The sequence below is a fragment of the Mycobacterium sp. NGS33 genome, assembly GCF_059812885.1.
This window is the reverse complement of sequence record NZ_JCALDN010000015.1, coordinates 56,486-104,544: the sequence shown is the minus strand read 5'-3', so window position 1 is coordinate 104,544 and position 48,059 is coordinate 56,486. Positions and strand designations below refer to the sequence as shown.

Here is a 48,059-nt window from a genome sequence, read left to right as displayed (position 1 = left end):
TCCTGCTGCTGGTCGCCGTTGACCTGCCCGGTGGCGGGGTACGGCGTCCGCAGTCGTGGGGCGCCATCGTCAAGGTCATCCCGCCGATGGGTTACGAGGCATCACTTTGCCTTTGACCTCCTGGCCGAGGGCAACGTCCTCGTACTTCTGCTGTTTACGTTTTCGCCAGCCGGTGCCGGCCGAGGCCGTCGTCGGCGGCACCATCATCGGCATCAGCGGGAACCCGGACTCCGCGGGCAGCGGCGAGGCGGCGGACGCGAGTTGCACCCCGGTCTGGGTGCCCGGCAACAGCCCCACCACGGCGGGGGGCGCGGTCAGCTTGCCCAGCGACACCCCGACGCCCATCGCGCCCGAAGGCGCCATTCCCGCGCCGACGTCCTTGACGGCGCTGGACAGGCTCGCCGTGGCGGCGCCCAGGCCCTCGGACAGGCCGGTGCCGATGTCGCCGCCCACGCTCTGCAGCGCGCTGGCCGACGAGTTCTGCGCGAGGTAGCTCAGCATGTTGATCGGGAAGCCGGACGAGATGAACTGGTTGCCCCAGGTGCTCCAGTAGCCGAACCACCCGCTGTTCGGGTCGCCGTCGCTGCCGAAGATGCCGGCCGAACTAAGGGCGTCGAGTATCGAGCTGGTCGACGACGAGCCCGCGGCGTCGTTGGTGGCGAACGCCACCGCTTGTTCCTGGTTGGCGGTGCCGTCCGCGGTCGTCATGGACAGGGGCGAGGCGAACTGCGAGAGCTGCGTGGTCGCCTGCGAGGACGACGCCTGGTACCGGCTCATCGCCGCCGAGTTGTTCGCCCACATGGTCTGGTATTCGTTCTCGGTCTCGGCGATGGCGGCCGTGTTGGTGCCGAACCGGTTGGTGGCCAGCAGCTGCGCCAATCGCGTCCGGTTGGCGGTGACCACCGCCGGAGGCACTATCGAGGCGCGGGCGGCGGTGAACGCCGACGCGGCGGCCTCTGCCGAGGTGGCCATCTGCGCGGATTGCTGCGCGGTCTCGCGCAGCCAGAGCAGGTAGGGCTGGACGGATTGCAGCATCGCCATCGCCGACGGCCCGTCCCAGGACTCGATCAGCGACGACAGCGTCGAGGCATAGGTGGAGACCGAATTCTCCAGCTCGACGGCGACGCGTTGCCACGCGCCGGCGGCCTCGATCAGCGAGCCCGCGCCCGGCCCGGTGTGGATGAGCGTCGAGGTGACCTCGGGGGGTGCAAAAAGATCCATCACGTCTCACAATGCCCACGCTGAGAACGCCTCAGCAAATTTGCGTTGACCAGGCCGCGAAGAACCGTCAAACTCTGCACGTCGAAGCCTGTCACCTGCGGTCGGTACCTCCCAGTTCGACTGCCCGGTGTTAGGACACCCTATACCCAAAGCTGAGAGCGATTTGACATTTGCTGGCCAGGGGCACTACTCGAAAGCGGCCGCCTTCCTACACGGTCACCGCGGCGCCGCGGTTCACCGCGACGATCCTGTCCCCCAGGCCCCTGTGCTCCATCTCACGGGTGAAGTCGGCCAGCGGCGACGCGAAGACGCTGTAATCGTCGAAGTGCACGGGGATGGCCTTGGGCAGGGCCAGCATCGCGACGAGCTCGGCGCCCTGGCGGCCGTCCATGGTCACGGTCAGCCCGAACGGCAGCCGCCCGCCGGCCGGCAGCCGGGTGCCGCCGAGGTGCAGCATGCCCGCGTCGATCGGGTCGAAGCGGGCGGGAATCTCCTTGAGCTCCTCGATTAGCAAGGTGTCACCGGAGATGTAGAGCCGTCGCCGGGCGGCGCCGGCGCCGTCGTCGAACTCCAGCATGGTGCCCATCACCGGCGGGAGTAGCCGCTGGCTCCATCCCGGCGCGTGCCGCCCGGGCAGCGACGTGAGGGTGAGCGTGGCGCCGCCTTTGGTCATCGTGTGCTGCTGCCACGTCCGCAGGCCGCGCGCCTGGGCGAAGCCGCGCCTGTGCAGTCGCTGGGCGGCGTGCGGGGTGGTGACGACGGGCAGCCCGTGGTCGAGGCCCCGCTGCGACACCCTGTCCCAGTGGTCGCCATGCATGTGGGAGAGCACGATCGCGTCGATCGGTGGCAGTTCGTCGATGCGCAGCGCCGGCTCCTTGAGCCGCTTGGACACCAGGCCGTGGCCCAGGTAGGCGCGTTGCCCCCGGTGCAGGAAGTTGGGGTCGGTCAGCAGCGTCAGCTCGCCCGCGGAGATGAGTGTGGTCGCGTTGCCGACGTACGTGACGGTGATGTCCATAGCCGCGGGCTACCCGGTCCCGCGGCCGTCCACGCGACCTAGGGCTCCAGGCGACGGCTGACGAATTCGCGTCGCTCACCGGTGCGCGGATCGGTGAACTCGATGCGTTGCGCCAGCAGCCGCAGCGGCGTGCTGAAGTCGTCGGCGGCAACGTCGACGACGTCGGGATACAGCGGGTCACCGTCGATCGGTATCCCCAGGGCCGCCATGTGCAGCCGCAGCTGGTGGGTGCGCCCGGTGCGCGGGGTCAGCCGGTAGAGCCCGTCCGGCGATAGCAGCTCCACGTGCGTCTCCGCATTGGGCGCACCGGGCTCGATGACCGACTGTAAGTTGCCGCGGCGCTTGATGATCCGGTTGCGCACCAGGCGGGGCAGCTCCAGCTGCGAGTCGACGGCGGCCCGGGCCAGATAGATCTTGGTCACCAGTCCGCGGGAGAACAGCGTCTGGTAGGCGCCGCGGACCTCGCGCCGCGCGGTGAACAGCAGCACCCCGGCGGTCAGCCGGTCGAGCCGGTGCGCCGGGCTCAGCTCGGGCAACCCCAAATCGCGGCGCAGCCGCACCAGCGCGGTCTGCGCGACGTGGCGCCCGCGCGGCATGGTGGCCAGGAAGTGCGGCTTGTCCACGACCACGACGTCGTCGTCGCGATGCAGCACCGGGATGTCGAACGGGACGGGCACCTCGTCCGGCAGCTCGCGATACAGGTAGACGCTCGCTCCCGCGGGAAGCGCTGTGGCGCAATCGATTACCGTACCGTCGGCGCCGACGACCTCGCCGGCCAGCACCTTGGCGCGGGCCCGCGCGCCGAACCGGTCGGTGAGTTCGGCCAGCACCGGCCCGCCCCGCAGCCGCACCCGCGCCGGGCCGAGTCCGTCCCGCACCGGCAGTGGCGCCGGCCGACCGGCCATTGTCAGGACCTCAACTGAGCGGGACCGGCTCGAGGATCTCGGCGCGCGCCTCGGGCGCGCTGGCCCGCAATTCGTCGGCGGACACGTCGTCGGGCTGCGCCTGGGACAGGATCTCGGCCTCCACCCGAGCGGAGTAGTTCGCGACCTCACGCTCGATGTCCTCGGCCGACCAGCCCAGCACCGGCGCGACCACGTCGGCGACCTCGCGGGCGCAGTCGACGCCGCGGTGTGAGTATTCGATGGAGATGCGCATCCGGCGGGCCAGGATGTCCTCCAAATGCAGTGCGCCCTCGGCGGTCACGGCATACAGCGCCTCCACCCGCAGGTAGCCGGGCGCCTCCTTGATGGGGGTGAGCAGATCGGGCCGTTGCGCCGCCAGGGTCAGCACGTCACCGATCAGCGAGCCGTAGCGGTCCAGCAGATGACGCACCCGGTAGGGGTGCAGGCCCTGCAGCTCGGCGACGTGTTCGGCCTGGTTGATCAGCGCGAAATAGCCGTCGGCGCCCAGCAGGCTGACCTTCTCCGTGATCGACGGCGCCACCCGGGCTGGAATGAATTGGGCCGCAGCGTCAATCGCGTCGGCGGCCATCACCCGATAGGTGGTGTACTTGCCGCCGGCGATGGCGACCAGGCCCGGCGCGGGCACCGCCACGGCGTGCTCCCGGGACAGCTTGGAGGTCTCCTCGCTCTCCCCGGCCAGCAGGGGGCGCAGCCCCGCGTACACGCCGTCGATGTCGGCGTGGGTCAGCGGGATGGCCAGCACCGTGTTGACGGTTTCCAGGATGTAGTCGATGTCGGCCTTGGTGGCCGCCGGATGGGCCAGGTCGAGATTCCAGTCGGTGTCGGTGGTGCCGATGATCCAGTGGCTGCCCCACGGGATGACGAACATCACCGACTTCTCGGTGCGCAGGATGATCGCGACGTCGCTGACGATGCGGTCGCGCGGCACCACCACGTGCACGCCCTTGGACGCCCGGACCTGAAATCGCCCGCGCTGCTTGGACAATGCCTGGATCTCGTCGGTCCACACGCCGGTCGCGTTGACCACCACGTGGCCGCGGACTTCGGTGATCGCGCCGTCCTCGGAGTCGCGCACCCGCACACCCGTTACCCGGTCGCCCTCGCGCAGCATGGCGACCACCTGGGTGGAGGTCCGCACCACCGCGCCGTAGTGCGCGGCGGTGCGCGCGACGGTCATGGTGTGCCGGGCGTCGTCGACCACCGTGTCGTAGTAACGGATTCCACCGATCAGCGAGCTGCGCTTGAGGCCGGGGCTTAGCCGCAACGCGCCGGCGCGCGTCAAATGCTTTTGTGCCGGAACAGATTTCGCGCCGCCCAGCCGGTCGTAGAGGAAGATGCCCGCCGCGGTATAGGGACGCTCCCACCACCGATGCGTCAGCGGGAACAGAAACGGCATGGGCTTGACCAGATGCGGCGCCAGCGTGGTCAGCGACAGCTCACGCTCGTAGAGCGCCTCGCGCACCAAGCCGAACTCCAGCTGTTCGAGGTAGCGCAGGCCGCCGTGGAACATCTTCGACGAGCGGCTCGAGGTGCCCGAGGCGAAGTCGCGCGCTTCCACGAGCGCCACCTTGAGGCCGCGGGTCGCGGCGTCCAGCGCGCAGCCCGAGCCCACCACGCCGCCGCCGATCACCACCACGTCGAACTGCTCAGTGCTCAGCCGCTCCCAGGCCAACGCGCGTTGCCGAGGTCCCAGCGACGAAGCCGTCCAGGTTTGTGCGCTACCGGGTGCCTGAATCGGGTTGCTCACGGCAGAGGACTCCGCACTGGGGAAACTCCTGTCGGTTACTCGTCAGTAGGACGTGCTGCACCAAGGCTAACCGCTAATCCAGATCGTCGTGCGCCATCAGCCGCCGCGCGGCCTCGGTGATCGAGCCGGACAACGACGGGTAAACCGCCAGCGTCTGCGCCAATTCGTTGACGGTGATCCGGTTCGTCACCGCCACCGCGATCGGCAGGATCAGCTCGGAGGCGATCGGTGCCACGACCACGCCGCCGATCACCACGCCGGTGGCCTGGCGGCAGAACAGTTTGACGAAACCCTGCCGCAGGCCCGACATCTTGGCGCGCGCGTTGGTGCGCAACGGGAGCATGACGGTGCGGGCCGGCACCGAACCGTCGTCGATCATCGTCTGCGGGACCCCGACGGCCGCGATCTCGGGCCGGGTGAACACCGTCGCTGCCACCGTGCGCAACCGGATCGGGCTGACACCCTCGCCCAGCGCGTGATACATCGCGATCCGGCCCTGCATGGCCGCGACCGAGGCCAGCGGCAGCAGACCGGTGCAGTCCCCGGCGGCGTAGATGCCGGCCACCGACGTCCGCGACACCCGGTCCACGGTCAGGTAGCCGCCGCGGCCCAGCTCGATGCCGACCCGGTCCAGGCCCAGGCCGCCGGTGTTGGGGACGGAGCCGATGGTCATCAGCGCGTGGCTGCCCTCGACCGTGCGCCCGTCGGCCAGGGTGACCAGCACGCCGTCCTCGGTGCGGGTGACCGACTGCGCGCGGGCGTTCTTGACCAGCTCGACGCCGCGCTCGGAGAACGCCTCCTCCAGGACCAGCGCGGCATCGGCGTCCTCGTAGGGCAGCACCCGGTCGCGGCTGGCGACCACCGTCACCGGCACGCCCAATTCGGTGTAGGCGTGCACGAATTCGGCTCCGGTGACCCCGGACCCGACCACGATGAGGTGCTCGGGCAGCGCCTTGAGGTCATAGAGCTGGCGCCAGGTCAGGATCCGCTCGCCGTCCGGCGGCGCCGACGGCAGCACCCGCGGGCTGGCGCCGGTGGCGATCAGCACGACGTCGGCCTCGAACTCCTGGGTGGAGCCGTCGGCGGCGGTCGCCTTGACGCGGTGGCAGGCCAGGCCGGGGGTGGGGTCGATCAGCTCGCCGCGGCCGGCCACCACGTGCACGCCCATGCCGAGCAGCTGATCGGTGATGTCGGCGGACTGCTCGGTGGCGAGTTGCTTGACCCGGGCATGGATCTGCGGCAGCGAGATCTTGGCGTCGTCGATGTCGATCTCGAACCCCAGCCGCGGCGCCCGGCGCAGCTCGGTGCGCAGCCAGGTCGAGGCGATGAACGTCTTGGACGGCACGCAGTCGTCCAGGACGGCCGCCCCGCCGATGCCCTCGGTTTCGATGACCGTGACGCGGGTCGTGTCGGGGTGCGAGGTCGCGGCCACCAGCGCGGCCTCGTAACCGGCCGGGCCGCCGCCGAGGATCACGATGCGGGTCACCACAGCCCCAACCTAACGAAGCGGCCGGGACCCCGCGAATGCTCGGGGGAAGACCCACCAGCATCGGACGTCTAAGCTTTCCCCGTGCCGCTCTACGCCGCGTACGGATCGAACATGGATCCCGAGCAGATGCAGAAACGCGCGCCGCATTCGCCGATGGCCGGAACCGGTTGGCTGCACGGGTGGAGATTGACCTTCGGTGGCGAGGACATCGGTTGGGAGGGCGCGCTGGCCAGCGTCGTCGAGGACCCGGGGTCCAAGGTGTTCGTCGTCCTCTACGACATGACACCGGCGGACGAGCACAACCTGGACCGCTGGGAGGGCTCGGAGTTCGGCGTGCACAAGAAGATCCGGTGCCGGGTGGAGCGGATATCGTCGGACACCGACACAGACCCGGTCCTGGCGTGGCTGTACGTCCTGGACGCCTGGGAAGGCGGCATGCCGTCCGCCCGCTATCTGGGTGTGATGGCCGACGCCGCCGAAATCGCCGGAGCGCCAGCCGATTACGTGCACTGGCTGCGGACCCGCCCGGCCCGAAACATCGGTCCTGGGACCAGCGCCTGACCCCGCTCGCCGGCGGCGCCCGCCAAAAACCATTCGCCCGACGCCGACCGGCAGGGTAAACAGACAGACCGACGATGCGCGCCCCGATCCGAGGGGGGCGCCGGGAGAAGGAGAATCGTCTGTCCATCCTGTCCGTACCGCTGATCGCCGACGCGGCGGCGCGCGCGTTCGCGGCCGCCATCAACCCGACTCCCAAGGCCGCCGTGCGCTTCCCGGAGATCACCGGCCGAACCTCCGAGGTCGCGATCCCCACCCGCCACGGCCCGGTGTCGGCGACCGTCTACCACCCGCCCGCGGCGACGAACCCGCCCGTCTACGTCAACGTGCACGGCGGCGGCTTCGTGGTCGGACACCCCGAGCAGGACGATCCGTGGTGCCGCTACCTGGCCGCCAACGCGGGCGTGCTGGTGATCAACCCCGACTACGCCCTGGCGCCGCGGCACCGCTTCCCCGCCGCGGTGTACCAGATCTACGACGTCGTGTGCTGGGCCGCCGGCCCCGACCGCGAGTGGGACGGCACCCGGCTGTGCGTCGGTGGCCAGAGCGCGGGCGGCAACCTGTCTGCCGCGGCGGCGCGGCTCGCGCTGGAAAACGGCGGCCCCGAGATCGCGCTGCAGGTGCTGCACTACCCGCCGCTGGACCTGGTCACGCCCAGCCGCGACAAGTCGTCCACGATCGGCAACCGGGCGATCATGAAGCCCTGGATGAGCGAGGTCTTCGACACCGCCTACATCCCCGAGCCGGCGCGGCGGCGCGACCGCCTGGTCTCGCCCGCCTGGGGCGACAACGCCGAGCACCTCGCCGGCATCGCGCCCGCGCTGGTCGTGACCGCCGAGCAGGACCGGTTGCGCGACGAAGCCCGCAGGTACGCAGAGAAACTCGGCGCCGCCGGGGCGTTGGTGGAGTACCACGAGGTGGCCGGGGTCGACCACGGCTACAACATCATGAGCGCGGCCGGCGACGTCACGCGGCGGACGTACGAGCGCATCGCCGAGCACGTCGTCCGCGCCACGGCCGCGCGACCGTCGTAGGCGCCTAGAACAGCTCGAACGCGGCCGACTGCTCGACGATGTTGGTCATCACGCGCACCCCGATCGGCAAGGCCCGCTCATCGAGGTTGAACGTCGGCTGGTGCAGGTCGAGCTGGGGCCCCACCCCCGGCCACACCCCGAGCCGCGCCATCGCACCGGGGATCTCCTCGAGGTACCAGGAGAAGTCCTCGCCACCCCCGGACTGACGGGTGTCGGCCAGCGCGTCGGGGCCGACGGCTTCGATGGCGTGGGTGAGGATGCGCGTCGAGAGGTCCTCGTTGACCACCGGCGGCACGCCGCGCCGGTATTGCAGGGTGTGTTCGATGGCCAGCGGCGCCAGCAGCCCGGAGACCGTCTCCCGGATGATCTCCTCGAGGCCCACCCAGGTCTGCCGGCTGGCGGTGCGCACGGTGCCGGCCAGCACGCCGCTCTGCGGAATGGCGTTGGCGGCCACCCCGGCGTTGACGGCGCCCCACACCAGCACGGTGCCGTTGCGCGGGTCGATGCGCCGCGACAGCACCCCGGGCAGCCCGGTGATCAGCGTGCCCAGCCCGTACACCAGGTCGGCCGTCAGGTGCGGGCGCGACGTGTGCCCGCCGGGCGAGTACAGCGTGATCTCGATCTGGTCGGCCGCCGAGGTGATGGGGCCGTGCCGGACCGCGACCTTGCCGACCTCCAGCCGGGGGTCGCAGTGCAGGGCGAAGATCCGCGACACCCCGGTGATCGCGCCGGCGGCGATGGCGTCGATCGCCCCGCCGGGCATCAGCTCCTCGGCGGCCTGGAAGATCAGCCGCACCCCGACCGGCAGCTCGGGCACCGACGCCAGCACCAGGGCGGCGCCCAGCAGGATCGCGGTGTGCGCGTCGTGGCCGCAGGCGTGTGCCACGTTGGGCATGGTGGAGGCGTAGGGGGCGTCGGTGCGCTCGGCCATCGGCAGCGCGTCCATGTCGGCCCGCAACGCGATCCGGGGCTCGTGCTCGGGCCCGATGTCGCAGACCAGCCCCGTCCCGCCGGGCAGCACCTTGGGGTTGAGCCCGGCCTCGGCCAGCCGCTCGGCGACGAACTGGGTGGTGGCGTACTCCTGGCGGCCCAGCTCGGGATAGCGGTGAATGTGCCGGCGCCATTCGACCAGCTCTTGCTGGTGGGCGGCCAGCCACGAATCGGCGGCGTCGACCAGGCTCATGATCGCGCCCCGGCCCGCCGGCGCTCCCGCGCGTCCATCACCCGGTCGCGCTGGGCGGGCGTCTGGGCGAGCTGGACCACCGTGCGCGCCAACATGATCGCGCCCTCGACGACCGCGCGGTCGGCGCTGGGGCCGGCGGCGGCGTCGGCGAAGGCGCGCTGGTGAACCATCGCCCCGCCGGCGTCGACCCCGACGATCGGGTGAATTCCCGGCAGCACGTGCGTGACGTTGCCCATGTCGGTGCTGCCCATGGGCAACGTCGACTCGTACTCGCGGGCCACCGGCTCGCGGCCGAGCCGGCACATCTCTTCGCGGAACACGTCGGCCAGCCACTCGTCGGGCCGCAGCTCGTCGTACGGGGGTGCGGGATTGTCGATGTCGTATTCGCAGCCGGTGGCCAGCGCGCCCGCGGCGAAGCAGGCGTACACCCTGCCCTCCAGCTCGCGCAGCGACTCCGATTCGACCGCGCGCATCGCGTACTGAACCGCCGCGCGGTCCGGGATGACGTTGACCGCCTGCCCGCCGTTGGTGACGATGCCATGCACCAGCTGCCCGGGCGCCAGCTGCTGCCGCAGCAGACCGATGGCCACCTGCGCGACGGTCACCGCGTCGACGGCGTTGACGCCCAGGTGCGGCGCGACGGCGGCGTGGGATTCCTTGCCGCGGTAGTTCACGGTCACCTCGGACAGGGCCAGCGACCGGGCCGCGGCGATGTCGGCCGGCCCGGGGTGCAGCATGACCGCCGCGGCGATGTCGTCGAACACCCCGGCCTTGAGCAGCAGCGCCTTGCCGCCGCCGGCCTCCTCGGCCGGTGTCCCCAGCAGCGACACCCGCAGGCCCAGCTCGTCGGCCACCTCGGCCAGCGCCAGGGCGGTGCCCACCGCCGACGCCGCGATGATGTTGTGGCCGCAGGCGTGGCCGATCTCGGGCAGCGCGTCGTATTCGGCGCAGACGCCGATGGTCAGCGGCCCGCTGCCGAAGTCGGCGCGAAAGGCGGTGTCCAGCCCGCCGGCGCCCGCGGTGATCTCGAAGCCGCGTTCGGCGACCAGCGCCTGCGCCTTGGCGCAGCTGCGATGCTCCGCGAAGGCCAGCTCAGGCTCGGCGTGGATGGCATGGGACAACTCGACCAGGTCGGCACCACGCCGCCGCACGACATCTTCGACACTGTCTAACGGGGTTGTGGGCACTCTCGCAGTATCTCACTCACCGGTCTCGGCCCCAGAGGGCCTGAAAGCTACACCAGCCCGGCGATGAATCCGGCCGCCTGACCGGGATACGGCGGCTCCTCGTAGACGTGGTGCGCCTCCCGGTCGCGGCCGCCGACGACGCAGACCGGGTCGCCGTCGCTGCACAGGTCGATGGCGCGGCCGGCGAAGGCGCCCGTCGACGACAGCGGCGTATTGAAGCGGTTGCCGGGGTTGCCGAACACCGCGACGGCCCGAATCTTGCCGGCGAGTCCGGGATCCAGCGCGGGCGCCGACCCGAAGTTGCCGATCCGCTGGCCGACCGGCGGCACCCCCGCGAGCATCGACACCGCGGCGGCGCCCTGCGAGAAGCCGCCGAGCACCAGCCGCGTCGACGGGCACGAATCGACCATCTGCGCGATGTGGTCACGCGCGTCGTTGGCGCCGTCGGCGGTGGTCAGGAAGTTGTAGCTGGCCGGGTAGTTCACCGCGTAGGAGTCGACGCTGCGCGATCCCAGCGCGGGTTGCAGCGCGGCGAACAGCGCGTCGCCGACGGCCCCCAGGCCGGGCGGCTCCGCGGTGCCCCGGATGAAGATGAGTTGCACGTCCGGGCAGTCCGCCCGGGCCGCCGGCGCCGGGCCCAGTGTGAGCGAAACCACTGACAGCGCAACGGCGACCGCCACCGCCATGACCGGGCCAACCACCGGCCACCTACGAAGATTCATACGGCAGATCCTGACATATACCGGCGACACCTCCCCACCGCTAGGCCCGATGGCCCGATGGCCCGGCTCCTCACTCGCGCCGTTGCCGGCACTCGCCGTCGCCGGGCTAGGCTCCGGCTGTGACCCAAACCCCGTCCGACCCAGGCGAGCTCGCGCGCCGGGCGGCCGAGGTCATCGCCGAACGCACCGGAATCGCCGAGCATGACGTCGCCATCGTGCTCGGATCCGGCTGGCCCCCGGCCGTCGCGGCGCTGGGGACGCCCACCGCCGTGCTGCCCCAGGCCGAGGTGCCCGGTTTCCGGCCGCCGACGGCGGTCGGGCACACCGGCGAGCTGTTGTCGATGCGCATCGGCGTCCACCGCGTGCTGGTGCTGGTCGGCCGCATCCACGCCTACGAGGGCCACGACCTGTGCCACGTCGTGCACTCGGTGCGCGCGGCCTGCGCGGCCGGCGTGCGCGCCGTCGTGCTCACCAACGCGGCGGGCGGGCTGCGCCAGGACATGGCCGTCGGCGAACCCGTGCTGATCAGCGACCATCTGAACCTGACCGCCCGGTCGCCGCTGGTCGGCCCGCAGTTCGTGGACCTCACCGACGCCTACTCGCCGCGGTTGCGCGAACTCGCCCGCCAGGCCGACCCCACGCTGACCGAAGGCGTCTACGCCGGGCTGCCGGGGCCGCACTACGAGACGCCCGCCGAAATCCGGATGCTGCGGACACTGGGGGCCGACCTGGTCGGCATGTCCACCGTGCACGAGACCATCGCCGCCCGCGCGGCCGGCGCCGAGGTGCTCGGGGTGTCGCTGGTGACCAACCTGGCCGCGGGGCTCAGCGGCGAACCGCTGAGCCACGCCGAGGTGCTGGCCGCCGGGGCCGCGGCGGCAACCCGGATGGGGGCGCTGCTGGCCCTGATCCTCGAGCAGCTCCCCCGGTTCTAGGGGATGACGCCCGAGGAGTGGATCGCCCACGATCCCGACCCGAGGACGGCCGCCGAGCTCGCCGCGTGCGGCCCCGACGAACTCGCCGCGCGATTCGCCCGCCCGCTGAAGTTCGGCACGGCCGGCCTGCGCGGCCCGGTGCGCGGCGGACCCGACGCCATGAACGTCGCCGTGGTGTCGCGAGCGACGTGGGCGGTGGCGCAGGTGCTGGCCGGGCGCGGCCTGCGCGGTTCGACGGCGATCGTGGGACGCGACGCCCGGCACGGCTCGGCGGCGTTCGCCACGGTAGCCGCAGAAGTTCTTGCCGCACAAGGGTTTTCGGTGCTGCTGCTACCAGGACCCGTGCCCACCCCGGTGGTGGCGTTCGCGGTGCGCCACACCGGCGCGGCGGCCGGGATCCAGATCACCGCGTCGCACAACCCGCCCGCCGACAACGGCTACAAGGTCTACCTCGACGACGGCATCCAGATCGTCTCCCCCACCGACCGCGAGATCGAGGCCGCCATGGCCGCCGCCCCACCGGCCGATCGGATCGGCAGGGCCCCGGTCGAACCCGCGCGGACCGATCTGGTGCGGCGCTACCTCGAGCGGGCGGCCGGATTGCGGCGCGGCGGCGGTACGGTGCGGGTGGCACTGACCCCCCTGCACGGGGTCGGGGGCGCGGTGGCCGTCGAGGCGCTGCAGCGCGCGGGGTTCGCCGAAGTGCATTCCGTCGGAGCGCAATTCGCACCCGACCCGGATTTCCCCACCGTCGCGTTCCCCAACCCCGAGGAGCCCGGCGCCACCGACGCGCTGCTGGCCCTGGCCGCCGATGTCGACGCCGACGTGGCGATCGCGCTGGATCCCGACGCCGACCGATGCGCCGTCGGCATCCCCGACACCCAGGGGTGGCGGATGCTGTCCGGCGACGAAACCGGTTGGCTGCTAGGCGATTACATACTATCCACCACCAGCACACCGGCCCCCGTGGTGGCCAGCACGGTGGTGTCCTCGCGGATGCTGTCGGCCATCGCCGCGCGCCACGGCGCGCTCCACGTGGAAACCCTCACCGGCTTCAAGTGGCTGGCCCGCGCCGATGAGCAGGTGCCCGGCGGCACGCTGGTCTACGCCTACGAGGAGGCGATCGGGCACTGCGTCGACCCCGCATCCGTGCGCGACAAGGACGGCATCAGCGCCGCGGTGCTGGTGTGCGACCTGGTGGCCGAGACCAGACGACAGGGCCGCACGGTCCGCGACCTGCTCGACGAGCTGGCGCGGCGGTACGGGGTGCACGACGTGGCGGCGGTGTCGCGCCGGGTCGCCGACGCCGCCGAGGCGGCCGAACTGATGCGGCGGTGGCGGAAGACCCCACCGGAAACGCTGGCGGGTTATGCCGCGACCCTCACCGACATCACCGACGCGCTGATCTTCACCGGCGGCGACGACGACACATCGATCAGGCTGGTGGTTCGACCGTCCGGGACCGAGCCGAAACTCAAGTGCTACTTGGAGATTCGCTGCGCGGTCGACGGCGACCTGAACTCTTCGCGGCGGCGCGCCCGCGCCCTGCGCGAGCGGCTGGTCGCTGCGGTGCAGAACTGGTGAACAGGTTGGGCCCGAATTGACGGTCGCCGGCATCGCCCAGGCCCGGCACGATATAGGCCGACTTGTTCAGCCCCTTGTCGACCGCTGCGGTGAACACCCGCGCGTCCGGCGCCGCTTTCTTCACCGCCGCAAGGCCTTCCGGCGCAGCCACCACGCACAGCACGGTGAGATCCGTTGCGCCGCGGTGCTGCAACAGACCGATGGTGTGGGCCGTCGACCCGCCGGTGGCCAGCATGGGATCGAGGATGATCACCGGCCTGGACGCAAGCCTGTCGGGCAGCGCCTCGAGGTAGGGCACCGGCAGATGGGTTTGCTCGTTGCGGGCGACACCGACGAATCCCACCTCGGCCTCGGGTATCGCCGCGTGCGCGGCGTCGACCATGCCCAGCCCGGCCCGCAACACCGGCACCAGCAGCGGCGGGGAGACCAAGCGCGTCCCGACGGTCGACGCCACCGGGGTGCGAATTCGCACGGACTTTCGCGGCGCGTCCCGGCTGGCTTCGTAGATCAGTATCAGCGTCAGCTCGCGCAGCGCGGCGCGAAAACCGGCCGTATCGGTGCGTTCGTCGCGCAGCACCGTCAGCCGGGCGGCGGCCAACGGGTGGTCGATGACGCACAGTTCCATGGGGTCGAGGGTATATAACGATCGGGCAAAGCCCTCCTGACACGCTTACCGCCGTCCCGGAAAACGCCTGCGCCCGTTCATATACTCCGGGCGTGGTGGGCGAATTTCGAAGTCCGAGAAGGCTGGTCGGCCGGGTATACCGGGTCCTGCGGCCATTGGCCGCGTTGGCGTTGGTGGCACTGGCGGCCAGCCCGTTGACGCCGCGCATAGGCCTTGCGGCAGCGGCCGTTCCGCAACCCGCGCACATCGTGATCGTGGTCGAGGAGAACCGCTCCGAGAGCGGCATCATCGGCAACAAGTCGGCGCCCTTCATCACGTCGCTGGCCGCGGCCGGCGCCAACATGACCCAGTCGTTCGCCGAAACCCACCCCAGCGAACCGAATTACCTGGCGCTGTTCGCCGGCAACACCTTTGGCGTGAACAAGGACCTGTGCCCGGTCAACGGCGGCGCCGCACCCAACCTGGGATCCGAATTGCTCGCCGCGGGCTACACATTCGTCGGCTTCGCCGAAGGCCTGCCCGCGGCCGGCTCACCGGTGTGCAGCGCGGGCAAGTACGCGCGCAAGCACGTGCCCTGGGCCAACTTCACCAATGTGCCGGCGGCGAACTCGCTGCCGTTCACCGCGTTCCCGATGGGCAACTACGCCAGCCTGCCCACGGTGTCGTTCGTCATCCCCAACAACGACGACAACATGCACGACGGCTCGATCGCGCAGGCCGACGCCTGGCTGAACCGCAACCTGTCCGGCTACGCCAACTGGGCGGCCGCCAACAACAGCCTGCTGATCGTCACGTTCGACGAAGACGACAACTCCAATGTCGGAGGCAACCGCAACCAGATCCCGACGGTGTTCTACGGCGCCCACGTCCGGCCCGGCAGCTACAGCGAACAGATCAACCACTACAACGTGCTGTCCACGGTGGAGCAGATGTACGGGTTGCCCAAGACCGGGTACGCCGCCAGCGCCGCGCCCATCACCGATATCTGGGGCTAGCTCGACGGTGGCACCATGAGCACCTTCGGCGGCCGTCGCTATTGTGTGCCGCATGGCTGCTGACCTCGTGCCCATCCGCCTGAGCCTGTCCGATGGTGACCGCTACACCGTGTGGGCGCCCCGCTGGCGTGACTCCGGCGACGAGTGGGAGGCGTTCCTGGGCAAGGACGAGGACCTGTTCGCGTTCTCGTCCGTCGCCGACCTGGTGGCCTTCGTGCGTTCCAACGACGACAACGACCTGGCCGACCACCCGTCGTGGGGCGAGCTGCGCGCGGCGCACGCGCACGCCTTCTCCCCCGCCGAGGACAAGCAGTTCGACCTGATCGCCGTCGAGGAACTGGTGGCGGAGAAGCCCACCGAGGACTCGGTGAACGCGCTGGCCGGCACGCTGGCCATCGTGTCGTCCATCGGATCGGTGTGCGAGCTGGCGGCGGTGTCGAAGTTCTTCAACGGCAACCCCGTCCTGGGCACCGTCTCCGGCGGCATCGAGCACTTCACCGGCAAGGCCGGCACGAAACGCTGGAACACGATCGCCGAGGTCATCGCCCGCAGCTGGGACGACGTGCTCGCCGCGATCGACGGCATCGTCACCATCCCCGAGGTCGACGAAAAGCTGTCGGAGAAGGCGGCCGACGAGCTCGCCGAAGAGCGCGACGAGGTCGAGGAGGACGAGGACACCGGGGACACCGGGGACGCCGGCGAGGCCGTCGAGGAATCCGCGGATCCCGAAGACGAGGCCGACGAGGTGGACGAGGAGGACGAGGACGAAGCCACCGAAGCGCGGGCCAGCGCCGACACCGTGGTGCTGGGCAGCGACAAGGATTTCTGGCTGCAGGTGGGCATCGACCCGATCCGCATCATGACGAGTTCGGGGACCTTTTACACGCTGCGCTGCTACCTGGACGACCAGCCGATCTTCCTGGGCCGCAACGGACGCATCAGCGTCTTCACCTCCGAGCGCGCGCTGGCCCGCTACCTGGCCGACGAGCACGACCACGACCTGGCCGACCTGAGTACCTACGACGACATCCGCACCGCCGCGACCGACGGCTCGCTGGCGGTGGAGGTCACCGACGACAACGTCTACGTGCTCAGCGGGCTGGTCGACGACCTGGCCGACGGCCCGGACGCCGTGGATCGCGAGCAGCTGGAGCTGGCCGTCGAGGTGCTGCGCGACATCGGCGACTACTCCGAGGATTCCGCCGTCGACAAGGCGCTCGACACCAGCCGGCCGCTGGGCAAGTTGGTGGCCGCCGTGCTCGAGCCCGACTCGGTCACCAAGCCGTCACCGCCGTACGCCGCGGCGGTCCGCGAATGGGAGAAACTGGAACAGTTCGTCGACGGACGGCTGCGCCGCGAGTAGTGCCACCGTTTGACGGTTGCGGGCTGGACGGGAAGGTTGGGTGACGTGTCGCTTCCCGGTATCGGCCCGCTACCGCTCTACGGGTTCCAGCGCCCGGGCCTGTTGTTGTTCGGCCTGGTGCCGCTGGCCCTGCTGGCCCTCTACGTGTACGTCGCTGCCCGGCGCCGCCAACGGCTGCACCGGTACACCGAAACCCCGGTGCCGCAGTCGCCGTGGCGGCACCTGCCGATCGCCGTGTCGCTGCTGAGCCTGGCGTTGTTGACCGTCGCGCTGGCCACCCCCACCCACGACATGCGCATCCCGCGCAACCGCGCCGTCATCATGCTGGTGATCGACATGTCGCAGTCCATGCGGGCTACCGACGTCGAACCCAACCGGCTCAAGGCCGCCGAACAGGCCGCCACCCAGTTCGCCGGCCAGCTCACGCCCGGCATCAACCTCGGGCTGGTCGGGTTCGCCGGCACGCCCTATCTGCTGGTGCCGCCGACCCCGCAACACCAGGCCACCATCGACGCGCTGAAGAAGCTGGATTTCGCCGACAGCACGGCCACCGGCGAGGCCATCTTCACCGCGCTGCACGCGGTCAGCGCCACCGCGGTCGCCGGCGGCGACAAGCCGCCGCCCGCCCGCATCGTGCTGCTCTCCGACGGCGGCGAGAACAAGCCCTCCAATCCCAGCGATCCGCACGACGGCGTCTACACCGCGGCGCGGCTGGCCAAGGACGAGGGCGTGCCCATCTCGACGATCTCGTTCGGGACCAAGGGCGGCGAGATCGAGATGGACGGGCAGCGCATCGCCGTCCCGGTCTCGACCGACCAGATGAAGATGGTGGCCAAGCTGTCCGGCGGGCAGTCCTACACCGCGACCACCCTCGGCGAGCTGGAAAAGAGCTACAACGCCATCGAGAACGAGATCGGCTACCGCACGGTGCCGGGGCCGGGCAGCTCCGGATGGTTGCGGCTGGCCGTGCTGACCGCGCTGATCGCGACGGCGCTGGCACTGCTGATCAACCGCCGCCTGCCCAGCTGAGGCCTCAAGCGGGCAGCCTGCGGTTCAGCAGCAGCCCGGCCAGGATGGCGGCGGCCATGACGAACGCGCCGAGCAGCATCCAGGCCAGGCTCGCGTCGCCCTTCACCGTTTCGTAGCCGATCTGGCGCTGCAGCGTCGAATACACGTTCTTCAGCGAGTCCAGGCTGTCGGCGTGGAACGACTCGCCGTCGGTGATCTCGCAGATCTTCTGCAGGGTCTGGTCGTCCACCGGGACCGGGATGGTGGCGCCCTCGTAGTCGACGGTGCCGTACGGGGTGCCGAACGAGATCGTCGAGATCTGCACGCCCTCGGCCTTGGCGGCCCGGGCCGCGGTGAACGCGCCCTGCGGGGCATTGGGGTCCAGCGGCACGTTCTCGGCGCCGTCGGACTCCAGCACGATGCGCGCCGGCGGCGGACCGTCGCCACCGCCCATCACCGAACCGACCGTCGCGATCGCCTGCAGCGCGGTAAAGATGCCTTCTCCGGTAGCGGTTTTCGGGGCCGGCTGCAAACCGTCGATGCCGGCCTTCACCGCGCCGCGGTTGGTGGTCGGCGGCACCAACAGCGTGGCATTGGCCGCGAACTCCACCAGCCCCAGGTTGATCGCCGGCGTCAGCTGGTCGGCGAATTGCTTGCCGGCCTCCTTGGCCGCGGCCAGGCGGTTGGGCGGCACATCGTTGGAGGCCATCGACTCCGAGACGTCGATCACCAGCATCACGACCGCGCGGTTCAGCGGAATCCGGACGTCCGACGTCGGCCCCGCCATCGCGGTGGTCAGCAACACCAGCGAGGCGGCCAGCAGGATGGTCGGCACGTGGCGCCACTTACTGGGCCGCGGCGGCGCGACCCGCTCCAGCACCTCCATGTTGGCGAAGCGCAGCACCCGGCGACGCCGGGCGAACTGCTGCACGACGTAAAGCCCGATCACCAGCAGCACGATCAGCAAGACCAGGAAGAACCAGGCGTTCTGGAAGCCCGTGAGCGACACCGGTCCCAGCAGGGGCACCTTCATGTCCAGCCACACTATTCGCCGAACTCCGGCGGTGCATGGGCCCCGCCGGACGGATCACCCGGCGACGAGATCGCGGCGCTGGGTGAACTTGATGTCCAGGCTGCGCAGGTGGGTGTGCAGCCCGGCGTCCTGAACGGGGATCAGGTGGGCGGGCTCGTCGGTCTCGTTGTAGTGGGCGTGCCACATGCCCGGCGGGGTGGTGAAGGCGCACCCGGTCCGCCAGTCCACCCGGGTGGGATCGACGATGTCGCCGCGCTCGTCGAGACGCGTGCCCAGCAGCGTGTAGCAGCCGGACGCCGGGGCGTCCAGGATGAGATCGAGCGCGACCGACTGGTGCCGGTGCGGGCGCTGGACCTGATTCGGGGGCAGCACCCCGAACATGGCCCACAGCACGTGGGTGATGGTCAGCGTCTGCTCCTGGTTGGCGTTGGCCAACAGCACGCTCACCCGGCTCTTCTCGTTGGCGCCGGGACGCGCGGCGATCTCCTCGAGCTTGGCCACCGCGTCGGCGCGGCGGAACTTGGTCGCCTCGAACCGTGGCCGGGTGGCCTCGGTACCCAGGTAGCGCATCAGCGGCTCGTCGTGCACCCAGTACATGGCCGTGTCCGCGGCGGCGTAGAACACCGACCGGCAGCCGGCGGGCAGGGTCACGAAGTCACCCTTCTCCCAGGCGATCAGCCGGCCGTTGACAGCCGCGAAGCCGCGCCCGTACAGCACGTAGTACAGCTGCGAGGTCGCGTTGGGGCTGGTGTCGATCTGCTCGTTGGCGCGGATGCTGACGAAGTTGGCCAGCAGCGCCGGGCTGGTGGCCGCGCCGGTGCCGATGCCCAGCTCACCCGACAGGTCCAGGGGGATCACACCGGTCGGGGCGTCGAGGTAAAGCTCGGGATCGAACCGGCGCAGCGGAACCGGCGGGACGTGTCCGGACCCGATGGGGTTGGCCGCCTTGGAGTACTCGAAGTACTCGGCCTGCTCAGCCCATTCTTCGAAGCGGCCCTCGAACCCGTATTCGGCCACGTTGATCATCGGCGCCGGGATCGTCGGATCCAGGTTCGGGGTCAGGGTCTGCGTGGTCAAAGTCTGCGGGGTCAAACTCTGCGTCGTCGAAGTCTGCGTGGTGGCCATCTCGGTCTCCCTTGCCGCTTGGGTTTCTGCCGTATCTAAATAGTATTTATCTTGTATCTTAGTGTCAATTCTCCCTGGTGGGACGGCGGGGTGTACGGTCGTGAGCACCCTTGAGATACGACTTAGCTACAAGAGTGGGGCGGTATGGCGGCGCAGGGCCCGCGGCCGGGCACGGCCAAGGATCGCGCGCTGGACCACGTCAAGGCCCAGATCCTGACGGGCGAATTCGCCGGCGGCGAGCTGATCAGCGAAGGCGACGTCGCCACCGCGCTGGGGATGTCGCGCACCCCGGTGCGCGAGGCGTTCCTGCGGCTGGAGGCCGAGGGGCTGTTGCGGTTGTATCCGCAGCGCGGCGCCCTGGTGGTCCCGGTCTCGCCCGACGAGGTCCGCGCGGTCATGGAGGCCCGGCTGGTGCTGGAGCAGTTCGCGGCCGCCAAGGTGGTGGGGCGCGGTCCCGCCGTCTGCGCCGCGGTCTACGAACGGCAATCCGGCGAGCTGCGCCGGCAGGGTGAGGCCGCCGCGGCGGCCGACTGGCGGGAATTCCTGGAGTCCGACCGCGCCTTCCACGCCATCACCCTGGAAGAGTCGGGCAACGCCATCCTGTCGAATTTCTACTCGACGCTGCGCGACCGCCAGATGCGGATGATCGGGGAATCGGCGCTGCGCGAACCCGATCGGGTGGCCACGATCATGGCGGAGCACCGCGGCATCGCCGAAGCCCTGCGCGACGGCGACCTACCGCGGGCGCTACGCGCGGTGCAGACCCACCTGGCCAGCACGGTGCGGGCCATGGGGCTGTCCGTCGAGCCGAACCCGTTATGGGCTACCGGATTTAGCGCGGGCGCCGCAGACTGAGCGCATATGAGGGTGAGCCGCTAGCCGATCAGCACGGCATAGCGTGGCTTGATCACCTCGTCGATGATCGCCAACCGTTCGTCGAACGGGATGAACGCGGACTTCATCGCGTTGATGGTGAACCGCTCGAGGTCGCTCCATCCGTAGCCGAAAGCCTCGACCAGCCGGTGCATTTCGCGGCTCATGAAGGTGTCGCTCATCAACCGGTTGTCGGTGTTCACGGTCACCCGGAAGCGGGTGCGGGCCAGCAGATCGAACGGGTGCTCGGCGATGCTGTTGACGGCGCCGGTCTGCACGTTCGAACTGGGGCACAGCTCCAACGGAATCCGCTTGTCCCGCAAGATAGATGCCTGTTCACCCAGCCGGACCTTGCCGTCGGCCAACACCTCGATGTCGTCGACGATGCGCACCCCGTGGCCCAGCCGGTCCGCACCGCAAAAGGCGATCGCCTCGTGAATGGACGGCAGGCCGAACGCCTCACCGGCGTGAATGGTGAAGCGCGCGTTGTGATCTCGCATGTACTCGAAGGCATCCAGGTGCCGGGTCGGTGGGTTGCCCGCCTCGGCGCCGGCAATGTCGAACCCGACAACCCCCTTGTCCCGGAACCGGATTGCCAGCTCGGCGATCTCCCGGGACACCGCAGCGTGGCGCATCGCCGTGACCAACAGCCGCACCACGATCGGACGCCCGGCCGCGGCGCAGGCCTTCTCGCCGTCGGCGAAACCGGCCAGCACGGCGTCGACGATCGCGTCGAAGGACAGCCCGCGGTCGATGTGCAGCTCGGGTGCGAACCGGACCTCGGCATACACCACCGAGTCCTCGGCCAGATCCTCCACGCATTCAAACGCGACCCGATGCAGCGCCTCGGGCGTCTGCATCACCGCCACCGTGTGCGAGAACGGCTCCAGGTAGCGCTCCAGCGAGCCGCTGTGCGAACGGGTGCGAAACCACGTCGCCAGGTCGTCGACGTCGGTGGCGGGCAGCCCGTCGTAGCCGATCTGCCCGGCGATCTCCAGCACGGTCGACGGGCGCAGGCCGCCGTCGAGGTGATCGTGCAGCACGGCCTTGGGGGCCTTTCTGATCTGCTCGAGCCCCAGGGGTGCGGTCATGTGACGATCCGATCGATGATCAGCGGCCGGGAGGCCGGGGGCGTGTCGCCGATGCCCCACCCGCCGTCCAGCTCGGCGAGCGCGGCGCCGAAGCGCTCCGGGGTGTCGGTGTAGAGGGTGAACACCGGCTCACCGGCGCTGACCGGTTCGCCGGGGCGGCGGTGGATCCGGATACCGGCGCCCGACTGCACCCGTTCGCCCGGGCGGGACCTGCCCGCGCCGAGCCGCCATGCCGCCAGCCCCACTGCCATCGCGTCGATATCGCCCATTGTGCCGCCCCGGGGGGCGGTCACGGCCTCGGCATGCCGACCGAGCGGCAACGGCACCGACAGGTCGCCGCCCTGGGCCGCGACGAGCCGGCGGAACCGGTCCATCGCGGTGCCGTCGCGCAGGGTGTCGGTGGGGTCGCGCGCGTCGACGCCGGCCAGCTCCAGCATCTCGCAGGCCAGCCGCAGCGTCAGCTCGACGACGTCGGGCGGCCCGCCCCCGGCCAGCACCTCGAGCGACTCGGCGACCTCCAGCGCGTTGCCAACGGTCGCGCCCAGCGGGCGGTTCATGTCGGTCAGCAGCGCGCGGGTGGGCACCCCGTGCGCCGCGCCCAGCTCGACCATGGTGCGGGCCAGCTCGCGGCACTCCCGCTCCGACCCCAGCAGCGCGCCCGACCCGACCTTCACGTCGAGCACCAGCGCCCCGGCCCCCTCGGCCAGCTTCTTGCTCATCACCGAGCTGGCGATCAGCGGCAGCGACTCGACGGTGGCGGTGACGTCCCGCAGCGCATACAGCTTGGCGTCGGCGGGGGCCAGGTCACCGGCGGCGAAGATGGCCGCCCCGAGGTCGCGCAGCTGGTCGCGCACGCGCCGGTTGGACAGCTCGGCGGTGAACCCGGCGATGGATTCCAGCTTGTCCAGCGTGCCGCCGGTGTGGCCGAGGCCGCGACCGGACGCCTGCGGGACCGCGGCGCCGCAGGCGGCGACGACGGGCACCAGGGGCAGCGTGATCTTGTCCCCCACCCCGCCGGTGGAGTGCTTGTCGACGGTCCGCAGGCCCAGGTCGCCGAAGTCGAGCGTGTCGCCCGACGCCAGCATCGCCGCCGTCCACCGCGCGGTCTCGCCGCGGTCCATGCCGCGCAGCAGGATCGCCATCAGCAGCGCCGCCATCTGTTCTTCGGCCACCCGGCCGTCGGTGTAGGCACCGATGACCCAGTCGATGGCGGCATCGGACAACCGGCCGCCGTCGCGCTTGGTCCTGATCACCGTGGGCGCGTCGAACGCGGGGTCAGTCAAGGGCGTCGCCGCTCAGGGTGTCGTCCCGCTCTCTTTGACGAACGACGCCAGCGCGCCGACGAGCTGGGTGGAGAACGGCAAGGGCTTCGTGTAATTGGCCGGCAGTCGGCTGGCGTCCTCTTTCAGGACATGGTCCACACCGGTCAGGTGGACGTAGTCGGTCTTGGTGCCCGCGCTGGTCAGGCCGGACACTAGGGAATCGACGTCCTGGCAGGTGATCTGCAGATCGGCGTCACTGCAGGTGACCAGCACCGGCATGTCGCGCGGCAGCTTGGCGGCCAGCGCTGCCGGGTCGATCGCGTCTTCCTGCAACAGGGCATGCGCGTTGGCGGCGTTGATCACCGCCCTCAGCCCCGGCGGTTCGTCGGGCGGAACCTGGCCGGTCGCGCGGAACTCCTGTATCGCGTGATCGATCGCCGCGGTGCTGTCGGCGGCGCGCGCCGCGGTGATTCGCCCGGACCTGACGGCCGCGTCGGCCTGGGCGTGGGCCTGTTCGGACACATGGTCGAGGATGCGGCGGCTCGCCGGCTCCACCAGACCCAAGGACTGCACCGCGGGGACGGTCCCGGGCGCGGCGGTGGCCAGCATCATCGCGTACAGGGCGCCCTCGCTGTGGCCGAGCGCGATCAGATGGGTCCGGTCGACCCCGGATTGGCCGGCGAGGAAGTTCAACGCGGCGGTCGCCTCGTCCTGGAATGTGCCGATGCCGACCTTTGCCGGGTCGGTCGCGTACGAGCCGAGGCCGGTCTGACCGGTGCCGAGCTTGTCGTAGCGCAAGCTAGCGACGCCGTCGTCGGACAGCGCCCGCGCCAGGTTCCGCAGCGTGTCCACCTGGCCCGGCATGGCGGCCGAGTCACCGTTGCGATCCGTCGGCCCGCTGCCGGCGATCAGCAGCGCCGCCGGCACGGCCCGGCCGTGGCCGGCCGGATGCCGGAACGTGCCGTACACCGTCATATCCCCCACGGGGAAGAAGACGGAGTCCTCCACCCACGACGACGCCGGCGCCGACGACGCGGGCGTCGATGGCGGTTTTGCACTCGGCGTTCGGGATGCGCATCCGGCGGCGCCCATCCCCGCCGCGATCAGCACCACACCCAAGAGTCCGCGCAGCACTGCGGGCAGCGATCCCGTCGGCATCATCGGCGCGCTCCCCCGTTGCACGCATTGACGGTAAGCCGACCGGTAACGCTCAGCAAGCCGCCGGGCACCGGTTGGGGACGGCGTTCAGCCGCGCCCGCGTGCCAGGTCGTCGGCGCCGAAGGCGTCCGGCAGCAGGTCGCCGAGCCGGCGCGGCCCGCGCGGATGGTCGATCAGCAGCTCGGGGCCGCCGTGTTCGGCCAGCACCTGACGGCACCGCCCGCACGGCATCAGCACCGATCCCCGCCCGTCCACGCACGCCAGCGCCACCAGCCGCCCGCCGCCGCCCGTATGCAGGGCACACACCACGGCGCATTCGGCGCAGAGACCAAGGCCATATGAGATGTTCTCCACATTGCAGCCGGTCACCACCCGGCCGTCATCGACCAGGGCGGCCGCCCCGACCCGGAATCGCGAGTACGGTGCGTAGGCACCCGCCGCGGCATCGATCGCCTTGTCGCGCAACGCATTCCAGTCGATCTCCGGCATCACGAAACCCCGCTCACCCATGGCCGATTCCGAGAGCCACCCTAGCCGCAAAACGGCAATTCGCCCGAGGAGACATTGGCGCAAGTCACAGCGTGTCCGAGCTAAGCTCAAGTGCCCGGCGTGACCGACGTTGAAGCCGGAAGAAGGCGGTGAGGACTGGGGTGACTACGCAACCGACAACCGCGGATCCGGCGGCACCGGCTCCCTCGCGCAAACGCAGGCCGCCGCGGACGCTGTACCGCGGCGACCCCGGCATGTGGTCGTGGGTGCTGCACCGGATCAGCGGCGCGACGATCTTCTTTTTCCTGTTCGTCCACGTCCTGGACGCCGCGATGCTGCGGGTCAGCCCGCAGACCTACAACGCGGTGATCCACGACTACCAGATGCCGATCGTCGGCCTCATGGAGTACGGCCTGGTCGCCGCGGTGCTCTTCCACGGCCTCAACGGCATCCGGGTGATCCTGATCGACTTCTGGTCCGAAGGCCCGCGCCACCAGCGGCTGATGTTCTGGATCGTCGGCGTCGTGTTCCTGCTGCTGATGGTTCCTGCCGGCGTGGTGACGGTCATCCACATGATGGAGCACTTCCGATGAGCAGCCCGGATCTTCAGCTGGGTCGCGGCGAGGTCGCCCCGGTCAAACAGCGCTTGTACGACCGCCCCGCCAGCTTGGACAACCCGCGCTCCCCGCGGCGGCGGGCCGGCATCCCCAACTTCGAGAAGTTCGCCTGGCTGTTCATGCGGTTCTCCGGGATCGCGCTGTTCGTGCTGGCGATCGGCCACCTGTTCATCATGCTGATGTGGGACAACGGCGTGTACCGCATCGACTTCAATTACGTGGCGCAGCGCTGGGCGTCGCCGTTCTGGCAGTTCTGGGACCTGGCGCTGCTGTGGCTGGCGCAGCTGCACGGCGGCAACGGCCTGCGCACCATCATCGACGACTACAGCCGCAAGGACAGCACCCGGTTCTGGCTCAACAGCCTGCTGTTGTTGTCGATGGGGTTCACGTTGGTGCTGGGCACTTACGTGCTACTGACGTTCGACCCCAACATCTCTTCGTAGGGAGGCTGATCGTTTGATCCAGCAACACCGATACGACGTGGTGATCGTCGGCGCCGGCGGTGCCGGCATGCGGGCCGCGGTGGAGGCGGGCCCACGGGTGCGCACCGCCGTGTTGACCAAGCTCTACCCCACCCGCAGCCACACCGGGGCCGCGCAGGGCGGGATGTGCGCGGCGCTAGCCAACGTCGAAGAGGACAACTGGGAATGGCACACCTTCGACACCGTCAAGGGCGGCGACTACCTCGCCGACCAGGACGCGGTGGAGATCATGTGCAAGGAAGCCATCGACGCGGTGCTCGACCTGGAGAAGATGGGGATGCCGTTCAACCGCACCCCCGAGGGCCGCATCGACCAGCGCCGGTTCGGCGGCCACACCCGCGACCACGGCAAGGCCCCGGTGCGCCGGGCCTGTTACGCCGCCGACCGCACCGGTCACATGATCCTGCAGACGCTGTACCAGACCTGCGTCAAGCACGACGTGCAGTTCTTCAACGAGTTCTATGCGCTGGACCTGGTTTTGACGCAGACGCCCAGCGGGCCGGTGGCCACCGGGGTGGTCGCCTACGAGCTGGCCACCGGCGACATCCACGTCTTTCACGCCAAGGCGGTCGTGCTGGCCACCGGCGGGTCGGGCCGGATGTACAAGACCACCTCCAACGCGCACACGCTCACCGGCGACGGCATCGGCATCGTTTTCCGCAAGGGACTTCCGTTGGAGGACATGGAGTTTCACCAGTTCCACCCGACCGGCCTGGCGGGACTGGGCATCCTGATCTCCGAGGCGGTGCGCGGCGAGGGCGGCCGGCTGCTCAACGGCGAGGGCGAGCGCTTCATGGAGCGCTACGCCCCCACGATCGTCGACCTGGCCCCGCGCGACATCGTCGCCCGCTCCATGGTTTTGGAGGTTCTGGAGGGACGCGGCGCGGGCCCGCACAAGGACTACGTCTACATCGACGTCCGCCACCTCGGTGAGGACGTGCTGGAGGCCAAGCTGCCCGACATCACCGAGTTCGCCCGCACCTACCTGGGCGTGGACCCGGTCAAGGAGCTGGTCCCGGTCTACCCGACGTGTCACTACGTGATGGGCGGCATCCCGACCACCGTCACCGGACAGGTGTTGCGCGACAACACTTCTACGGTGCCGGGCCTGTACGCGGCCGGCGAGTGTGCGTGCGTATCGGTGCACGGGGCCAACCGGCTGGGCACCAATTCGCTGCTGGACATCAACGTGTTCGGCCGCCGCGCCGGCATCGCCGCGGCCGGTTACGCTCGGGGCCACGACTTCGTGGACATGCCGCCCGAACCCGCGGCGATGGTCGTGGGCTGGGTCGGCGACATCTTGAGCGAGCACGGCAACGAGCGCGTCGCCGACATCCGCAACGCGTTGCAGCAGTCGATGGACAACAACGCCGCGGTATTCCGCACCGAGGAGACGCTCAAGCAGGCGCTCACCGACATCCACGCCCTCAAGGAGCGCTACGCACGAATCAGCGTGCACGACAAGGGAAAACGGTTCAACAGCGACCTGCTGGAGGCCATCGAGCTGGGCTTCTTGCTGGAGCTGGCCGAGGTCACCGTGGTCGGTGCGCTGAACCGCAAGGAGTCCCGCGGCGGCCACGCCCGCGAGGACTACCCCAACCGCGACGACGTCAACTTCATGCGCCACACCATGGCCTACAAGCAGGGCAGCGATCTGCTGAGCGACATCGCGCTGGACTTCAAGCCGGTGGTGCAGACGCGCTACGAACCCAAGGAACGGAAGTACTGATGGCCGAGAGCGTCGGAACCGAAGAGGCAGCCGAGGTCGAGACCAGCCTGGAACCGCCGCTGCCGGCGATTCCCGACGGGGCGGTGATGGTGACCGTCAAGATCGCCCGGTTCAACCCGGACCAGCCCGACGCCTACGCGGAAACCGGTGGCTGGCAAAGCTTTCGGGTGCCGTGCCTGCCCAGCGACCGGATGCTCAACCTGTTGATCTACATCAAGAGCTACCTGGACGGGACGCTGACCTTCCGGCGCTCCTGCGCGCACGGGGTGTGCGGCTCGGACGCCATGCGGATCAACGGCGTCAACCGGCTGGCGTGCAAGGTGCTGATGCGCGACCTGTTGCCCACGAAGCCGGGCAAGGCCCTGACCATCACGGTCGAGCCGATCCGCGGGCTGCCGGTGGAAAAGGACCTGATCGTCGACATGGAGCCGTTCTTCGACGCCTACCGCGCGGTCAAGCCGTACCTGGTCACCACCGGCAATCCCCCGACCCGCGAACGCATCCAGAGCCCGACCGACCGCGCGCGCTACGACGACACCACCAAGTGCATCCTGTGCGCGGCGTGCACCACCAGCTGCCCCATCTTCTGGCACGAGGGCAGCTACTACGGGCCGGCGGCGATCGTCAACGCGCACCGGTTCATCTTCGACAGCCGCGACGAGGCCGCCGCCGAGCGCCTGGACATCCTCAACGAGGTCGACGGCGTGTGGCGCTGCCGCACCACGTTCAACTGCACCGAGGCCTGCCCGCGCGGCATCCAGATCACCAAGGCGATCCAGGAGGTCAAGCGCGCGATTATGTTCTCGCGCTAGGGTTTTCGCGGCTACGCGGGGTAGGTCAGGGTTTCGACTCACCCCGGCGGGTACCCGCCACGTGCGCCGGCCCCACGCGGTCGTCGTCGCGATCGGATTCCGGCATTTGCGAAGCGGGTTGTTCGTCTGCCGGCGACTGAGTCGCACCGCCGGGGGTCTCCGACGGGCTGGCTGACTTGAACTCGGCGTCCGCCGCCGGGCCGGTCGCACCGCCGGCGCCTTGGGTGTCGGTCGCGGCACTTTCTCGGCGGCCCTCGTACGGCGGGATCGCACTGCCGGTGTCCTGTGGCGGCAACTCACCGGTGCCGCTGTAGGTATCCGACGCGGTCGGGTCGCTCATCGGTGGATTCGCGTCCTCGTCCACGGTTCCGACGGGGCGATCTCCCCCGCCGGGTTCGGGGGTGTCCGTGCCGGTGTCGCGCGCACCGCTACCCAACTCGGGGTCGTCGAAGCGCTCCAGCCTCGCATCGTCCGGCTGTTGATCGTTTTGAGAGGTCATCATCTGTCTCCTCACCCTCTCGCTGCCCCGCCGCACCGGTTGGCCGGCGAGGTTGCGAGACGGGTACCCCGGCCCCTTGCCGGGAAACCACTGCTCACCACGCCCGTCACACTTCTCGGGCCCGTCTCGTCTGACGGGTATGACACAGACACAGAAAACCCGCATCGAGCCCCTGTCCCCCCAGCGCGCCGGGTTGCTGACCCGGGCCATGTACCGGATCGCCAAGCGACGCTTCGGCCAGGTTCCCGAGCCCTTCACCGTCACCGCGCATCACCGCGGGCTGATGATCGCCGGCGCCCTGCACGAGACGATGCTGGACCGGGCGTCGAAGACGTTGCCGGTCAGCGTGCGTGAGCTGGCGGTGTTCTGGACCGCGCGCACGGTCGGCTGCTCGTGGTGCGTGGACTTCGGGTCCATGCTGCAGCGCCTCGACGGCCTGGACATGGAGAGGCTCAAGGATATCGAGAACTACCGCAGCTCAACGGCGTTCAGCGACGACGAGCGCGCCGCGATCGCCTACGCCGACGCGATGACCACCGATCCGCACACCGTCACCGACGAGCAGGTCGCCGATCTGCGGGCCCGATTCGGCGATGCCGGGGTGATCGAGCTGACCTATCAGATCGGGGTGGAGAACATGCGGGCGCGGATGAACACCGCGTTGGGCATCACCGAGCAGGGCTTCAATTCCGGTGACGCGTGCCGGGTTCCGTGGGCAAGCGACGATCGCAAGCGCGGCGTAGCCGGGCGCAGCGGGTCGTCGCCATCGGCTACCGAGCTCAACGAGCCCGCAACGGGGAACCGGTGAATTTGTCGGGGTTGGCGACATCCCATAGCGCGCAGACCTTTCCGTCGCGCACCGTCGCGGCCATGATCCGCGGCATCAGCTCGCGGTAACCCTCACTGGCGGGGCAGCCGGGTGTGTAACCGCCCAGCTCGCCGTTGACCAGCCCCAGCTGATACGAGGTGAACATCGCCGGCCCGTAGCGCTGGGCCAGGCCGAAGAAGAACCGGGCCACCTTGTCGGCGCCGAGAATGACGTTGACTGCGGTGGGCGCCTTGCCATTCGCGTCGCCGGTCAGGATCACGTCGGGATGCAGCAGCGCCACCACGGCGTCCAGATCCCCCGCGGCCATGGCGGCCAGCAATTTGCCCACCACCTCGTTGTGCGCCGGATCGGGCTTGGGTGCGGGCTCGGCGGCGACGGCCTTGCGGGCCCGCGACGCCAGCTGCCGCGCGGCGGCCTCGTTGGTGCTCAGCACCTCGGCCACCTCCGCGAACGGCACGGCGAACCCGTCGTGCAGCACGAAGGCGACCCGCTGATCGGGCGACAGCCGCTCGAGCACCACCATCGCGGCGAACCGCGCGTCCTCGTCGGCCACCACCGCGGACAACGGGTCGGGTTCCGAAGCGGGGGAGGCGAACCCGGTGACGACCGGCTCGGGCAGCCAGTTGCCGGTGTAGGTCTCGCGGCGATGCGCGGCGGAGCGCAGCCTGTCCAGGCACAGCCTGCTCACCACCGTGGTCAGCCAGGCGCGCAGGTCGGTGATCTGCGTCGCCTTCTCGGGGTCCTGCCGGTGCCAGCGCAGCCAGGCGTCCTGGACGATGTCCTCGGCGTCGGCCACCGTGCCGGTGAGCCGGTAGGCCACCGCCATGAGATGCGGACGCAGCGCTTCGAACTCGCTGACCTGCGTTGAGGTCATGCGCAAAGCCTAGCGCGGCGACGCCGAGCGCCGAACGGCGCGAGGAAGGAGCCGCGCCATCAAACCGAGCGCGGCGACGCCGAGCGCCGAACGGCGCGAGGAAGGAGCCGCGCCATCAAACCGAGCGCGGCGACGCCGAGCGCCGAACGGCGCGAGGAAGGAGCCGCGCCATCCAGCCGAGCGCTACGCTCACCAACAACATGACTGGGAATCTCTGGCTGCACTTCGCCCGGCACGGCCCGGACATCACGCCGCCGATCATCACCCGCGGCGAGGGTGTCACCATCTACGACGACCGCGGCAAGAGTTACCTCGACGGCCTGTCCGGGCTGTTCACCGTGCAGGTCGGCCATGGCCGCACCGAGCTCGCCGAGGTCGCCGCCCGCCAGGCGGGCACGCTGGCGTTCTTCCCGCTGTGGGGCTACGCCACTCCCCCGGCGATCGAGCTCGCCGAACGCCTCGCCGGCCACGCCCCGGGCGACGTGAACCGGGTGTTCTTCACCACCGGCGGAACCGAGGCCGTCGAGACCGCGTGGAAATTGGCCAAGCAGTACTTCAAGCTCACCGGCAAACCCGGTAAGCACAAGGTGATTTCGCGATCGGTCGCCTACCACGGCACCACCCAGGGCGCGCTGGCGATCACCGGGCTGCCGAAATACAAGGCGCCGTTCGAGCCGGTGACACCCGGCGGCTTCCGGGTGCCCAACACCAACTTCTACCGGGCGCCCGAAACGCTGCGCACCGACCCGAAGGCGTTCGGGCAGTGGGCCGCCGACCGGATCGCCGAGGCCATCGAGTTCGAGGGCCCCGACACCGTGGCCGCGGTGTTTCTGGAGCCGGTGCAGAACGCGGGCGGCAGCATCCCGCCTCCCCCAGGCTATTTCGCGCGGGTGCGCGAGATCTGCGACGAATACGACGTGCTGCTGGTCTCCGACGAGGTGATCTGCGCGTTCGGCCGGATCGGGTCGATGTTCGCCTGCTCATCGGACCTCGGCGACTTCGGCTATGTGCCCGACATGATCACCTGCGCCAAGGGGATGACGTCGGGCTACTCACCGATCGGCGCCATGATCGCCAGCGAGCGGCTGTTCGAGCCGTTCAACGACGGCGCCACCATGTTCCCGCACGGCTATACCTTTGGCGGCCACCCGGTTTCGGCGGCCGTCGGGCTGGCCAACCTGGACATCTTCGAGCGCGAGGGCCTCAACGATCACGTCAGAACTCAGGCGCCCGCCTTCCGCGCCACCCTGGAGAAGCTGTACGACCTGCCCATCGTCGGCGACGTGCGCGGGGAGGGATTCTTCTACGGCGTGGAATTGGTCAAGGACCAGGCCACCAAGCAGACCTTCAGCGACGACGAACGCCGCCCGTTGCTGGCCCGGGTCTCCTCGGCGCTGTTCGAGGCGGGGTTGTATTGCCGCACCGACGACCGCGGCGATTCGGTCATCCAACTGGCGCCGCCGCTGATCAGCGGCCAGGCCGAATTCGACCTCATTGAGGCGGCGCTGCGCGCGGTGCTCAGCGACGAGTGCCGTCTGCTGTAGCCAGGATCCGCCTGACCTCGTACGCGGCCAGCAGCACCTCCCGCGAATGCGCCGCGGTGGGGCTGCTCCCGATCCGCGATTGCGCGTTGCACAGCCAGGCCAGCGCCGACCGCAGGTCGCCCTCGGGCGCGGCATCGCGGTGCTGCTTCAGCTCCGCCAGCACCCGGTCATGATCGGAGCTGCGAACCTGGCTGCCCTTCTCCACCTGCTTGAGCAGATGTTCCAACGATCGCGGCCCGTCGCCGCCGCGCCGCCGCGCGGACCACGTTCGAGACCAAAACCCGTCGTTTGAAATGGCACATCCCTCGGCAAGTCGGGGCGGTCGACGGCATCCAGGCTGACCGCGTGCCCAGCGTAACCCGGCCCAGCCGACACGGCTCAGTAACTTCCGTCTCACCAGTCACAGCGCGGCTCCCCGGATTCGGGCCGTCGATCGCTTACTGTGCACAGACGATGACCCTGTTACGTTCCGCATCATGCCTGGCAGCGGCGCTTTTCCTGGCGGCCGCCCCCGTCACGGCGGGTCTGCCGCTCGCCGGCGCAGAACCCGGCGCGGAGCCCAATGCCGCGCCGGCAAACTGCCCGTACAAGGTGAACACGCCGCCGGCGGTGGATTCCTCCGAGGCCCCCACCGCCGGTGACCCGCCGATCCCGCTGGCGGTGCCCGCCAAGCCGGTCGGCGGTGACGCGCTGGGCAGCTGCGGCATCGTCGCGGCGCCGAACACGCCAGCCCTGCCCAACGACGTCTCCGCCGAGGCCTGGCTGGTGGCGGACCTGGACAGCGGCGCGGTGATCGCCGCCAAGGATCCCCACGGGCGGCACCGCCCGGCCAGCATCATCAAGGTGCTGGTCGCGATGGCCTCCATCAACGCGCTCAACCTGAACAAGGCCGTTCCCGGAACCGCCGACGACGCCGCGGCCGAGGGCACCAAGGTGGGCGTCGAGGAGGGCGGCGTGTTCACCGTCAACCAGCTGCTGCACGGGCTGCTGATGCACTCCGGCAACGACGCCGCGCACGCGCTGGCCATGCAGCTGGGCGGCATGCAGCAGGCGCTGGAGAAGATCAACGTGCTCTCCGCTAAGCTGGGCGGTCAGGACACCCGGGTGGCGTCGCCGTCGGGCCTGGACGCGCCGGGCATGAGCACCTCGGCGTACGACATCGGGCTGTTCTACCGCTACGCCTGGCAGAACCCCACGTTCGCCGACATCGTCGCGACGCGGACGTTCGACTTCCCTGGCCACGGCGACCACCCGGGCTACGAGCTGGAGAACGACAACCAGTTGCTCTACAAATATCCCGGCGCCCTGGGCGGCAAGACCGGTTACACCGACGACGCGGGCCAGACGTTCGTGGGCGCGGCCAACCACGACGGACGACGGCTGGTGGCGGTGCTGTTGCATGGCACGCGGGTGCCGATCGCGCCGTGGGAACAGGCCGCGCACCTGCTGGACTACGGCTTCTCCACGCCGCAGGGCACCCAGGTCGCCTCGCTGATCGCCCCGGACCCGTCGCTGGCGCCGGCCAAGCGCGACGCCGCCGCGGACCCGCTCGCCAACAACGCCGCGGCCGGCGGCATCATCCCGTCCGCGGACGCCATGCCGATCCGGGTGGGTGTGGCGGTGATCGGCACCGTCGTGGTGTTCGCGCTGATCATGATGGCCCGTTCGATGAACCGCCGACCGCAGCACCGCTGAGCGCCGTGGCACGCGGATCGCGGCGCGGACTGCTGGTCGGGCTGACCGCCGCCAGCGTCGGCGTCATCTACGGCTACGACCTGTCCATCATCGCCGGGGCGCAGTTGTTCGTCACCGAGGACTTCGGACTGTCCACGCGCCAGCAGGAACTGCTGACAACGATGGTGGTGATCGGGCAGATCTTCGGTGCGCTGGGCGCCGGCGTGCTGGCCAACGTCATCGGGCGCAAACGATCCGTGGTGCTGATCCTGTGCGCCTACGCGGTTTTCGCGCTGCTGGCCGCGTTCTCGATCTCGCTGCCGATGTTGTTGACGGCGCGGCTGCTGCTGGGCCTGACCATCGGGGTGACGGTGGTGGTGGTGCCGGTGTACGTGGCCGAATCGGCGCCGACGGCGGTGCGCGGCTCGCTGCTGACGGCTTATCAGCTGGCGATCGTCAGCGGCCTGATCGTCGGCTATCTGACCGGCTACGCGCTGGCCGGCACCCACAGCTGGCGATGGATGCTGGGGCTCGCCTGTGTGCCCGCAATCCTGTTGCTGCCGTTGGTGATTCGGATGCCCGACACGGCACGCTGGTATGTGCTCAAGGGCCGGACGGACGAGGCCCGGCGGGCGCTGCTGCGGGTCGAGCCGGCGGCGCGCGTGGACGACGAGCTGGCCGAGATCGGGCGCGCGCTGAGCGAGGATGCCCCCGGCGCGGGCGGCGGGTTCGCCGAGATGCTGCGGCCGCCGTACCTGCGGGCCACCGCCTTCGTCGTGGTGCTCGGCTTTCTGATCCAGATCACCGGCATCAACGCGATCATCTACTACAGCCCCCGCATCTTCCAGGCCATGGGCTTCACCGGCAATTTCGCGCTGCTCGGGCTCCCGGCCCTGCTGCAGGTCGCCGGGCTGGCGGCGGTCGGCGCGGCGCTGCTGCTGGTCGACCGGGTGGGCCGACGGCCAATCCTGTTGTGGGGCACCGCCATGATGATCGCCGCCGACGTCGCACTGATGGCGGTGTTCGGCCAGGGTTTCGGCGGCGCGATCGCCGGGTTCGCCGGCATCCTGTTGTTCATCGTCGGCTACACCATGGGCTTCGGCTCGCTGGGCTGGGTGTACGCCAGCGAAAGCTTCCCGTCGCGGCTACGCTCGATCGGGTCGAGCACCATGTTGACCTCAAACCTGGTGGCTAACGCCATCATCGCCGCAGTGTTCCTGAGCCTGCTCCATTCGCTGGGCGGCGCAGGGACGTTCGCGCTGTTCGCCTCGCTCGCGCTGGTCGCGTTCGTCTTCGTCTACCGCTACGCGCCGGAGACCAAGGGCCGCCAGCTCGAGGACATCCGCCACTTCTGGGAGAACGGCGGCCGCTGGGAGAACCCGTGCCCTTGATCGCCGCGGGCACCATGGTGCTCGAGGGTCAGGTCTGCCGCCCGGGCTGGCTGCGGACGGCCGGTGAAGGGATCGCGGCCTGCGCGCCCGGGCCGCCGCCCGAGCCACCCGATCGGGATTTCCCGGATTGCACTGTGGTGCCGGGCTTTGTCGACATGCACGTGCACGGCGGCGGCGGCGCCTCCTACACCGACGCCGACGGCATCGCCGGCGCCGCGGCGTTTCACCTGCGGCACGGCACCACCACCACGCTGGCCAGCCTGGTCACCGCCTCGCCGCCCGAACTGCTGGACGGGGTGCGCGCGCTGGCCGGGGCCACCGGGCGCGGCACCGTCGCGGGCATCCACCTCGAGGGGCCGTGGCTGAGCCGGGCGCACTGCGGCGCCCACGACCGGACCCAGATGCGCGATCCGGACGCGCACGAGATCGACGCGCTGCTGGCCGTGGGCGGCGACGCGATCCTGATGGTGACGCTGGCTCCCGAGCTGCCCGGGGCCGACGCGGCGATCCGGCGCTTCACCGAGGCGGGAGTCGTTGTGGCGGTGGGTCATACGGCCGCCACCTATGAGCAGACCCGGCACGCCATCGCGCTGGGCGCCACGGTCGGCACGCATCTGTTCAACGCGATGCCACCGCTGCACCATCGCGAACCCGGCCCGGCCCTGGCCCTGCTGCGCGACCCCCGGGTGACCGTCGAGCTGATCGCCGACGGCGTGCACCTGCACCCCGACGTGGTGCGGTCGGTGATCGGGGCCGCCGGACCCGGCCGGGTCGCCATGGTCAGCGACGCGATCGCCGCGGCCGGCCGCGCCGACGGCGCCTTCCGGCTCGGGGCGGTGCCCATCGACGTCGTCTCCGGCGTCGCACGCGTGCACGGGACGTCGACGATCGCCGGCAGCACCGCCACCATGGATCGGCTCTTCCGCACGGTGCACGCCGATGCGGGGCTGGTGGCGGCCGTGCAGACGACGGCCGTGACGCCGGCGCGAGCGCTCGGCCTGCCGCGGGTGGGTGAACTCAGGGCGGGCCACGACGCCAATCTTGTTGTGCTGGACCGCGATCTGCAGGTCGGCGCCGTCATGCTGCGCGGTGACTGGCGGGATCCGTCGCCGGAAGTTTGTTAGCATCGAGCGCGTCAGCACCTGACAACCGGACGAGGGGCCCCGTACCCGGCCAGCGACAAGACGGCGCCGCGGAGGTGCGTGATGGCCTGGCTCGTCCTGATTGCGTCGGGGATCCTGGAGGCGGTGTGGGCGACCGCCCTGAGCAAGGCGGACGGCTTCTCCCGGCCGCTGCCGTCGCTGGTTTTCCTTGCGGCCGTGGCTCTTTCGATGAGCGGATTGGCGATCGCCATGCGCACGCTGCCGGTCGGAACCAGTTATGCGGTCTGGGTCGGCGTCGGGGCCGCGCTCACGGTGGGTTATGCGATGCTGACCGGTGGCGAATACGTTTCGTCGATCAAGCTGGCGCTGATCGCCGGGATCGTGGTCTGCGTCGCGGGTCTCAAACTGGTCGGCTAGCGGCTGCGCCGGGTGAAGCGGGCGATGCGGGAAAGTGTCAGCGCGCCAACGGCTCCCAGCGCCATCGCCGTGAGCGTCTGGCGGGTGTTGAGGCCCTCATCCATCTGCACGCGCGGGGCGATGATCGCCGGGGCCGGCGGGGCGACGGGCAGACTGCGTGGATCCGTGGATGCCGTCGCCGCCCAGGCCGTGCAGAACAGGACCAGATAGGCGGTGATGTAGGCGAACACCATCAAGCCCAGCACCGGCCCGAACGCGGCTCCCGCGGGACTGCGCAGCACCGTCTTCAGATAGATGGACGCCACCTGTTTGAACACCTCGAAGCCGATCGCCGCGATCAACCCCGCGCGCATCGAATCGACCAGGCTGACCTTCTCCCGGGGCAACCGGGCGATCATCCAGGTGAACAGCAACCACGACACCAGCGTCGCGATCAGAATGGAGATCAGCCAGAAGAGCCAGTCGAACACCACAAACCGCGGTATGCCAAGCCATTTCAGCAGCGCGGACATGGGCGCGGCGTGGCCGACGGTGGTCAGTGCGACGGTGACCACGATCACCGCGAACGTCCCCACCATCGCCAGCAGATCGGAGAGCTTGTTGCGCACGAAGCCCGGTGACTCGATGTGGGTGTCCCACCACATCTCCGTCAGCGCCTGGCGCAGGTGCGAAATCCAGCCCAGGCCCGCCCACACCGCGGTGGCCAAACCGATGATGCCGACCGACGTTCGGGCGTCGATCGCCGAATTCATCAACTCCTGCAGCTGATTACCCAACGTGCCGTTCACCTGGGAACGGATGTGGTCGTCGATGGTGCTCAACAACTGCGGCCGGCGGGCCAGCACGAACCCGAAGACCGCGAAACCGACCATGAGCAAAGGGAACAACGCGAAGATCGTGTAATAGGTGAGGCCGGCCGCGAAAAACCCGCCGTTGCGCTCGTCGAAACGCTGGTAGGCGCGGATGACGTGATCGATCCAGCCGTAGCGGGTCCGCAGTCGATCGAAAATGCCCGGCTTGGCCGGCTCGCTCATCGCACGACTCCAATGAGAAGCGGATCTAGCTCCGTGGGGATCTAGTTCCCTGATGGAAGAAACCCAAGCCGATCGTAAACCCGCCGGACCGTTTTCCCGGCCACATCGTTGGCCTTTTCCGCGCCGGCGGCCAACACGGCCTCCAATTCGGCTACATCCGCGGACAGTTCGTCGACCCGGGCCTTGATCGGGGCGACGAACTCGACGACCGCCTCGGCGGTGTCCTTCTTCAAATCGCCGTAACCCCTTCCGGCATAGCCGTCCACGAGTGTGTCGATCCCGACGCCGGTGACCGCGGACTGGATGCTCAGCAGGTTGGACACGCCCGGCTTGGCCTCGATGTCGAAGCGGATCTCCCGCTCGCTGTCGGTGACCGCCGAGCGAATCTTCTTGGCCGACACCGCCGGATCGTCGAGCAGGTTGATCAACCCGGCGTCGGTGGCCGCCGACTTGCTCATCTTCGCCGTCGGGTCTTGTAAGTCGTAGATCTTGGCGGTCGCCTTGGGAATGAGCATGTCCGGCACCACGAACGTGTCCGGGAAGCGGCCGTTGAACCGCTCGGCGATGTCGCGGGCCAACTCGAGGTGCTGACGCTGGTCCTCGCCGACCGGCACCAGATCGGTGTCGTAGGCCAGCACGTCGGCGGCCTGCAGCACCGGGTAGGTGAACAGCCCGACGGTGGTCGAATCCGTCCCCTGGCGCAGCGACTTGTCCTTGAACTGCGTCATCCGCGACGCCTGCCCGAACCCGGTGAAGCACCCCAGCACCCACGCCAGCTGGGTGTGGGCGGGCACCTGACTCTGCACGAACACGGTGCTGCGGGCCGGGTCGATGCCCAGCGCCAGGTACTGGGCAGCGGTGATCAAGGTGCGACGGCGCAGCGCCTCGGGATCCTGGGCGACGGTGATGGCGTGCAGATCGACCACGCAGAAGAACGCGTCATGGTCGTCCTGCAGCGCGACCCACTGCGTGACGGCGCCCAGCGCGTTACCCAGGTGAAGCGAATCGGAGGTGGGCTGCACGCCGGAGAAAATCCGGCTGGATCCGGTAGCGGTGCTCATGATGCACCGATCTTTTCACGCGCGGCCGCCGGGGCCGCACGGACCGGCGCCCGGCCACCCCGGATGTTGCGGTACCGGCGGTACCGCATTTAATGTCGGGTTATGCGCACTCTCGTCTGCTCGGCTCCTTCCGCGTGAGCTCCGCTCACTCGCCGTCGCCTTCGGGCCGGTCGCCGATCCACCTCGGTCCCCGGGATGGGTCCGGAGAGCCGATCCTGATGCTGCACGGGTTCCTGATGTCGCAGACGGTGTGGGAGCCGGTCGCGCCGCGGCTGGCCGACACCGGCCGCTTCGAGGTCTTCGCGCCGACGATGGCCGGGCACAACGGCGGGCCCTACGCCGGCACCTGGCTGCTGAGCTCGTCGGTGCTGGCCGACCACGTCGAGCGCCAGCTCGACCAGCTGGGCTGGGAGACCGCGCACCTGGTGGGCAACTCGCTGGGCGGCTGGGTCGCCTTCGAGCTGGAGCGGCGCGGGCGCGCGCGCAGCGTGACCGGCATCGGCGCCGCGGGCGGATGGACGCGGTGGAGCCCGGTGAAATTCGAGGTCATCAGCAAGTTCATCGCGGGCATGCCCATGCTGGCGCTGGCCCGGCTGTTCGGTGAGCGGGTCCTGCGGTTGCCGCTCAGCCGGCGGTTGGCCACCCTGCCGCTCACCGCACGGCCGGACGGCATCAGCGCCGAGCAGCTGTCCGTCGTCGTCGACGACGCCGCGCACTGCCCCGCGTACTTCCAGCTGCTCGTCAAATCGCTGCTGGATCCCGGCCTGCTGCAGTTGGCCGAGACCGCGGTGCCCGTCCAGCTGGTGCTCTGTGAGAAGGACCGGGTGGTGCCCGCGAGCAGGTTCAGCCGGCACTTCACCGACTACCTGCCCCAGGGCACGAAGATCACCGAGCTCAAAGGCGTCGGGCACGTGCCGATGTTCGAGGCCCCCGACCGGGTCACCGCGGCCATCGCCGACTTCGTCGACGAATGCGCCGCCGGCCGGCACGCGGAAAGGCACCAACCCCCGGCTAGCTAGCCAGGCGTTTGTCCAGGTTCTCGGCGATCGAGTTGAGGAACTCCTCGCTGTGCTGCCACTCCTGGTCGGGGCCGATCAGGATGGCGAGGTCCTTGGTCATCTTCCCGCTCTCGACGGTGGAGACCACCACGTTCTCACACGTCTGGGCGAACTCGGTGACCTCGGGGGTGTCGTCCAGCTTCCCGCGGTGCGCCAGCCCCCGCGTCCAGGCGAAGATCGAGGCGATCGGATTGGTCGAGGTCGGCTTGCCGGCCTGATACTGGCGGAAGTGCCGGGTGACGGTGCCGTGCGCGGCCTCGGCCTCGACCGTCTTGCCGTCGGCGGTCATCAGCACCGACGTCATCAGCCCCAGCGAGCCGTAGCCCTGCGCGACGAGGTCAGACTGGACGTCGCCGTCGTAGTTCTTGCAGGCCCACACGTAGCCGCCCTCCCACTTCAGGCAGGCCGCGACCATGTCGTCGATCAACCGGTGCTCGTAGGTCAGCCCCTCGGCCTCGAACTCGTCCTTGAACTCCTCGTCGTAGACGCGCTGGAACTCGTCTTTGAACATGCCGTCGTAGGCCTTGAGGATGGTGTTCTTGGTGGACAGGTACACCGGCCACTTGGCGTTCAGCCCGTACTTCAGCGAGGCGCGGGCGAAGTCCCTGATGGAGTCCTTGAAGTTGTACATCCCCATCACGACGCCGCCGTCGTCGGGGATGGACACCACCTCGTGGACCATCGGCTCGCTGCCGTCGGCGGGGGTGAAAGTGATTGCGACGGTTCCGGGTTTGTCGACCTTGAAGTTGGTCGACCGGTACTGGTCGCCGAAGGCGTGACGGCCGATGACGATCGGCTTGGTCCAGCCCGGCACCAGCCGCGGCACGTTCGAGATCACGATGGGCTCGCGGAAGATGGTGCCGCCCAAGATGTTCCGGATCGTGCCGTTCGGCGAGAGCCACATCTTCTTGAGGTTGAACTCCTGGACGCGGGCCTCGTCGGGGGTGATGGTCGCGCACTTGACGCCCACGCCATGCCTTTTGATGGCGTAGGCCGCGTCGATGGTCACCTGGTCGCCGGTGCGGTCGCGGTGCTCGATGCCCAGGTCGTAGTAGTCCAGGTCGATGTCGAGGTGCGGCAGGATCAGCAGGTCCTTGATGAACTTCCAGATGACGCGGGTCATTTCGTCACCGTCGAGCTCTACGACGCGGCCTTTGACCTTGATCTTGGCTTCGCCTGCCATGTCGAGTCCGGCTTCCTGGTTGCGGCCCTAGCCCGTCGAAGCAGCCAGCGCCTCGTTGAATGTCTTGCTGGGCCGCATGATCGCCGTCGTCTTCTCGGCGTCCGGGTAGTAGTAGCCGCCGATGTCGACCGACTCGCCCTGCGACTCGGCGAGTTCGGACACGATGGTCTCTTCGTTCTCGGCCAGCGAGTCGGCCAGCGCACCGAAGTGCTGACGCAACTCCTCGTCGTCGGATTTTGCGAGTTCGGCCGCCCAGTACAGCGCCAGGTAGAACTGGCTGCCGCGGTTGTCGAGCTCACCGGTCTTGCGCGACGGGCTCTTGTTGTTCTCCAGCAGCTTGCCGATCGCGGCGTCCAGCGTCTTGCCCAGCACCTTGGCGCGCTCGTTGTCGGTCTTGATGCCGATGTCTTCGAAACACGCTCCGAGAGCCAGGAATTCACCCAGCGAATCCCACCGCAGGTGGTTCTCCTCCACCAGCTGGTGGACGTGTTTGGGCGCCGAACCGCCCGCCCCGGTCTCATACATGCCACCGCCCGCCATCAACGGCACGATGGACAACATCTTGGCGCTGGTGCCCAGCTCCAGGATCGGGAACAGGTCGGTGAGGTAGTCGCGCAAGATGTTTCCGGTCGCGGCGATGGTGTCCTGCCCGCGCATCGCACGCTCGATCGTGTATCGCATGGCCCACACCTGCGGCATAATCTGGATCTCCAGGCCCTCGGTGTCGTGCTCCTTCAGGTACGCCTTGACCTTCTTGCGCAGCTCGACCTCGTGCGGCCGCTCGGTGTCCAGCCAGAACACCACCGTCATGCCGGAGTTCCGCGCTCGGGTGACGGCCAGCTTCACCCAGTCGCGGATCGCTTCGTCGGTGACGATGGGCATGCGCCAGATGTCCCCCTCTTCCACGTTCTGGGTCAGCAGCACTTCCCCGCTGTCGAGATCGACGATGTTGGCGACGCCGGCCTCGGGGACCTCGAAAGTCTTGTCGTGCGAGCCGTATTCCTCGGCCTGCTGCGCCATCAGCCCGACGTTGGGGACCGTGCCCATCGTGGTGGGATCGAACTGCCCATGGGTTTTGCAGAAGTTGATGATCTCTTGGTAGATCCGGGAGAAGGTGGACTCGGGGTTGACGGCCTTGGTGTCCTTCTGCCGCCCGTCGGCGCCCCACATCTTGCCGCCCGCGCGGATCATCGCCGGCATCGAGGCGTCCACGATCACGTCGCTGGGCGAGTGAAAGTTGGTGATGCCCTTGGCCGAATCGACCATGGCCAGCTCGGGGCGGTGCTCGTGGCAGGCGTGCAGGTCGCGGATGATCTCCTCGTGCTGCGACGCGGGCAGCGACTCGATCTTGTTGTACAGATCGACCAGTCCGTTGTTGACGTCGACGCCGAGCTCGTCGAAAAGCTCCTGGTGCTTGGCGAAGGCGTCCTTGTAGAAGATCTTCACCGCGTGGCCGAAGACGATCGGGTGCGACACCTTCATCATCGTCGCCTTGACGTGCAGCGAGAACATCACGCCCGTCTCGTAGGCGTCCTGCATCTGCTCCTCGTAGAACTCGACGAGGGCCTTCTTGCTCATGAACATCGAATCGATGACGTCGCCGTCGCGCAGCTCGACCTTGGGCTTGAGCTCGACGGTCTCCCCGCTCTTGGTCTCCAGCACCATCTTCACGTTGCGCGCGCGGTCCAGCGTCATCGACTTCTCGCCGTGGTAGAAGTCGCCGTGGCGCATGGTCGCGACGTGAGTGCGCGACGCCGGCGACCAGTCCGCCATGCTGTGCGGGTGCTTGCGGGCGTACTCCTTGACCGCCTTGGGCGCACGACGGTCCGAGTTGCCCTGCCGCAGTACCGGATTGACCGCGCTGCCAAGGCATTTGGCGTAGCGCGCGCGAATTTCCTTGTCCTCGTCCGTCTTCGGGCTCTGCGGGAAGTCCGGGATCTTGTAGCCCTTGCCCTGCAGCTCCTTGACCGCGGCGATCAGCTGGGGCACCGAGGCGCTGATGTTCGGCAGCTTGATGATGTTGGTGTCGGGGAGCTCGGTCAGCCGGCCCAGTTCGGCCAGGTTGTCCGGCACCCGCTGTTCTTCGGTCAGGTGCTCGGGGAACTCGGCCAGGATGCGGGCGGCCACCGAGATGTCGCTGGTCTTGATCTGGATGCCCGCCGGCTCGGCGAAGGCACGCACGATCGGCAGGAACGCGTAAGTCGCCAGCAGCGGCGCTTCGTCGGTCAGTGTGTAGATGACGGTCGGCTGTTCGGCGCTCACGATCCCTCTCCCGGCGACAATGATGGGTTGAAATTTTGGGGGCTCAGCGTTCTGACTGCCACGTTATCAAGGGTGTTTGGACAGGTGTCGACCTGCACGCGCACCGCCGGGGTTAGCACTGAGTCGGCACCGTAAGATAGTCTTTGTATTGGTCATGAGCGCCAGCATCAAGCCCCGGCTTGCTGGCCGGCAACCCTCCAACCGCGGTGGGGTGCCCCGGGTGATGACCAGGTTGAGTAGCCACACACACCGGCTATCCGGCAAGCGCGGGTCCGCCATGACGGGCCCCTGAGTAGACAGGGAAACGTGATGTGCATTCTCTTGAACCGATCACGCCCGCTCGTGCGTCGCTGCTAGCCCGCGGCGCCGGTTGACGCCCCATCCTCGCGTCCCGGTTGCCCGATGCAGATTCCCCTACCAGCAGAAAGCCACCCCGTGACCTCCGAGAACGCCGATCACGACACCGATCCGACCGCGCACTGGTCGTTCGAGACCAAGCAGGTGCACGCCGGCCAGCGCCCGGACCCGGCCACCAACGCCCGCGCCCTGCCGATCTACCAGACCACGTCGTACACCTTCGACGACACCACGCACGCCGCCGCCCTGTTCGGGCTGGAAGTGCCGGGCAACATCTACACCCGGATCGGCAACCCGACCACCGACGTCGTCGAACAGCGCGTCGCCGCGCTCGAGGGTGGGGTGGCGGCGCTGTTCCTGAGCTCCGGTCAGGCCGCTGAGACTTTCGCCATATTGAACCTGGCGAGTGCCGGAGATCACATCGTGTCGAGTCCGCGCCTCTACGGCGGGACGTACAACCTGTTCCACTACTCGCTGGCCAAGCTCGGCATCGAGGTCACCTTCGTGGAGGACCCCGACGACCTGGATTCGTGGCAGGCCGCGGTCCGGCCGAACACCAAGGCGTTCTTCGCCGAGACGATTTCCAACCCGCAGATCGACATCCTCGACATCCCGGGTGTCGCCGCGGTGGCGCACGGCAACGGCGTGCCGCTGATCGTCGACAACACGATCGCCACGCCCTACCTGATTCAGCCGTTCTCCCACGGCGCCGACATCGTCGTGCACTCGGCCACCAAGTACCTCGGCGGCCACGGCTCGGCGATCGCCGGCGTCATCGTCGACGGCGGCACCTTCGACTGGACGCAGGGCCGCTTCCCGGGATTCACCACCCCCGACCCGAGCTACCACGGCGTCGTGTTCGCCGAGCTCGGTCCGCCGGCGTACGCGCTCAAGGCGCGCGTGCAGCTGCTGCGCGACCTGGGGTCGGCCGCGTCACCGTTCAACGCGTTCCTGGTCGCCCAGGGCATCGAAACGCTGAGCCTGCGCATGGACCGCCACGTCGCCAACGCGCAGCGCGTCGCCGAGTACCTGGCCGGCCACGAGGGCGTGCTGTCGGTGAACTACGCGGGCCTGCCCGACTCGCCCTGGCATGAGCGGGCGAAGAAGTTGGCGCCCAAGGGAACCGGTGCGGTGCTCGCCTTCGAGCTGGCCGGCGGCGTCGAGGCCGGCAAGGCGTTCGTGAACGCGCTGAAGCTGCACAGCCACGTGGCCAACATCGGCGACGTGCGCTCGCTGGTGATCCACCCGGCGTCCACCACGCACGCGCAGTTGAGCCCGCAGGAGCAGCTGAGCACCGGGGTCAGCCCCGGCCTGGTGCGCCTGGCCGTCGGCATCGAGGGCATCGACGACATCCTGGCCGATCTGGAGCTCGGCTTCGCCGCGGCAGCCAAATTCGGTGCGACCGCCGGGGCGTCGGGCGCCGATCCGCAAGCCGTGGCGGCGTTCTAGGGATCCGGCCATGACCATCTCCGACGTGCCGACCCAAACGCTGCCCGACGAGGGCGAGATCGGATTCGTCCACATCGGCGCGCTGACCACCGAGGGCGGCGCGGTCATCGACGACGTGCACATCGCCATCCAGCGCTGGGGCGAGTTGTCGCCGACGCGGGACAACGTGGTGGTGGTGCTGCACGCGCTGACCGGCGACTCGCACATCACCGGGCCCGCCGGCCCCGGACATCCCACCGCCGGCTGGTGGGACGGGATGGTGGGGCCGGGCGCGCCGATCGACACCGACCGCTGGTGCGCGCTGGCCACCAACGTGCTGGGCGGTTGCCGCGGGTCCACCGGCCCCAGTTCCCGGAAACGGGACGGAAAGCCTTGGGGCTCACGTTTTCCCCGCATTTCGATCCGCGACCAGGTTGAGGCCGATATCGCCGCCCTGACCGCGCTCGGAATCGAACGGGTCGCCGCCGTGGTCGGTGGATCCATGGGTGGCGCAAGGGCTTTGGAGTGGATCGTCGGTCACCCGAGCCGGGTCAGGGCCGGGCTGCTGCTGGCGGTGGGTGCGCGTGCCACCGCCGATCAGATCGGCACCCAGTCCACCCAGATCGCCGCGATCAAGGCCGACCCGAACTGGCAGGGCGGCGATTACCACGACACCGGGCTCGCCCCCGACGCCGGGCTGGCCATCGCCCGCCGCTTCGCGCACTTGACCTATCGCGGTGAGGTCGAGCTCGACACCAGGTTCGCCAACCACGGGCAGAACGACGAGGATCCGACCAACGGCGGCCGCTATGCGGTGCAGAGCTACCTGGAATATCAGGGCGACAAGCTGCTGGAGCGTTTCGACGCCGGCAGCTACGTGGTGCTGACGGAGGCGCTGAACAGTCACGACGTCGGCCGCAACCGCGGCGGCGTGCGTAAAGCGTTGGGCGGCTGCCCGGTTCCGGTGGTGGTCGGCGGCATCACCTCCGACCGGCTGTACCCGCTGCGCCTGCAGCAGGAGCTGGCCGAGCAGCTGCCCGGCTGCACCGACCTGCGGGTCGTGGACTCGCTGTGCGGGCACGACGGCTTCCTGGTGGAAACCGATGCCGTCGGCGAATTGATCCGTCAGACACTGGTGTTGGCGGGCGATGGGGAAGGCACGTCGCAACGGTGACGCGCTCGCGGCACGACCGCTCCCTCTCGTTCGGCTCGGCGGCCGCGGCCTATGAGCGTGGCCGCCCCTCCTATCCCCCGGAAGCGATCGACTGGCTGTTGCCGGTCGGGGCGCGTCAGGTGCTCGACCTCGGTGCCGGCACCGGGAAGCTCACCACCCGGCTGGTGGAGCGCGGCCTGGATGTGGTGGCGGTCGACCCGATCCCGGACATGCTCGAGGTGTTGCGCACCTCGCTGCCGGAGACCCGGGCCCTGCTGGGCACGGCGGAAGAGATTCCGTTGGAGGACAACAGCGTTGACGTGGTGCTGGTGGCGCAGGCCTGGCACTGGGTGGACCCCGAGCGCGCGGTGCCCGAGGTGGCCCGGGTGCTGCGGCCCGGCGGGCGACTGGGTCTGGTGTGGAACACCCGTGACGAACGCCTCGGCTGGGTGCGCGAACTGGGCCAGATCATCGGCAGCGATGGTGACGGCCGCACCCAGGTGACGCTGCCCGAGCCGTTCACCGACCTGGCACATCATCAGGTGGAGTGGACGAGTTACCTTACGCCGCAAGCGTTGATCGACCTGGTGGCGTCCCGCAGCTACTGCATCACCTCACCGACCGAGGTCCGCACCAGGACCCTCGATCAGGTGCGCGAATTGCTGACCACCCATCCGGCGCTGGCGAATTCGACCGGCCTTGCGCTGCCCTACGTCACCGTGTGCACCCGGGCGACGCTGGCCGGGTGAGCATGGAGCAACGACTGAGTCTGATCACCTTGGGAGTTGCCGATCTGGATCGCGCGCATCACTTCTATGAACGCCTTGGCTGGCGCGGTCAAGTAGTGCAGGAAACGGTCTTCTTCCAGGCCGGCGGTCTCGCGGTGAGCCTGTGGGCCCGCGAAAAGCTCGCGGCCGACCTCGGCATCGCCGACCAGGGCGATGACGGCTTCGGCGGTGTCGCCTTGGCGCACAATGTGCGCTCGCGCGCCGAGGTGGACGAGATCCTCGCCACCGCAGACGATGCCGGAGCGACGATCGCACGCGTGGCTCGCGAGACCTTCTATGGCGGGTATGCGGGCGCATTCCGCGATCTCGACGGTCACGTGTGGGAGGTCGCCTACAACCCCGGGTTCCCGTTAGCCGACGACGGCGCGATCACGGTGCCCGACTTCTCAGACGCCTAGCTTCCATTGGCGCGCCCCGGTTACCACCCGTCGTCATCCTCATGTCGCAGCAGTTTCTCGGGGTGGTGGAAGGTGTTGGTGCGCGGTTGGCCCCGGTCGAGTTCGGGCGGTGGTTTCCATTCGGTGTCGCCGCGGGCGGTTTTGCGGGTCATCCAGCCGCCGGGTTTGAGCAGGCGGTGATGGGGGCCGCAGGCGAAGGTGAGGTCGTTGCCGTCGGTGGTGTGGCAGGCGGCGTAGTCGGTGACGTGGTGGACTTCGCAGTAGTAGCCGGGCACGGTGCAGCCCGGGTGTGAGCAGCCGCGGTCCTTGGCGTACAAGACTATTCGCTGCCCGGGTGAGGCCAGGCGTTTGGTGTGATAGAGCGCCAGCGCCTTGCCCTTGTCGAAGATCGCCAGGTAGTGGTGGGCGTGGCGGGCCAGGCGGATGACGTCGCTCATCGGCAAGATGGTGCCCCCGCCGGTCAGGCCGCGCCCGGCGGCCGCCTCCAGCTCGGCCAGCGTGGTGGTGACCACAATCGAGGCCGGTAACCCGTTGTGCTGACCCAGCTTTCCGGAGGCCAGCAGCGCCCGCAGTGCGGCGTTGAGTCCGTCGTGATTACGCTGGGCCGCCGAGCGCGGGTCGCGTTCGATGGCTTCCTGGGAAGGTGCGCCGTCGATGCACGGGACGTCGTCGAGGGGGTTGCACATGCCGGGGGCGGCGAGTTTGGCCAACACGGCTTCCAGGGTGGCGCGAGCTTCGGGGGT

The 48,059-nt window shown here is 69.3% G+C and carries 45 protein-coding genes, 1 pseudogene and 2 riboswitches (1 of these 48 cut by a window edge); of the genes and pseudogenes, 23 read left to right on the top strand and 23 right to left on the bottom strand.

Features of this window, described 5'->3' with window-relative positions; genetic code table 11:
• Positions 1–75: 75 nt before the first annotated feature.
• The 5 genes from AC5Y5B_RS20080 to AC5Y5B_RS20060 form a co-directional block, all read right to left on the bottom strand.
• Positions 76–1,221, bottom strand: coding sequence for a PPE family protein (locus AC5Y5B_RS20080; protein ID WP_112633629.1), 1,146 nt, complete (start codon positions 1,219–1,221; stop codon positions 76–78).
• 208 nt (positions 1,222–1,429) lie between these two features.
• Entirely contained in the window at positions 1,430–2,236 is an 807-nt protein-coding gene (locus tag AC5Y5B_RS20075) for an MBL fold metallo-hydrolase (RefSeq protein WP_500006190.1), read from the bottom strand.
• A gap of 38 nt (positions 2,237–2,274) precedes the next feature.
• Positions 2,275–3,141, bottom strand: a complete 867-nt coding sequence (locus tag AC5Y5B_RS20070) for a pseudouridine synthase (protein ID WP_500006189.1) — start codon at positions 3,139–3,141, stop codon at positions 2,275–2,277.
• Between the two features lie 10 nt (positions 3,142–3,151).
• Complete coding sequence (locus AC5Y5B_RS20065) at positions 3,152–4,909, bottom strand: glycerol-3-phosphate dehydrogenase/oxidase (RefSeq protein ID WP_500006188.1); 1,758 nt, start codon at positions 4,907–4,909, stop codon at positions 3,152–3,154.
• A gap of 73 nt (positions 4,910–4,982) precedes the next feature.
• A complete protein-coding gene (locus AC5Y5B_RS20060; RefSeq protein ID WP_112633633.1) occupies positions 4,983–6,398 on the bottom strand; it encodes an NAD(P)H-quinone dehydrogenase in 1,416 nt (471 codons plus the stop codon).
• Between the two features lie 81 nt (positions 6,399–6,479).
• Here AC5Y5B_RS20060 and AC5Y5B_RS20055 point away from each other — a divergent pair, with 81 nt between their 5' ends.
• Together AC5Y5B_RS20055 and AC5Y5B_RS20050 are read left to right on the top strand one after the other, a co-directional pair.
• Complete coding sequence (locus AC5Y5B_RS20055; protein WP_112633634.1) at positions 6,480–6,959, top strand: gamma-glutamylcyclotransferase family protein; 480 nt, start codon at positions 6,480–6,482, stop codon at positions 6,957–6,959.
• A gap of 203 nt (positions 6,960–7,162) precedes the next feature.
• Entirely contained in the window at positions 7,163–7,990 is an 828-nt protein-coding gene (locus AC5Y5B_RS20050) for an alpha/beta hydrolase (protein WP_500006194.1), read from the top strand.
• A gap of 4 nt (positions 7,991–7,994) precedes the next feature.
• On the opposite strand, the gene AC5Y5B_RS20045 is transcribed toward AC5Y5B_RS20050, so the two are convergent.
• Genes AC5Y5B_RS20045 through AC5Y5B_RS20035 form a run of 3 tightly spaced genes read right to left on the bottom strand, consistent with a single transcriptional unit; the run spans position 7,995 to position 11,022 of the window.
• Positions 7,995–9,173, bottom strand: coding sequence for a M20 family metallopeptidase (locus AC5Y5B_RS20045; protein WP_112633635.1), 1,179 nt, complete (start codon positions 9,171–9,173; stop codon positions 7,995–7,997).
• Positions 9,170–10,360 (bottom strand): M20 family metallopeptidase, encoded by a 1,191-nt coding sequence (locus AC5Y5B_RS20040; RefSeq protein ID WP_500006187.1) that lies wholly within the window; start codon positions 10,358–10,360, stop codon positions 9,170–9,172. Before AC5Y5B_RS20040 ends, AC5Y5B_RS20045 begins: the two co-directional genes overlap by 4 nt.
• Positions 10,361–10,407: 47 nt before the next feature.
• Positions 10,408–11,022 carry a cutinase family protein gene (locus tag AC5Y5B_RS20035; RefSeq protein WP_500006193.1) on the bottom strand — a complete coding sequence of 205 codons (615 nt, stop codon included), beginning with the start codon at positions 11,020–11,022 and terminating at the stop codon, positions 10,408–10,410.
• A 179-nt stretch (positions 11,023–11,201) separates the two neighbouring features.
• On the opposite strand from AC5Y5B_RS20035, the gene AC5Y5B_RS20030 reads away from it, so the two are divergent.
• Together AC5Y5B_RS20030 and AC5Y5B_RS20025 are read left to right on the top strand one after the other, a co-directional pair.
• The gene (locus AC5Y5B_RS20030) at positions 11,202–12,017 is read left to right on the top strand and encodes a purine-nucleoside phosphorylase (protein WP_500006186.1); all 816 of its coding nucleotides are present in this window, start codon (positions 11,202–11,204) and stop codon (positions 12,015–12,017) included.
• Between the two features lie 3 nt (positions 12,018–12,020).
• Positions 12,021–13,601, top strand: a complete 1,581-nt coding sequence (locus AC5Y5B_RS20025) for a phospho-sugar mutase (RefSeq protein WP_500006185.1) — start codon at positions 12,021–12,023, stop codon at positions 13,599–13,601.
• Here AC5Y5B_RS20025 and upp read toward each other — a convergent pair.
• Complete coding sequence (upp, locus tag AC5Y5B_RS20020; RefSeq protein WP_500006184.1) at positions 13,492–14,226, bottom strand: uracil phosphoribosyltransferase; 735 nt, start codon at positions 14,224–14,226, stop codon at positions 13,492–13,494. The two genes, AC5Y5B_RS20025 and upp, sit on opposite strands and share 110 nt — an antisense overlap.
• A 92-nt stretch (positions 14,227–14,318) precedes the next feature.
• On the opposite strand from upp, the gene AC5Y5B_RS20015 reads away from it, so the two are divergent.
• The 3 genes from AC5Y5B_RS20015 to AC5Y5B_RS20005 are packed head-to-tail and all read left to right on the top strand — an operon-like array spanning position 14,319 to position 17,613.
• Positions 14,319–15,221 carry an alkaline phosphatase family protein gene (locus AC5Y5B_RS20015; protein ID WP_500006183.1) on the top strand — a complete coding sequence of 301 codons (903 nt, stop codon included), beginning with the start codon at positions 14,319–14,321 and terminating at the stop codon, positions 15,219–15,221.
• Between the two features lie 52 nt (positions 15,222–15,273).
• Positions 15,274–16,584, top strand: coding sequence for a protein export chaperone SatS (gene satS / locus AC5Y5B_RS20010; RefSeq protein ID WP_112633641.1), 1,311 nt, complete (start codon positions 15,274–15,276; stop codon positions 16,582–16,584).
• Positions 16,585–16,629: 45 nt separating this feature from the next.
• Entirely contained in the window at positions 16,630–17,613 is a 984-nt protein-coding gene (locus AC5Y5B_RS20005; RefSeq protein WP_500006182.1) for a VWA domain-containing protein, read from the top strand.
• 4 nt (positions 17,614–17,617) lie between these two features.
• On the opposite strand, the gene AC5Y5B_RS20000 is transcribed toward AC5Y5B_RS20005, so the two are convergent.
• A complete protein-coding gene (locus tag AC5Y5B_RS20000) occupies positions 17,618–18,625 on the bottom strand; it encodes a VWA domain-containing protein (RefSeq protein WP_500006181.1) in 1,008 nt (335 codons plus the stop codon).
• Positions 18,626–18,679: 54 nt separating this feature from the next.
• Positions 18,680–19,651, bottom strand: coding sequence for a cupin (locus AC5Y5B_RS19995; RefSeq protein ID WP_500006192.1), 972 nt, complete (start codon positions 19,649–19,651; stop codon positions 18,680–18,682).
• Positions 19,652–19,894: 243 nt separating this feature from the next.
• Here AC5Y5B_RS19995 and AC5Y5B_RS19990 point away from each other — a divergent pair, with 243 nt between their 5' ends.
• Positions 19,895–20,605 carry a GntR family transcriptional regulator gene (locus AC5Y5B_RS19990; RefSeq protein WP_500006180.1) on the top strand — a complete coding sequence of 237 codons (711 nt, stop codon included), beginning with the start codon at positions 19,895–19,897 and terminating at the stop codon, positions 20,603–20,605.
• Between the two features lie 20 nt (positions 20,606–20,625).
• On the opposite strand, the gene AC5Y5B_RS19985 is transcribed toward AC5Y5B_RS19990, so the two are convergent.
• The 4 genes from AC5Y5B_RS19985 to AC5Y5B_RS19970 all read right to left on the bottom strand — a co-directional run bounded on the left by AC5Y5B_RS19985 (position 20,626) and on the right by AC5Y5B_RS19970 (position 24,623).
• Positions 20,626–21,714 (bottom strand): adenosine deaminase, encoded by a 1,089-nt coding sequence (locus AC5Y5B_RS19985; protein WP_500006179.1) that lies wholly within the window; start codon positions 21,712–21,714, stop codon positions 20,626–20,628.
• On the bottom strand, positions 21,711–22,997 hold the full coding sequence (locus AC5Y5B_RS19980) for a thymidine phosphorylase (RefSeq protein ID WP_500006178.1): 1,287 nt from the start codon (positions 22,995–22,997) through the stop codon (positions 21,711–21,713). The genes AC5Y5B_RS19985 and AC5Y5B_RS19980 overlap by 4 nt, the downstream gene beginning before the upstream one ends.
• 12 nt (positions 22,998–23,009) lie before the next feature.
• The gene (locus AC5Y5B_RS19975; RefSeq protein ID WP_500006177.1) at positions 23,010–24,158 is read right to left on the bottom strand and encodes an alpha/beta hydrolase family protein; all 1,149 of its coding nucleotides are present in this window, start codon (positions 24,156–24,158) and stop codon (positions 23,010–23,012) included.
• 63 nt (positions 24,159–24,221) lie between these two features.
• Positions 24,222–24,623, bottom strand: coding sequence for a cytidine deaminase (locus AC5Y5B_RS19970; RefSeq protein ID WP_500006191.1), 402 nt, complete (start codon positions 24,621–24,623; stop codon positions 24,222–24,224).
• A gap of 254 nt (positions 24,624–24,877) precedes the next feature.
• Here AC5Y5B_RS19970 and sdhC point away from each other — a divergent pair, with 254 nt between their 5' ends.
• The 4 genes from sdhC to AC5Y5B_RS19950 are packed head-to-tail and all read left to right on the top strand — an operon-like array spanning position 24,878 to position 28,263.
• Positions 24,878–25,216, top strand: coding sequence for a succinate dehydrogenase, cytochrome b556 subunit (gene sdhC / locus AC5Y5B_RS19965; protein ID WP_240631765.1), 339 nt, complete (start codon positions 24,878–24,880; stop codon positions 25,214–25,216).
• The gene (locus AC5Y5B_RS19960; RefSeq protein ID WP_500006176.1) at positions 25,213–25,683 is read left to right on the top strand and encodes a succinate dehydrogenase hydrophobic membrane anchor subunit; all 471 of its coding nucleotides are present in this window, start codon (positions 25,213–25,215) and stop codon (positions 25,681–25,683) included. The genes sdhC and AC5Y5B_RS19960 overlap by 4 nt, the downstream gene beginning before the upstream one ends.
• 13 nt (positions 25,684–25,696) lie before the next feature.
• Positions 25,697–27,451 (top strand): succinate dehydrogenase flavoprotein subunit, encoded by a 1,755-nt coding sequence (gene sdhA / locus AC5Y5B_RS19955; RefSeq protein ID WP_500006175.1) that lies wholly within the window; start codon positions 25,697–25,699, stop codon positions 27,449–27,451.
• Positions 27,451–28,263: a succinate dehydrogenase iron-sulfur subunit gene (locus AC5Y5B_RS19950; protein ID WP_112633650.1), complete on the top strand. Its 813-nt coding sequence runs from the start codon at positions 27,451–27,453 to the stop codon at positions 28,261–28,263. Before sdhA ends, AC5Y5B_RS19950 begins: the two co-directional genes overlap by 1 nt.
• 25 nt (positions 28,264–28,288) lie before the next feature.
• On the opposite strand, the gene AC5Y5B_RS19945 is transcribed toward AC5Y5B_RS19950, so the two are convergent.
• A complete protein-coding gene (locus AC5Y5B_RS19945; protein ID WP_500006174.1) occupies positions 28,289–28,762 on the bottom strand; it encodes a hypothetical protein in 474 nt (157 codons plus the stop codon).
• A gap of 106 nt (positions 28,763–28,868) precedes the next feature.
• On the opposite strand from AC5Y5B_RS19945, the pseudogene AC5Y5B_RS19940 reads away from it, so the two are divergent.
• Positions 28,869–29,489: pseudogene (locus AC5Y5B_RS19940) on the top strand (carboxymuconolactone decarboxylase family protein); the annotation flags it as partial.
• Between the two features lie 52 nt (positions 29,490–29,541).
• Here AC5Y5B_RS19940 and AC5Y5B_RS19935 read toward each other — a convergent pair.
• Entirely contained in the window at positions 29,542–30,465 is a 924-nt protein-coding gene (locus AC5Y5B_RS19935) for a sigma-70 family RNA polymerase sigma factor (protein WP_500006173.1), read from the bottom strand.
• Positions 30,466–30,665: 200 nt separating this feature from the next.
• On the opposite strand from AC5Y5B_RS19935, the gene AC5Y5B_RS19930 reads away from it, so the two are divergent.
• Positions 30,666–32,009, top strand: a complete 1,344-nt coding sequence (locus tag AC5Y5B_RS19930; RefSeq protein WP_205869135.1) for an aspartate aminotransferase family protein — start codon at positions 30,666–30,668, stop codon at positions 32,007–32,009.
• Here AC5Y5B_RS19930 and AC5Y5B_RS19925 read toward each other — a convergent pair.
• Entirely contained in the window at positions 31,984–32,235 is a 252-nt protein-coding gene (locus AC5Y5B_RS19925; RefSeq protein WP_112633653.1) for a hypothetical protein, read from the bottom strand. The genes AC5Y5B_RS19930 and AC5Y5B_RS19925 overlap by 26 nt on opposite strands.
• Before the next feature lie 227 nt (positions 32,236–32,462).
• Here AC5Y5B_RS19925 and dacB1 point away from each other — a divergent pair, with 227 nt between their 5' ends.
• The 4 genes from dacB1 to AC5Y5B_RS19905 all read left to right on the top strand — a co-directional run bounded on the left by dacB1 (position 32,463) and on the right by AC5Y5B_RS19905 (position 36,594).
• Positions 32,463–33,704: a D-alanyl-D-alanine carboxypeptidase DacB1 gene (gene dacB1, locus AC5Y5B_RS19920; protein ID WP_112633654.1), complete on the top strand. Its 1,242-nt coding sequence runs from the start codon at positions 32,463–32,465 to the stop codon at positions 33,702–33,704.
• Between the two features lie 5 nt (positions 33,705–33,709).
• Positions 33,710–35,074 (top strand): sugar porter family MFS transporter, encoded by a 1,365-nt coding sequence (locus AC5Y5B_RS19915; protein ID WP_112633655.1) that lies wholly within the window; start codon positions 33,710–33,712, stop codon positions 35,072–35,074.
• Positions 35,065–36,198, top strand: coding sequence for an N-acetylglucosamine-6-phosphate deacetylase (gene nagA, locus AC5Y5B_RS19910; protein WP_112633656.1), 1,134 nt, complete (start codon positions 35,065–35,067; stop codon positions 36,196–36,198). Before AC5Y5B_RS19915 ends, nagA begins: the two co-directional genes overlap by 10 nt.
• Positions 36,199–36,203: 5 nt before the next feature.
• Positions 36,204–36,268: riboswitch (guanidine-III (ykkC-III) riboswitch) on the top strand.
• An 11-nt stretch (positions 36,269–36,279) separates the two neighbouring features.
• Positions 36,280–36,594, top strand: a complete 315-nt coding sequence (locus tag AC5Y5B_RS19905; RefSeq protein ID WP_112633657.1) for a DMT family transporter — start codon at positions 36,280–36,282, stop codon at positions 36,592–36,594.
• On the opposite strand, the gene yhjD is transcribed toward AC5Y5B_RS19905, so the two are convergent.
• Positions 36,591–37,628 carry an inner membrane protein YhjD gene (yhjD, locus tag AC5Y5B_RS19900; protein ID WP_112633658.1) on the bottom strand — a complete coding sequence of 346 codons (1,038 nt, stop codon included), beginning with the start codon at positions 37,626–37,628 and terminating at the stop codon, positions 36,591–36,593. The two genes, AC5Y5B_RS19905 and yhjD, sit on opposite strands and share 4 nt — an antisense overlap.
• Positions 37,629–37,669: 41 nt before the next feature.
• Positions 37,670–38,689 (bottom strand): tryptophan--tRNA ligase, encoded by a 1,020-nt coding sequence (gene trpS, locus AC5Y5B_RS19895; RefSeq protein WP_112633659.1) that lies wholly within the window; start codon positions 38,687–38,689, stop codon positions 37,670–37,672.
• Positions 38,690–38,904: 215 nt separating this feature from the next.
• On the opposite strand from trpS, the gene ephH reads away from it, so the two are divergent.
• Positions 38,905–39,708, top strand: coding sequence for an epoxide hydrolase EphH (ephH, locus tag AC5Y5B_RS19890; RefSeq protein WP_165821814.1), 804 nt, complete (start codon positions 38,905–38,907; stop codon positions 39,706–39,708).
• On the opposite strand, the gene AC5Y5B_RS19885 is transcribed toward ephH, so the two are convergent.
• Together AC5Y5B_RS19885 and AC5Y5B_RS19880 are read right to left on the bottom strand one after the other, a co-directional pair.
• Positions 39,701–40,930 (bottom strand): NADP-dependent isocitrate dehydrogenase, encoded by a 1,230-nt coding sequence (locus AC5Y5B_RS19885; protein WP_112633661.1) that lies wholly within the window; start codon positions 40,928–40,930, stop codon positions 39,701–39,703. The two genes, ephH and AC5Y5B_RS19885, sit on opposite strands and share 8 nt — an antisense overlap.
• Before the next feature lie 27 nt (positions 40,931–40,957).
• Positions 40,958–43,192, bottom strand: a complete 2,235-nt coding sequence (locus AC5Y5B_RS19880) for an NADP-dependent isocitrate dehydrogenase (protein ID WP_112633662.1) — start codon at positions 43,190–43,192, stop codon at positions 40,958–40,960.
• A 150-nt stretch (positions 43,193–43,342) separates the two neighbouring features.
• A riboswitch (SAM riboswitch) is annotated at positions 43,343–43,465 on the top strand.
• Positions 43,466–43,594: 129 nt separating this feature from the next.
• Between AC5Y5B_RS19880 and AC5Y5B_RS19875 the strand changes: the two genes are divergently transcribed.
• Genes AC5Y5B_RS19875 through AC5Y5B_RS19860 form a run of 4 tightly spaced genes read left to right on the top strand, consistent with a single transcriptional unit; the run spans position 43,595 to position 47,316 of the window.
• Positions 43,595–44,998, top strand: coding sequence for a bifunctional o-acetylhomoserine/o-acetylserine sulfhydrylase (locus AC5Y5B_RS19875; RefSeq protein ID WP_430919281.1), 1,404 nt, complete (start codon positions 43,595–43,597; stop codon positions 44,996–44,998).
• 10 nt (positions 44,999–45,008) lie between these two features.
• Complete coding sequence (metX, locus tag AC5Y5B_RS19870; protein ID WP_112633664.1) at positions 45,009–46,151, top strand: homoserine O-acetyltransferase MetX; 1,143 nt, start codon at positions 45,009–45,011, stop codon at positions 46,149–46,151.
• Positions 46,148–46,879 (top strand): class I SAM-dependent methyltransferase, encoded by a 732-nt coding sequence (locus tag AC5Y5B_RS19865; protein ID WP_112633665.1) that lies wholly within the window; start codon positions 46,148–46,150, stop codon positions 46,877–46,879. Before metX ends, AC5Y5B_RS19865 begins: the two co-directional genes overlap by 4 nt.
• A gap of 2 nt (positions 46,880–46,881) precedes the next feature.
• Positions 46,882–47,316 (top strand): VOC family protein, encoded by a 435-nt coding sequence (locus AC5Y5B_RS19860; protein ID WP_112633678.1) that lies wholly within the window; start codon positions 46,882–46,884, stop codon positions 47,314–47,316.
• Between the two features lie 20 nt (positions 47,317–47,336).
• On the opposite strand, the gene AC5Y5B_RS19855 is transcribed toward AC5Y5B_RS19860, so the two are convergent.
• Positions 47,337–48,059, bottom strand: the 3' portion of a protein-coding gene (locus AC5Y5B_RS19855) for an HNH endonuclease signature motif containing protein (RefSeq protein WP_500006172.1). It continues 636 nt past the right edge of the window; only the last 723 of its 1,359 coding nucleotides appear in the window; its start codon lies off the right edge, out of view — the gene reads right to left on this strand; the stop codon is at positions 47,337–47,339.

Bases quoted from the DNA above. Each gene is read 5' to 3' on its own strand.
- AC5Y5B_RS20080 (WP_112633629.1), bottom strand. From the start codon at position 1,221: ATGGATCTTTTTGCACCCCCCGAGGTCACCTCGACGCTCATCCACACC.
- AC5Y5B_RS20075 (WP_500006190.1), bottom strand. From the start codon at position 2,236: ATGGACATCACCGTCACGTACGTCGGCAACGCGACCACACTCATCTCC.
- AC5Y5B_RS20070 (WP_500006189.1), bottom strand. From the start codon at position 3,141: ATGGCCGGTCGGCCGGCGCCACTGCCGGTGCGGGACGGACTCGGCCCG.
- AC5Y5B_RS20045 (WP_112633635.1), bottom strand. From the start codon at position 9,173: ATGAGCCTGGTCGACGCCGCCGATTCGTGGCTGGCCGCCCACCAGCAA.
- AC5Y5B_RS20025 (WP_500006185.1), top strand. From the start codon at position 12,021: ATGACGCCCGAGGAGTGGATCGCCCACGATCCCGACCCGAGGACGGCC.
- upp (WP_500006184.1), bottom strand. From the start codon at position 14,226: ATGGAACTGTGCGTCATCGACCACCCGTTGGCCGCCGCCCGGCTGACG.
- satS (WP_112633641.1), top strand. From the start codon at position 15,274: ATGGCTGCTGACCTCGTGCCCATCCGCCTGAGCCTGTCCGATGGTGAC.
- AC5Y5B_RS20000 (WP_500006181.1), bottom strand. From the start codon at position 18,625: ATGAAGGTGCCCCTGCTGGGACCGGTGTCGCTCACGGGCTTCCAGAAC.
- AC5Y5B_RS19995 (WP_500006192.1), bottom strand. From the start codon at position 19,651: ATGATCAACGTGGCCGAATACGGGTTCGAGGGCCGCTTCGAAGAATGG.
- AC5Y5B_RS19990 (WP_500006180.1), top strand. From the start codon at position 19,895: ATGGCGGCGCAGGGCCCGCGGCCGGGCACGGCCAAGGATCGCGCGCTG.
- AC5Y5B_RS19985 (WP_500006179.1), bottom strand. From the start codon at position 21,714: ATGACCGCACCCCTGGGGCTCGAGCAGATCAGAAAGGCCCCCAAGGCC.
- AC5Y5B_RS19970 (WP_500006191.1), bottom strand. From the start codon at position 24,623: ATGCCGGAGATCGACTGGAATGCGTTGCGCGACAAGGCGATCGATGCC.
- sdhC (WP_240631765.1), top strand. From the start codon at position 24,878: ATGTGGTCGTGGGTGCTGCACCGGATCAGCGGCGCGACGATCTTCTTT.
- AC5Y5B_RS19960 (WP_500006176.1), top strand. From the start codon at position 25,213: ATGAGCAGCCCGGATCTTCAGCTGGGTCGCGGCGAGGTCGCCCCGGTC.
- AC5Y5B_RS19950 (WP_112633650.1), top strand. From the start codon at position 27,451: ATGGCCGAGAGCGTCGGAACCGAAGAGGCAGCCGAGGTCGAGACCAGC.
- AC5Y5B_RS19945 (WP_500006174.1), bottom strand. From the start codon at position 28,762: ATGACCTCTCAAAACGATCAACAGCCGGACGATGCGAGGCTGGAGCGC.
- AC5Y5B_RS19935 (WP_500006173.1), bottom strand. From the start codon at position 30,465: ATGACCTCAACGCAGGTCAGCGAGTTCGAAGCGCTGCGTCCGCATCTC.
- AC5Y5B_RS19930 (WP_205869135.1), top strand. From the start codon at position 30,666: ATGACTGGGAATCTCTGGCTGCACTTCGCCCGGCACGGCCCGGACATC.
- dacB1 (WP_112633654.1), top strand. From the start codon at position 32,463: ATGACCCTGTTACGTTCCGCATCATGCCTGGCAGCGGCGCTTTTCCTG.
- AC5Y5B_RS19905 (WP_112633657.1), top strand. From the start codon at position 36,280: ATGGCCTGGCTCGTCCTGATTGCGTCGGGGATCCTGGAGGCGGTGTGG.
- yhjD (WP_112633658.1), bottom strand. From the start codon at position 37,628: ATGAGCGAGCCGGCCAAGCCGGGCATTTTCGATCGACTGCGGACCCGC.
- trpS (WP_112633659.1), bottom strand. From the start codon at position 38,689: ATGAGCACCGCTACCGGATCCAGCCGGATTTTCTCCGGCGTGCAGCCC.
- AC5Y5B_RS19885 (WP_112633661.1), bottom strand. From the start codon at position 40,930: ATGGCAGGCGAAGCCAAGATCAAGGTCAAAGGCCGCGTCGTAGAGCTC.
- AC5Y5B_RS19875 (WP_430919281.1), top strand. From the start codon at position 43,595: ATGCAGATTCCCCTACCAGCAGAAAGCCACCCCGTGACCTCCGAGAAC.
- metX (WP_112633664.1), top strand. From the start codon at position 45,009: ATGACCATCTCCGACGTGCCGACCCAAACGCTGCCCGACGAGGGCGAG.
- AC5Y5B_RS19860 (WP_112633678.1), top strand. From the start codon at position 46,882: ATGGAGCAACGACTGAGTCTGATCACCTTGGGAGTTGCCGATCTGGAT.